This window comes from uncultured Bradyrhizobium sp. (genome assembly GCF_964252615.1).
Taxonomy (GTDB): domain Bacteria; phylum Pseudomonadota; class Alphaproteobacteria; order Rhizobiales; family Xanthobacteraceae; genus Bradyrhizobium.
Genome location: NZ_CAXUNQ010000001.1, coordinates 222,532 through 279,526 on the forward strand (window position 1 = coordinate 222,532; position 56,995 = coordinate 279,526).

Consider the following 56,995-nt stretch of genomic DNA (forward strand, 5'->3'; position numbering starts at 1 on the left):
GACCGGCGGCAAGGTGTTCGAGAAATGAGCGATCAGATGACCAAGGACACCGCCGCTCCGGTTCGCAACACCAAGGTGATGAACCGGTTCGACCTGACCAAACGGCTGGTGGCGAAACTGAAGCACGAGGAAGCCGTCGTCGGCGGCATCGGCAACACCAATTTCGACCTGTGGTCGGCGGGGCGCCGGCCGCAGAACTTTTACATGCTGGGCAGCATGGGCCTTGCATTTCCGATCGCGCTCGGCGTCGCGCTGGCGCAACCGCAACGGCGCGTCATCGCGCTGGAAGGCGACGGCTCGCTCTTGATGCAGCTCGGCTGCCTCTCCACCATCGCATCGCTCAAGCCGGCGAATCTCAGCCTGATCGTGATGGATAACGGCATCTACCAGATCACGGGAGCGCAGCCGACGCCCGCGGCGGCGGCGTCCGACATCGTTGCGGTCGCGCAAGGCTGCGGAATTGCGAACAGCGCGTGGGCCGCCGACGAGGAAGATTTTGAGCGGCTGGTCGACGGGTCGCTGTCGGCGGCCGTCCCGACGCTGATCGCGCTGCGCATTGACGACAAGCCCGGCGTCGGCACCACCGATCGCGACCCCGTGCAGATCCGCGAACGATTTATGCGCGGCGTCGGCGTGCGCAAGGAAGTACCGACGGGTTAAGGGTTCCGAACAGGGAATCGTGTTATCCGGAATAATGACAACCATTCTCCGGATCATCGCGTGGCTGCTGACTGCGGCCGTGACGTTCGCAACGCTCGGCCCCGCGCGGCTTCGGCCGCATTCCGATCTAGGCCAGGACGGCGAACACGCGCTGGCGTTCGTACTGGTCGGACTGGCGTTCGGTCTCGCTTATCCGCGCCGCCTGCTCATCGCAAGCATTGCCACAATCCTGATCGGCGCGCTCGAACTGCTGCAGCTCTGGATGCCGGGCCGGCACGCGCGGCTGGAGGATTTCATCGTCGATGCGCTGGCGGCGTGCGTGGGAATCGCGGCGGCGACGGTGCTGGACTGGGCTACGCAACGAATGCGTCGCTCGTCCTGAAATCGTCATTCCGGGGCGCGCGAAGCGCGAGCCCGGAATCCATAAACACCGTATTTGCGTTCAGCATTCATACGCCGACAACGGGCGTATGGATTCCGGGCCTGCGCCCAAGAGGGCGCATCCCGGAATGACGAGGCTTACAGCAGCCCGGCGCCTCTCGCCCATTTGTACTTGGCGCCCAGCACCGCGACCGGAATCTCCGTCGAATACGCGTAGGCCACGATGCCGTTCTGATAGAGATAATCCGCGGCCTCCTCGACCTCGATATCGCCGGCCAGCGAGGCCACGATCGGCTTTTCGATTCCTTTCGCCTTCATCGCGTTCTTCACCTCGACCATGTTCCTGGCGAACACCATCGGGGGCGTCACGATGGTGTGCCAATACCCGAGGATCAGCGAATGGATCCGCGGGTCTTCGAGGCCGAGTTTCACGGTGTTGACGTAAGTGATCGGAGGCTCGCCACCGGTGATGTCGACCGGGTTGCCGGCGGCACCGAACGGCGGGATGAATTTGCGGAACGCGGCGTCGAGATCCGGCGGGATTTGCATCAATGACAATTTGTTGTCGATGCAGGCATCCGACAGCAGCACGCCGGAACCGCCCGCTCCCGTGATGATGACGACGTTCTCGCCCTTCGGCGTCGGCAGCACCGGGATGCCGCGGGCGAATTCCAGCATGTCGCGCAGCGAGCGGGCGCGGATCACGCCGGACTGGTTGAACACGTCCTCATAGATCTTGTCGTTGCCGGCAAGCGCGCCGGTATGGGAGCTCGCAGCCTTGGCCCCGGCCGAAGTGCGGCCCGCTTTCAGCACCACGATCGGTTTTTTCTTCGACACGCGCTTTGCGACTTCGGCAAACGCACGGCCGTCCTTCAAGTCCTCGCAATGCTGCGCGATGATCTGGGTGTTGTCATCCTGTTCGAAGAACGTCAAGAGATCGTCCTCGTCGATGTCGGACTTGTTGCCGAGGCCGACGATCGCGGAGACGCCCATCTTCGCCGATCGCGAAAACCCGATGATCGCCATGCCGATGCCGCCTGACTGCGATGACAGCGCCGCAGAGCCCTTCACATCGTACGCCGTGCAGAACGTCGCGCACAGGTTCGCATGGGTATAGTAGAAGCCGTAGATGTTCGGTCCCATCAGGCGGATGCCGTATTTCTGGCCGATCGCCTGGATTTCTTCCTGACCCTTCATGTTGCCGGTTTCGGCGTAGCCCGAGGGAATGAGGATCGCACCGACCACTTTTTTCTCACCGCATTCCGTCAGCGCCGCAGCGACAAAATTTGCCGGAATCGCAAACACAGCGATGTCTACCTCGCCCGGCACGTCCTTGACCGACTTGTAGACCTTCTTGCCCATGATCTCGTCGGCCTTGGGGTGGATCGGATAGATCTCGCCTTTGTAGCCGCCGTTGATAAGGTTCTTCATCACCGAGTTGCCGATCTTGCCGGTCTCGGCCGAGGCGCCGATCACGGCGACCGACTTCGGCTTCATGATGCGGTTCATCTGGCGGACGATGTCGTCGTGGTTCGGGCGCGGGCGCGGCGGTTTTGGGTCGAAATCGACGACGATACGAACGTCGGCGGCGATCGCATCGGCCTTGGTAGCGAACACCGGGTTGAGGTCCATCTCGGAAATTTCCGGGAAGTCGGTGATGAGCTGCGAGACATTGACGATGATGGCGGCGATCGCATCGCGATTGGCGGGATCGCTGCCGCGCACGCCTTTCAGCATCTCATGGGCCTGGATGCCGTCCAGCATCGAGAGCGCGTCCTCCTTGGTCGCGGGCGCGAGGCGGAACGTGATGTCCTTCAACACCTCGACCAGCACGCCGCCCAGCCCGAACGCCACCAGCTTGCCGAACGATCCGTCGCTCACCGCGCCGATAATCACTTCCTGGCCGCCCAGCAGCATCTGCTGGACCTGGATGCCATCGATCTTGGCGTCCGATTTGTATTTCTTGGCGTTCGCAAGGATTGTCGCGTAATTCTTTTCCACGTCTTCGGCGGTTTTGACGCCCACCATCACTCCGCCGGCTTCGGTCTTGTGCAAAATATCCGGCGACACGATTTTCATCACCACCGGAAAACCCATGCCGGTAGCAAGCTTCGCCGCCTCGGCTGCGGATGTTGCGACGCCTTCCTTCGGAACCGGAATGCCATAGGCGTCGCAGACGAGCTTGCCCTCGGGCGCTGTCAGACTGCTGCGCTGGTCCGCCTTGACCGCGTCGAGAATTTTGCGAACCGCATCCTTGGAATGAGACATTGGCTTTTCTCCCTGACGTCCGTTTTTATACATTGTCCCGACCGGCGCCGTATGGCATTTGGTATGCCAGAAACAAGCTTGTCAAGTCATCGCCGGCCCGGCGAACGCCGAAAACAAAGGCAACTTGACATTCTGGTATTTGGTATGCCAAAAAACAAGCGGATTTATTCTGCTAAGAAGACGTCTCCCGCCAGAGGAGATCAGTCGTGCCCGTACGGAAACAAACCAAGGCGCCCCCCATTATGGCCGAGGCAGAAATTGCAATCGTCCGGATCGCGCCGGAAACCAGCTTCAAGAACAAGGCCTACGAAGCCTTGAAGGAAGCCATTCTCAAAATGGATATCTACGCCTCGCCCGAGCAGGTCATGCTCGACGAGCGTGCCTTGTCGGAACGCCTCGGCGTCAGCCGCACGCCTATTCGCGAAGCTATTGCGATGCTGGAGCAGGACGGTTTTGTGAAAACCGTGCCGCGCCGCGGTATCGTCGTGGTACGCCGCACCAAGAACGAGATCGTGGACATGATCCGCGCCTGGGCCGCGCTCGAAAGCATGGCGGCGCGACTGATCACCACCACCGCGCGTAAAAAGGACATTTCGGCGCTGCGGGACTTCTTCAGGAATTTCGGCAAGGATCGGCTGCCGCAGGACCATGTCGAGGAATATTCCAAGGCCAACATCGCCTTCCACCAAGCGCTGATTTCGCTCAGCGAATCGCCGGTGCTGGTCGACATGACCAACGACATCCTGCTGCACGTGCGCGGTTACCGCCAATTGACCATCGGGCGGGTCGATCGCACCGCAACCTCGCTGCCCGAACACCTGGCGATCATCGAAGCGCTCGAGGAGCGCGACACGGAACTGGCGGAAAAGCGCGCGCGCGACCACACGCTTGGGCTCGCCGCCTATGTCGAGACGCACGGCCAGGAACTGTTTAACTAGAGCCGTTCATATCAGAAGAAGACGACGAACCCGTCCGCAGAAAACGATCAGGGAGAACGCGGAATGTCCGCAACCGTACAGAGCATTGCCGCAAGTGTCGCCGAAGCCGAGCGCGAACAGACCGACGGCTTCAATCTTGTCATCGATGCGCTGAAGCTCAACGGCCTCACTACCATCTACGGTGTGCCTGGAATCCCGATCACGGACTTCGGCCGCATGGCGCAGGCCGCCGGTATTCGCGTCATCTCGTTCCGCCACGAGCAGAACGCCGGATACGCCGCCTCGATCGCCGGCTTCCTGACCAAGAAACCCGGAGTCTGCCTGACGGTGTCGGCGCCGGGCTTTCTCAACGGCTTGACGGCGCTTGCCCACGCCACCACCAACTGCTTTCCGATGATCCTGATCTCGGGCTCGTCCGAGCGCGAGATCGTCGACCTGCAGCAGGGCGACTATGAAGAGATGGATCAGCTCGCGATCGCCAAGCCGCTGTGCAAGGCGGCGTTCCGCGTGCTGCACGCGGCCGACATCGGCATCGCCCTTGCGCGCGCGATCCGCGCGGCGGTGTCGGGCCGGCCCGGCGGCGTATATCTCGACCTGCCCGCAAAACTGTTCGGGCAGGTGATGGATGCAGACGCAGGAACGAGATCGCTGGTCAAAGTGATCGACGCGGCACCAGCGCAGATTCCAGCACCCGATTCGATCAGGCGCGCGCTCGATGTATTAAAAGGTGCAAAACGCCCACTGATCATTCTGGGCAAGGGCGCCGCCTACGCGCAGGCAGACGACGCAATTCGTCAGTTTGTCGAAAAGAGCGGCATTCCGTTCCTGCCGATGAGCATGGCCAAGGGCCTGTTGCCTGACACCCACCCGCAATGCGCAGGGGCGGCCCGTTCGACCGTGCTGAAGGACTCCGACGTGGTGATGCTGATCGGCGCCCGCCTCAACTGGCTGCTGTCGCATGGCAAGGGCAAGGCCTGGGGCGAGGCTCCGAAGAAGTTCATCCAGATCGACATCGAGCCCAAGGAAATGGACTCCAATGTCGAGATCGTCGCCCCGGTGGTGGGCGACATCGGCTCCTGCGTTTCGGCGCTGCTCGCGGGCATTGGCGGCAACTGGCAGGCCCCGTCTGCGGACTGGACGGGCGCCGTCGCTAAGAAGCGCGATGAGAACATCGCCAAGATGGCGCCGCGGCTGATGAACAACAATTCGCCGATGGATTACCATGGCGCGCTCGGCGTGCTGCGCACGATCATCAAGGAGCGGCCTGACGCCGTCCTGGTCAACGAAGGCGCCAATACGCTCGACCTCGCGCGTGGCATCGTCGACATGTATCAGCCCCGCAAGCGCATCGACGTCGGCACCTGGGGCATCATGGGGATCGGCATGGGCTACTGCATCGCGGCAGCCATCGAAACCGGCAAGCCGGTGCTTGCAATTGAAGGCGATAGCGCCTTCGGTTTCTCGGGCATGGAAGTCGAAACGATCTGCCGCTACAAACTGCCGGTTTGCATCGTTGTCTTCAACAATGACGGCATCTATCGCGGCACCGACATCAATCCCATGAGCTCGGACCCGGCACCGACGGTGTTCGTGAAGGGGTCGCGTTACGACCGGATGATGGAAGCTTTCGGCGGTGTCGGCATTAACGTGACGAACCCCGATGAGCTCAAGCGTGCGGTGAACGCGGCGATGGATTCCGGTAAGCCGACCCTGATTAACGCGGTGCTCGATCCGGCGGCCGGCAGCGAGAGCGGCCGCATCGGCAATCTCAATCCGCAGAGCAAACTGAAGAAGAAATGACTCCTGTCCCGGACGCGGTGCGGCATTCCAAGGCGATGCGAAGTATCGCCGGTCGTGCCGCTCCGCAGAGGGACCGCACAAGACGTCGAGTTCGAAACGATCCCGGTTGCAGCGCACCGCTTCGCAATGCACTGCGCCCGGGAAACAAGAGACAGGGGCCCAAGATGCGGGCCTGATTCAACGGAGCAAGGCACATGACCAAGGCGCTGAAGGGCGTTCGCATTCTCGATTTCACCCACGTCCAGTCCGGCCCCACCTGCACGCAGTTGCTGGCCTGGTTCGGCGCCGACGTGATCAAGGTGGAGCGCCCCGGCGTCGGCGACATCACCCGCGGCCAGTTGCAGGACATCCCGAAGGTCGACAGCCTGTACTTCACCATGCTGAACCACAACAAGCGCTCGATCACGCTCGACACCAAAAATCCGAAGGGCAAGGAAGTCCTGACCGCGCTGATCAAAAGTTGCGATGTGCTGGTGGAAAATTTCGGACCCGGCGTGCTCGATCGCATGGGATTTCCATGGGAGAAAATCCAGGCCATCAATCCCAAGATGATCGTTGCCTCGATCAAGGGGTTCGGCCCCGGTCCATATGAAGACTGCAAGGTCTATGAGAACGTCGCCCAATGCACCGGCGGCTCGGCATCGACGACCGGATTCCGCGACGGGCTGCCGCTGGTCACCGGCGCACAGATCGGCGACAGTGGTACCGGACTTCATCTGGCGCTCGGCATCGTCACGGCACTTTATCAACGCACCGTCACCGGCAAAGGCCAGAAGGTTACCGCCGCGATGCAGGACGGCGTGCTCAATCTCGCGCGCGTAAAACTGCGCGACCAGCAGCGCCTCGCCCATGGACCGCTGAAAGAGTACAGCCAGTTCGGCGAGGGCATTCCATTCGGCGACGCGGTGCCGCGCGCCGGCAACGATTCCGGCGGCGGCCAGCCCGGGCGCATCCTGAAATGCAAGGGCTGGGAGACCGATCCCAATGCGTACATCTATTTCATCACCCAGGCGCCGGTGTGGGAAAAGATCTGCGACGTGATCGGCGAGCCCGGCTGGAAGACCCATCCGGATTACGCAAAACCCCCGGCCCGGCTGTCGCGGCTGAACGAAATCTTTGAACGGATCGAACAATGGACCATGACCAAGACCAAGTTCGAGGCCATGGACATCCTTAACAAGGACGACATTCCCTGCGGTCCGATCCTGTCGATGAAGGAATTGATCGAGGACCAGTCGCTGCGCGCCACCGGCACCATCGTCGAGGTCGATCATCCCGAGCGCGGCAAATATTTTTCGGTAGGCAATCCGATCAAGATGTCCGACAGCCCGTCCGAAGTGACGCGCTCGCCGCTGTTGGGCGAACATACCGACGAAATCCTCCGCCAGGTGCTCGGCTTCAGCGACCATCAGGTCGCCGAGATTCACGACTCCGGCGCGCTCGATCCGCCGCGCAAGGTTGCGGCCGAATAGACAGCGCGCTTCAACGAGGGTTCGTTTTCAAGGCCGCCGGCGATTCCGGCGGCCTTTGCCTGTGAACATAGTCGGCTAGTTTTTGTTGCAATGCAAAATATAAAATGCTGCTATGCAAACAAAACGGTTGGCGGTGGCATCTGGTATACCTAGATTGGTCTCAGATCGAAACGCAGTGCCATGCTGCAGTCTGAAAAGGGGACCAAAATGTCCAAAGCCGCCGCCGCCACCTTCGCCCCGTCTACCGGAATCCTGAGCCGCCTGATGGTGTCGATTGACCGTCTGCTCGCGGCCAGCGCCCGTATCTCGGCGCGCAACGGCGACGTGCCCTATTTCGGGCTGTAATGCCACAAAATCGGGCCGTTTTCGGCACGGCCGTTTACCGGCACAGTCAGTAGTTCGGCTAATACTTCGACAAACGGCCCCGGTTTCCGGGGCCGTTTTTGTTGTTGAACTCTTGTCGCATCGACAACTGCGCAACATCCTGCGACATTTTCGGCAAGGGGCGCCGTACCCACATAATAAGCTTGCGCTCTGGCATATCACATACCAAAATGCCGCACCGGTAGCGCTCAAGCCCCCTCAACAGAAGCGTGCCTCGGGAGGATTTATGACGGATACGGTTCATGGAGCGGCGCCCGCGGCCGCACGGGTAAGTGACGCATATCGCTGGACGCAATTAGCGGTTGGCGTTGCTGCCATGGTGATGATCGCCAATTATCAGTACGGCTGGACTTTCTTCGTCCCCGACATCCAGAAAAAATTCGGATGGGATCGCGCTTCGATCCAGTGGGCGTTCACGCTGTTCGTGCTGTTCGAGACCTGGCTGGTGCCGGTCGAAGGCTGGTTCGTCGACAAATACGGGCCGCGCGTGGTGGTTCTGCTCGGCGGTATTCTGTGTGCCATCGGATGGGCGATCAATGCCGAAGCGACATCGCTCAACGGCTATTATCTCGGCATGATCGTGGCGGGCATCGGCGCCGGCGGCGTCTACGGCACCTGCGTTGGCAACGCTTTGAAGTGGTTTCCGGACAAACGCGGCCTAGCAGCCGGAATCACCGCGGCCGGATTCGGCGCGGGCTCCGCGCTGACGGTGGCGCCGATCCAGGCCATGATCAAGGATTCCGGCTTCCAGGCCACCTTCCTCTATTTCGGCCTCGGCCAGGGCATCCTGATCGTGATTCTGGCATTCTTCCTGTTTGCGCCGAAGCCGGGACAGGTCCCGGCCGTGGTTCAGAACGCCAACCTGCAGCAGACCCGGCGCAACTATGCGCCGATGGAAGTGATCCGCAGTCCGATCTTCTGGCTGATGTATTTCATGTTCGTAATCGTCGGCGCCGGCGGATTGATGGTGACCGCAAATCTGAAACCGATCGCGGTGGACTGGAAAGTCGATTCCATTCCCGTCACCCTGATCGGATTGACAATGACGACGGTGACCTTCGCCGCCACCATCGACCGTATCCTTAACGGCCTGACCCGTCCGTTCTTCGGCTGGATCTCGGATATGATCGGCCGCGAGAACACGATGTTTATCGCCTTCGGCATCGAAGGCATCGGTATCTGGGCGCTGTACATGCTGGGCCACGATCCTGTTTGGTTCGTGATCCTGTCCGGTCTGGTGTTCTTCGCATGGGGCGAGATCTACTCGCTGTTTCCCTCGACCTGCACCGACACGTTCGGCGCTAAATTCGCGACCACCAATGCCGGCCTGCTCTACACGGCCAAAGGCACTGCGGCGCTGCTGGTGCCGTTCGCAAACTATATGCAGCAATCCTCCGGCAATTGGGACACGGTATTCCTGATCGCCGCCGGCGCGAACATCCTTGCTTCGCTGCTCGCCATCGCGGTGCTCAAGCCATGGCGCAAAGTTGTGGTCGCCAAATCCCAGGTCGCCTGACCGCCTTCGCATGAGCCAAAACAAGCGCGCCCGTCCTCCGGGATGGGCGCGCTTTATTTTGGCAGGTTTTTCGTAGATGCCCGAACCGTGCGGTTATCCGGCGCATCAAAGACCGGCATGTGATAGGCTGGGTAAGCGAGGCTGCTCAAAGGCGTCAGCAATGCTGCCTCGTTGTAGGTTTTATTTAATTCCGGAGTGACTTCGTTTGACAGTTGGCATATTGTATACCACTATGGATCAGCCAAAGACCTGAGGAGGTTGCGATGAAAGTCGGAGACATCCTGGCCAAGAAGAACACCCGAATCGCGACGGTCCGCATGAACGAAACCGTCGCCATCGCCGCGCAGTTGATGCGTGCCAGCAATATCAGCGCGCTGGTGGTGAAGGATGTCGTGCGCACCGAGGGCAACACTGCGGTCGGCATGTTCACGGAGCGCGACGTGGTTCGCGCCATTGCCGAGCACGGTGCCGCCGGCGTCAATCTCAAGGTTTCGCAGCTGATCTCGGTACAGCAACTGATCTCATGCTGCGCCGACGACAGCCTCGAACATGTTCGCCATCTGATGAACAAGAACCATATTCGGCACGTGCCCGTGATCGACGACCACACCCTGATCGGAGTCATCAGCATCCGCGACATCAGTGCCGCCTTCGATGACGAAGCAACCGGAGCCAAGACGCGATCGGTGGCATGATCGCGTTGGCCTGCTTCCCCCGCGCGGCGCTGCCCCGATCGCGCCGCGCGATCCCAGGCGGCGAAGCGGCGCACCGATGGACATTTGTGGTGCGCGGCGGCATCCTCACCTGCTGACGACGAGGCGATGTACTCGCCGCGGGGAATTCAGAGGGGGCGCATGATCAAAACGCGATTTACCGAACTGGTGGGGGTCGAGCATCCGATCGTGCAGGGTGGCATGCAATGGGTCGGCTGCGCCGAACTGGTTGCCGCAGTAGCCAACGCCGGCGCGCTCGGCTTCATCACGGCTCTGACCCAGCCTACCCCCGACGATCTTACCAGGGAAATCACGCGCTGCCGCGGCCTTACCGACAAGCCGTTCGGCGTCAACCTCACCATCCTGCCGTCCATAAAGCCGCCGCCTTACGCGGAATACCGCCAGGCGATCATCGAGAGCGGCATCAAGATCGTCGAGACCGCCGGCAACAAGCCGCAGGAACACGTCACCGAATTCAAGAAGCACGGCATCGTGGTCGTGCACAAATGCACCAGCGTCCGCCACGCGCTGTCGGCGGAGCGGATGGGCGTCGACGCGATCTCGATCGACGGGTTCGAATGCGCCGGCCACCCCGGCGAAGACGACACGCCGGGGCTGATCCTGATTCCGGTCGCCGCCGACAAGATCAAGATACCGATGATCGCATCCGGTGGCTTTGGCGATGGCCGCGGCCTCGTTGCCGCATTGGCGCTGGGCGCCGAAGGCATCAACATGGGCACGCGCTTCATGTGCACCAAGGAGAGCCCGATCCATCAATTGATCAAGGAAAAGATCGTCGCCAATGACGAGCGCGAGACCGAGCTGATTTTCCGCACCATGCGCAACACCTCGCGTGTTGCGAAAAATGCGGTGAGTACCAAGGTGGTGGCAATGGAGAAGCAAGGCGCCGCGTTCGAACAGGTGCGCGACCTCGTCGCCGGCGCGCGCGGCAAGATGGTGTACGCGACCGGAGACGCCGATGAAGGGATCTGGTCCGCCGGGCAAGTGCAAGGATTGATCCACGATATTCCAAGTTGCGCCGAGCTTGTGTCGCGCATCATGCGCGAGGCCGAAGCCATCATCCAGGGCCGGCTCGACGGCATGATGTCCGGCACCCGGCGCGAAGCTGCGGAATAGTCCGTCCTTGCGACGAAGCAATCCGGATTGCCGTAAAGAACCGGACTGCCTCGCTCGCAATGACGATCGATAGACCATTCAACGAGAGAACGATCCCATGAAAGCTTTCGTCTACGGCGCCAATGGCGCTGAAATCGTCGATGTCGCAAAACCCGCGCCGAAAGCGACCCAGGTGCTGGTCCGCGTCCGCGCCAACGGCCTCAACCGCGCCGATCTCGGCATGACCAAGGGTCATGCCCATGGCAGCGCCGGCGGCGTTGGCGCGGTGCTGGGCATGGAGTGGGCCGGCGAAGTCGCCGAACTCGGCCCCGATGCCGAAGGCGTTCAGGTCGGCGACCGGGTAATGGGCTCGGGTGCCGCGGCATTCGCCGAATACACGCTGGCGGATCACGGCCGGCTGTTCCACATCCCATCGACGTCGAATATGAGTTTCGAGGAAGCGGCCACCTATCCCGTGGCACTTGCGACCATGCACAACGCGGTAGTCACCAATGGCGCGCTGCAGCCGGGTCAAACGGTGCTGGTTCAGGGTGCCAGTTCCGGTGTCGGCCTGATGGCCATGCAGATCGCAAAGCTCAAGGGCGCTAAACTCGTGATCGGCTCCTCGACCGATGCTGCACGCCGCGAACGGCTGCAGGAATTCGGCGCCGACATTGCGGTGGATTCTTCCGATCCCGGCTGGGTCGATCAGGTGCTGAAGGCAACCGATGGCGAAGGCGTCGACCTGATCGTCGATCAGGTTTCCGGAAAGGTCGCCAACCAGAATCTGGCGGCAACAAGAATCAAGGGCCGCATCGTCAATGTCGGCCGCCTCGGCGGCACCCACGGCGATTTCAACTTCGACCTGCACGCCGCGCGGCGCATCCAATATATCGGCGTCACCTTTCGCACCCGTTCGATCGAGGAAATCCGCGAGATTTTCAGACAGGTCCGCGACGATATCTGGCCCGCGGTGGAATCCGGCACACTGAAACTGCCGATCGACAAGGTCTATCCATTCGGCGATATCGTGCGCGCCTTCGAGCACATGGAAGCCAACAGGCACCTCGGCAAGATCGTGGTGAGGCAATAAAGCGCAGTCGACGTAAGGCGGCAAGCGCTCTTGCCGTACTCACCCTGGCAACATCTGTTCCGGTTTTCGCATGGTGGCAGCCACGCTTAAGGGCCGCGCATTCGCGCGCCCTGCCTTTTGTCCACTCTACGAAGCTTGGAGGGACCGCTGGGTGCGACTGATCCGCAATTGCGATTCCACGCGTTGACGTGCGCCCTCGCCCTGCTAAACCCGCGGCCATGAATCAGCCGGTTGCCACCGTCAAATCCCGCGTCGCTGCGATCTCGATTTTCGCCAGCGCCGGTATGGCCGCGACTAAATTTGTCGTCGGGATTGCCATCGGCAGCCTCGCGCTGATCTCCGAGGCGCTGCACTCCTTGGTGGATCTGGTGGCCACCGTCATCACCTGGCTGGTGGTGCAGATGTCGGACCGGCCGGCCGACGAGGAGCATCACTATGGCCACGGCAAGATCGAGAGCCTGTCGGCGCTCGGCGTGATCGCGATGCTCTATGTGCTGGCCGGCGGCATCCTGGTGCAGGCCTGGAGTCATCTTCGCCACGGCGCCCCGCCGCCGACGCTCTCGGCGGTGCCGTTTGCGGTTCTGGTGGTCGATATCGCCGTCAATTTCTGGCGGGCACGGGCGCTGCATCGCACCGCGCTCGACACCAAAAGTCAGGCGCTGGAAGCCGACGCGCTGCATTTCGCATCCGACGTGTTCGGATCCAGCGCGGTGATGGTCGGGCTCGCATTGTCGGCCTTCGGCTACCCATGGGGCGACGCCGCTGCCGCGATCGGGGTCGCGATCCTGATTTCCGTATTGGGCCTGCGGCTGGGGCGCTCCACCATCGAAACCCTTCTGGATCGCGCGCCGGAAGGCGCGTCCGTAAAAGCCACCGCCGCGATCAAGGCGGTCCCCGGCGTGCTCGAAGTGGAACGGCTGCGGGTGCGGATGGTCGGTTCGACGCATTTCATCGATGCCATCGTGCAGGTGCCGCGGACGTACCCGATCGACCGCATCGAGGAGATCAAGCGCCGGGCGCAGGATGCGGTGGCCGGGGCGCTCGGCGACGCCGACCTGACGTTCACCGCGGTACCGGTCGCGCGCGACAATGAAAGCGTGCGCGAGCGCATCATGGTGATCGCGCGCAATTCCGGGCTCGCGATCCATCATGTCACCGTGCACGATCTCGGCGGCCATCTGACCGTCAGCATCGATCTCGAAGTGGACGGCGAGATGGCGCTGGCGCAGGCGCACGACATCGCGCACGATCTGGAACGCAACATCCGCGACGAATTCGGCGCCGACGTCGAGGTCGATACCCATATCGAACCGCTGGAACCCGAACTGCCGTTCGGCACTGACGCTGCAGCCGGCCGGGTCGCAGAGATTGCGGAGACGTTGGCGCGCATCGCAGCCGACGGCGCGATCCACGACATCCACAATGTGCGGGTGCGCGACACCGAGGCCGGCGAAATCGTCAACTTCCATTGCCGCGCCGCGCCTTCGATGAGCGTGATCAAGGTCCACGAGAGCGTCGATACGATCGAACGCGCGTTGCGCCGGGCGTTTCCCAGCGTAAAGCGCGTCATCAGCCACGCCGAACCGCCGTATGCGGATTGAAACGCGGAAGCAGCGTTAGTGAATAGTCATGCCCGGCCTTGTGCCGGACATCCACGTCTTACTTACGTGAAAGCAAAGACTGGATGGCCGCGACAAGCCCACCGGATGCACACATCTCGACCGTCATTGCCGGCCTTGACCCGGCAATCCATCCGCGTCGAAACGACTCTTCCGAAGATGGATGAATACGCGGGTCAAGCCCGCGTATGACGAGATGTGTGAATCCGGCAGGGACAAGCCCGGCCGACAAGTGAAACGCGCCGCGTTCCTGTTTCGGACTCATTTTCGCGAATTTCGGGACGCTGATTCCCCATTGGGCAAGATTTATTTGCATTAACGAATCGTTGACTCTCGACAGCCGCAAAAAAACGGATTCAAATCGCCATGATTCGAGAGTGGCCGGGGGGTCCTCTCGAATGGGTGACACTAACGATTATCCAGGGGGCCACAGGTATGGCGCGCGCACACGCGACGAGCGCCTGCGTCCAATCCGATTCGATCAAGGGATTGGCGCAATCGATCGCGAAACCTGCCTATCATCGGCTTTTGATCGCGGAGCCCGCGCTTCGCAGGGCGGTTCCCACGCTCATCATCGCCTTTCTGATCACCATCTGCGTTGGCGCGTTCGTCCAGGTGATGGACCAGAGCCGGCAAAAGCGCGCTTCGATAAAACGGGATGTATCGGCGCTGGCCGATCTGTTGGCAGAACGTCTCGACCACATCGGCACAATCAGGTCTGATCGCGCGGCGTCCATCGAACGGCTGCAAAGCCTGCTCCCCGGCTTCATTCCATCATGGGGGATCGCCGCGGGACGTCATGTCCTCGTCACCGGTTCCGATGGCCGCGTTCTCGCCCGCATCCCCATGGAGACGGCGCTTGCCGATACCGACCGGATCCTCGACGTCATCAGCGCGGCGCAGTTCCTCACCCTGCCCGGCCAGCAAGCCGACGTCGCCGACATGATCCTGCCCGGCGGCGGCGCCGCGCTGGCGACGCTGCGCCTGATCAAGGCGCTGCCCGGCCAGGTCATCGTCATTCAGGAGAAGGACGATGCGGTCTGGCGATCCGATGCGGCGCTGTCGGTTACTCTGTCGGCCACTACCGGCTTCGTGGTGCTGATCCTCGGTTTTGCGTTCCACTGGCAATCGACCCGCGCGCGCGAGGGTGACCTCATCAACGACGCCGTGCGCGGCCGCATCGACACCGCGCTCAACCGCGGACGCTGCGGATTGTGGGACTGGGATCTGTCGCGCGGCAGGATTTTCTGGTCGCACTCGATGTTCACCATGCTCGGGCTGGACAGCCGCAGCGACCTTCTGACCTTCGGCGAAGTCAATGCGCTGGTGAAATCCGACGACATCGACCTGTTCGCCATCGCCGATCAACTGATCTCGGGGAAAATCAACTACATCGATCAGCGATTCCGCATGCAGCATATCGACGGCCACTGGATCTGGCTGCGGGTGCGCTGCGAACTCAGCCAGGGCGCCAATGACAGCGGCCTGCATCTGATCGGCATCGCCGTCGATATCACCGAGCAGAAGAGCCTCGCCGAACGCACCGTGGAAGCCGACCTGCGGCTGCGCGACGCCATCGAAACCATCCCGGAGGCGTTCGTGCTGTGGGATGCGGAGGACCGCCTGGTGCTGTGCAACTCGCACTTCCAGCGGCTGCACCGGTTGCCGGATTCGGCTGTGACGCCCGGCACTTCCTATGAAACCGTGATCGAGGTCGGCAGCATGCCGGAAGTCCGTACCCGGCTGCAGGAAACCTCGTCGCAGGCGCCGGGCGCGCGCACCTTCGAGGCGCAGCTCGACAACGGCAACTGGCTGCACATTTCGGAACGACGCACCAAGGACGGCGGCTATGTCTCGGTGGGCACCGACATTACCCGCATCAAGGAACACGAGCAGAAACTGGTCGACAACGACCTTCGCCTGCGCGCCACCGTCATCGACCTGAAACGCTCGCAGACCACCCTGGAACAACAGGCCATCGAACTGGTCGACCTCGCGCAAAAATATTCCGAGGAGAAGACCCGCGCCGAGGAAGCCAACCAGACCAAGTCCAAATTCCTCGCCAATATGAGTCACGAACTGCGCACGCCGCTCAACGCCATCATCGGATTTTCCGAGATCATGGGCAGCGGCATGTTCGGCACGCTAGGGTCGGAAAAATACGCGGAATATTGCCACGACATCCTGACCAGCGGCCATTATCTGCTCGAGGTGATCAACGACATCCTGGACATGTCGAAAATCGAGGCCGGCCGCATGAAGCTCGACCTGGAAACGCTCGACCTGTCGAAAACGCTGGCGGAATCGCTGCGCGTGGTGTCCGGACGCGCCGACGACAAGGATCTTGCGGTCGACACCGATATCGAAGGCGCCGTTCCGGTGGTCGCCGATCGCCGCGCCATCAAGCAGATCATTGTCAACCTGCTGTCCAATGCGGTCAAATTCACGCCCGACGGCGGCAGGGTCACGGTGCGTTGCCGGCGGCGGCCCAACGCGGTGGTGCTGATGATTGCCGACAGCGGCATCGGCATCGCCCCGCAATCGCTGGCGCGGCTCGGCAAGCCATTCGAGCAGGTCGAAAGCCAGTTGACCAAGACCTACCACGGCTCCGGTCTCGGCCTTGCCATCGCCAAGTCGCTGACCAATCTGCACGGCGGCTCGATGAAGCTGCGCTCGAAACTCGGCACCGGCACCGTGGTGTGCGTGACACTGCCGCGCAACGCCAAAATCGAGGCGCAGGTTTTCGCGGCGGCCTAGACCCGCGCGCGGCAAGGATCTGCAAAATGGATAATTGGTGCTTCCCGCTTCTCCCTCGCATCCTCCAAACCTCATCCAGCAACGCGGTCAGACCTTTCCTCTGCAGTGCAAGGTGGACTCCCTGCGCTTAGTATCTTGTCCCGGCCGCCCCCGTGCGTCATACGTCGCAACGCGGTTACTGCCCCGGCAGCTTGCCGACGCTGATCTCGATCGCCGAAAAATAAGCGGCGAGATCCTCGATGTCGGTGTCGGACAAGGATGGAGCTACCACCGACATCGCGTCGTTCCTTCGCGCACCGGATTTGTATGCTTGCAGTTGCGCGACGATATAGGGCTCGGTCTGACCGGCAATGTTCGGCGCATCCGGGACCTTGGATAGTCCGTCGAGCCCGTGGCAGGCCTGGCACATCATCGCCTTGGCCCGGCCGGCTTTTATGTCGCCGGCATGGCCCATGCTGCCGCCGGCTCCGAGCAGGCAGATAGACGTGAACAGGGTGACCGCCGACCGTGCCACCCTGGGATACGCAGACATCACCTTAAACCCTCAGGAACCGTGTACCAGGACACCTCTCCCCGCTTGCGGGAAGAGGTGAAGGAACTACAGGACGTTACTTGCCGTCGTACCAGATGCGATAGAGCGCTCCCACCAGATCGTCCGAAACCAGCAGCGAACCATCGGCCAACTGCGCGACATCGACAGGACGACCGAGGTAATAGCCATTGTCGTTCCAGCCTTCGGCGAACGGTTCCGATTTTCCGGCGGCATGGCCGTCGTCCTTGAGGAACGTCACCATCACCCGGGCCCCGACCGGCGTGGTTCGATTCCATGAGCCATGCTGCGTGGAAAAAACGGCGCCCTGGTATTTCTTCGGAAACATGTTGCCGGTGTAGAAGATCAGACCGAGGTCCGCGGCATGCGCGGCCTGCTCCACTTCGGGGAAAACCGCGTTGGCGGGCGGGGTATCGTTCTTGTATTCATTGGTTCGCGTACGCCCGCCGCCATACCAGGGAAAGCCAAAATCCTGGCCCGCGTCGGTGATGCGGTTCATCTCGCCCGGCGGCTGCTCGTCGCCCATGCCATCGACCTGGTTATCGTTGGTCCAGAGCGACTTGTCGTTCGGATTGAAATCCATGCCGACCGGATTGCGCAGTCCGACGGCGTAGACCTCGCGGTTCTTGCCGTCGCGATCCATACGGATAATTCCGCCGATGCCGAGCTTGCGGTATAGATCGTTTTTTTCCTTTGACGGCACGTTGTAGGGCTGGCCGAGCTGGATATAGAGCTTGTTGTCCGGGCCGACCCTGCAGACCCGCGCGGTGTGGTTATAGCTTTCCTCGGATTTTGGAATGAGGCCGCCTTCGGCCACGACGACGCCGGCCACCACATCTGGACTTTCATAGAAAAATTCGGCCGCTGGATATTCCAGGACGCGGTTCTGCTCGGCGATGTAGAGGAAGCCGTCCTTCGAAAAGCATCCGCCATTCGGAATTTTCTTCGGCAAGGTGGGCGCGAACTCCTTGACCTCGTCGCCGACGCCGCCGCGGGAGCGGTCGGTGACCACCCAGACTTTCGACTTGCGCGTGCCGACGAAGGTCGCGACGCCCTGCGGGCCGACGGCGATATGGCGGGCGTCCGGCACCAAGGCATAGAGCGAGATGTGGAATCCCGGCGGCATCTTGATCTTGGCGAGATTCTGTTTGACCTGTTCGGCCTTCGCACCGGTTTGTGAAATCTCCGGCCAGTCGGCGGTGCTGCCGGTCGGGCGCATGGCGCCCAATGTGTCGAGCGCGCTCGGCGCCGGTGCGGCGGGCTGGCCGAGCGCCGGCCAGGCAGCCAGCGTCAGTGCAGCCATCGTGACTTGCAAATGAAGTTTCATCGGTGCCTCCCTGGGATGCCCCAATTCTAACGGGCGACCCGCCCGCCGCTGGGGAGTTCGGCTATCAATGCGCGTGCGGGTAAGATTGTCAAATGGCAACCGTTCCGCCGGTCGCCGGTCGGCTTTACGCTGCGATGCTCACCCTATAGATTTTCGAACATAACGGTCGATGTAGCGATCGATGACAACGGGAGCATGACGTCATGAACATAGCGCAGCCGATTCCAATCGCCCGTCACCCCTATGCGGACGGCTCCTACAAGAAGATGCTGATCGACGGCAAGTGGGAAGACGCGGCATCCGGCAAACGGTTCGACACCCATAATCCCGCTACCGGCGAACTGCTTGCCACCGTTGCGGAAGGTGATGCCGAAGACATCAACCGCGCGGTTGCGGCGGCGCGGCGCGCCTTCGAAGGACCGTGGAGCAAGGTCAAGCCGTTCGAGCGGCAGGCCCTGCTGCTCAGATTAGCCGACCTGGTCGAGAAAAACTTCGAAGAACTGTCGCAACTGGACACGCTCGATATGGGCGCGCCGATCAGCCGTACCCGCGGCAACAAGCTGCGGGTGCTCGGCATGCTGCGATACTATGCCGGACAAGCGACCGCGCTGCACGGCGAAACTATCGAGAACTCGCTTCCCGGCGATATTTTCTCATATACGCTCAAGGAGCCCGTCGGCGTGGTCGGCGCCATCATTCCGTGGAACGGACCGCTCGGTGCCAGTGTCTGGAAGATCGGTCCGGCGATTGCGACGGGCTGCACGGTAGTCCTGAAGCCGGCCGAAGAAGCGCCGCTGACCTCGCTGCGGCTTGCCGAGCTGTGCATGGAAGCGGGTGTGCCGCCGGGCGTCGTCAACGTGGTGCCGGGCTATGGCGAAACCGCGGGCGCAGCCCTTGCCTCCCATCCCGGCGTCGACAAGGTCGCCTTCACCGGCTCGCATGTGACCGGCCAATCCATCATCCGGGCGTCGGCTGGAAACCTCAAGCGCGTATCGCTGGAACTCGGCGGCAAATCGCCGGATATTGTGTTTGCCGACGCCGATCTCGATCAGGCCGTGCCCGGCGCGGCAATGGCGGTGTTCGCGAACTCCGGCCAGATCTGCAGCGCGGGCACGCGGCTGTTCGTCGAGCACAAGGTCTACGACGAGTTCGTCGGCCGCGTTGCCGACTACGGCAGGAAGCTCAAAGTCGGCAACGGTCTCGACCCCAGCACGCAGATCGGGCCGCTGGTCTCCGAACAGCAGCTCGATCGCGTCACCAGCTACCTCGACGTCGGCGCTAAAGAAGGCGCAAAGGCCCTGGCCGGCGGTGCCCGGCTCACCGAAGGCGCGCTGTCGAAGGGTTACTTCGTGCCGCCGACGGTGTTCGCCGATGTTCAGGACACCATGCGGATCGCGCAGGAGGAAATCTTCGGGCCGGTGATTTCGGCGATTTCGTTCACCGAGCCCGACGAACTGATCCAGCGTGCCAATGCGACGACGTTCGGCTTGGGCAGCGGAGTCTGGACCCGCGACGTCAGCAAGGCGCACCGGGTGGCGAAGGCGCTCCGTGCCGGTTCGGTCTGGGTCAACTGCTATCAGGCCATGGACCCTGCGGTACCGTTCGGCGGCTACAAGATGAGCGGCTACGGCCGCGAGTCCGGCAAGCAGCACGTCGAGGAGTATCTCAACGTCAAGGCGGTATGGATCAAGACGGGCTAGGCATCGAACATCTGCCGGCGATGTCCCCGGCCTGAACGCCTAGCCCGGCAATGACGAACGGTTGCAGACAGATGGTGACACAAACATCTGTCGACGCGACTGCATTGCGCAATATGCCCGCTGGCAGCGTTGGCTCGGCGCTGCTCCAGGCATCGGCTGGCCGCTTGACATCGGCCAGCGACAGCCGGAAATCTTGCCGATCTTTATTTCCCGGTGACGGGAGCTTTTCTTCCGTTCGCGTTAGGTGGACTGATCGCCCAATATCGTCACGCGGTACATTTTCGGGCATATCTATTGCTGGCGCGCTGATATTCAGTACGCTCGGCTTGCTGGTCAGCATGGCCGTGGCTGCGCACGGCGTATCGATCGGCGATCACTCGGTCATAATGAGATCGACATATTAAGCCTCGTGCCGGCTGGCATCGCCGTTATCGCCCTCTATAACGTCAGGATTCCGTCGCTCATGAAAGTTGATGGGTGGATCGGCAGGTTCAGTTATCCGGCCTACCTGACGCATTTTCTGAGGTCGGCATTCTCGCCACGCAATTCCCCAAGCTTCCTCTATTTGCCCCACTGTCGTTTTGACAGGCCTGATTTGCATGCCGCTGATCGCGGCGATCGACGAGCCAGTTGAACGGTTGCGAGGCCTCAAGCGGCTTTCTATTCCTTTGGCCTTGCGACAATAGCGGCAAAGTCAGAGCCGATGACCTTGTGTTGCTCGAGCTGATCTTCGAGCAGCAGGATGAGCTTCATGATTGCAACGTCGTCTTCATTGGTCTCATCGAAATTGGCCGCGATTCCAGAAAAGAGCAAATGAGACAATGCCCCGCCATAGGGTCGAAAATCGATGATGTCGAAGTGATACTTCAACACGCTCACAATTTCAGCCGAGCGCACGGACTCCGAGGGATCATTCTCATCAAACCATGACATCGGCATGCGATAGAGCCGCTTTCGGGGCATCACCGGATCAATTCCGAGCAACAGCTGGAGCCTGTCCGGCAGGATGTCCAAGACGGCATTCATCGCGTCGAGCGCGACATCGGAAACTTGGAACCGCGACGGTCCTATATATTCGTCCAGAAACAAAAGCCCGCCAGGCTTCAAAATGCGCCGACAGTTTTTAAAGAGCTCCTCGAGGTGGAAGATGTGATGGACCGATCCTATGCCGAAAATCGCATCGTATTGCTCGTTGCCGAATCCGTAGGCGTTGAGATCGCCGGCAACGAGAGTGACTGCAAGCCCTTCCTCTTCCGAGATAGCGTTGCCTTTCGATACGGCATCTAAGCTAATGTCGATTCCTAAAACGTGTCTGGCGTAGCTGCGGCGCGCGATCTGTCGTTCGAAGTGGCCAAAGCCGCAACCGACCGACAGAACAGATTCGAGCGGAGGTTTGAAAAACTTCTTCGCCCAATAATCGAGAACGTCTATTTCGGCATCGCCTGAAAGACGCCTGTTACGGTGAGCGCTGGAAACGGGGTGGTTGAGCCAGTGATTTTTCTGGTCGATAGCCGTTCGCGGCTTCCCCCAAATATTGTTGACTTTCTCGGTCTCATCCAGATCCACTGATACGCTCCCTGCATTAGGGCGCGAAAGTAGCAGGGCGCACGACTCTGGGCTAGAGGCCTTTACCTTCTTCCCTGGCCCGCAACGCCAACCCGTTTGCCAAAGCCGGTCATTACCATCCTGCTGGCGGAAATCGTGCGTATCGGTTTTGGAACAAAAGCGTTTGGTTGGGAGAATCTCGTGTACGGCGTGCTGTTGGTGGCTTTCATCATTTTCCTGTCCAAGGGCATTTTGGGCAGCCTGACCGAGAAGCTGGAAATGCGAGGGAAACCTGGACATTTGATGACGATGATGCGGGACCTCGGCTGGATCGAGGCAATCGTTTGATTCGTCTCGGCATCGTGAAGTTTTTCGACACGCTGCGCGAGGCGCGCGGCCTTGCGGGCAAACCCGATGCGAACCGGGCTGCGTTTGCTGATATGGTCGCTGAGATGCTGGGCGGCGTCGCCGGTTTGACGGTAGTCGATGTCGGCTGCGGGTCGGCCGATATCGGTTACTTCCTAAGCCGCCTGGGAGCACGATACACCGGGATCGATTCGCGCCGCGTCGGAAAGGCCGAGGCCAGCATCGAGGTCGAATATGCCGACGCGTGCCTGGTCGCGGACCGGCCCGAACGGCGTTCGCAATTCGATGTCTGCCTTCTCGTCGATGTCGTCGGCTACGATCGCAACCTCGATCGCGCCTTGCTGGCCGCATGCCGGAAGCTGCTCCGGGATTCAGGACAGCTCTATCTGGATTGGCCGGAACAGCCGGAGCATCCGGCAGGAACATGGATCGATGAGGACGCAAATTTCTCGTTTCGGCTGCGATGGCAGTACGATATGACAAGCCGCATGCAGCGCGTCCGGCCAAAACTCCATTATCGAAATGCTGTCTACACCATCAGCGAGGAGGACGCTCCGACCTACCCGCTGTCTCGCTATCTTTATTCGGTCGGGGAGATGAGGGAGCTTTTGACCTCGGTGGGCTTCCAGCCCACGGCCGCGCCGCAGTCCGACGATCCATCCTATGTCCGGCTTGTCGCCAAAACAGCTCGGGTTTGACGTGTCCGGAAATCAGGATGTAACGCAGGCCCACGGCCCCGGCATATTGGACGACATTCAATGGGGGACCTGGCGAACCATCCTGTTGGACACGGCCATCGAGCTGGACGTCTTTTCGGCGCTTTACGGCGGCCCCAAAACGCTCGATGACCTCGGGCGGGAATTGAAATGCGCGCCGGCGGCACTGGCGGCATTGCTCGATGCGCTGTGCGGGCAGCGCCTGCTCGGAAAACAGGACGGGCGCTATCGTCTGTCCGATGCCGCAAGCGCCTTCCTGGCGCGGCAATCGCCGGCAGCCACGCCGGACTATTACCGCAGTCCGGCTTCCCGAACGGCGGCTCGCGGCGGAGTCGCCGAAATCATCCGTCACGGCGATCGGCGTCTCGCCATTGCCGAGCCGTCCGACGCAAAAAATGCGTTGATGACTTGGCGGCAGTCACTGGCTGCGAGCTTTAGCGGCATCTGGGCGCGGCTTGGGTTGAACGAATTCGTCACCGGACCGCAGCACAGGCTGCTGGACCTGGGCTGCGGTGCGGGTATTCGCACCCTGATGCTGCCATCCAGGCTCAAGCATCTGCGGATGCAACTGGTCGACCGGAAAAGCGCGATCGAGGTCGCCGAGAATATTGCCCGTCAATTAGGCATCGCCGACCGCGTCGATTTCGCCGCAAGCGAAATCGAGGACTTCACCCCGGAGCGGGACGCGTACGACACGATATTCCTGGGATCGGTGATCAACTACTTCGGCCCTGAGGCCGCGAACGAACTGCTTCGCCGGCTGTTTCGGTCGCTGAGAAACGGCGGCCGCCTTGTCCTGTTCGGGCCGCTGGCGGATGACGCCCGCTGCAGCGAAACACTGCCGCTGCTGCTCGACTTCCAGTTCTACGTCACGACGCCCGACGGCCGGGTCTACACGCCGGCAGAACTGTTCGGTCACCTGGGCGAGGCCGGATTTATCCGCAAAAAATTCATTCCGCCGATGCTGATCGAAGCGAGAAAGCCCGACCTTCGCCAGGACTAGAACATCGCGGCGACCGTTGTCGGGCGGCGGCCGCCGGCGATATGGCTTGACACCTAAAAAATGCACAATGATAATTCCCGCATTGCATAGTCTCGGAGGCCGCTATGGCTGATAATGAGAAAAATTGCGTTCTGGTGCGTGACGTCCACGGAACATTCTACGAAATCCCGGTTGGAATGGCCGAAGACCACATGCTCAAGGCGAGCGACCTGCAATCGGCCCTGCAACACTTCGAGGGCGATCAGGCCGGAAAACAGGAAGCGGTTGGTTCTTGGGCGAAAATGAGCTGGTGAGGCCGCCGCGCGATGACGACGTGGGCGCAGGTCGGTCGTACAGCTCCCCCTGGTCGCGAAGCATTTGCTGAAGTTGATACGCAAGGCGTCGTTGAGGCGAAAAGCGTTCAGCGCACCTGGCTGACGCCGCAGCCGCCATCATCCCTCAACAAGCCTGCCTCGCTCGAGGACGTCTGGCTCATTCTGAACTATGCTTGCGACGCGCGATGCAAGCTTTGCCATATCGACGGCCTTTCAACCAAGTTGAAGCCGGTCGATGTCGTTTTCGCTCAGATGCGAGAGGGGCGGCGTCAGTCGGTCGGCGGCCGGATCGGCTTCAGCGGCGGCGAGCCTACCCTTCGCCACGACTTGCCCGATATATTCGTCGAAGCAAAGCGCCTCGGATTCAAGCGCATCCATCTCTACACGCATGGCCGAAAATTCGCGGACCGGGATTATGCCGAGCGGCTGGTGCGCGCGGGTCTCACCAGCGCGCAGATTTCGATGCACGGCGCATCTGCGGAATCCAACAATGAATTCATGGGCTATGACGGCACAATGGAAACCTGGCAGGGGATCGCCAACCTGGCCTCGCTGGGCGTTTCGATGGTCGTCAATACCGTGCTGAACAAGAGCAACGTCGACGAATTGAAGCAGATCTATCTTCAGACGCTTCCATTTGCACCGGCGGTCGTCGAATACCGGGTAACCTATCCCATCATCCAGCGCGCTGCATTGCGGAATTCCGATTCGCTGGTATCGCTCGAGCAGGGAATTGACCGGCTGGACGAGCTGTTCGCGATGGCGACGACCGTTCCGATCGGGACCGAGCTGTTTCCGATCTGTCTCCTGAAATCCAACGTCGAATCGTCGGTGGAATGGCGCTTCAGGAACCAGGCCGACTTCATGATCGACGCGGAGCATTCCGACAGCGCCCGGATTCAGGCCGCCGAATGTTTCGGTTGTGCCCACCACGAATACTGCACCGGCCTTCAATCGCGTTACGTTCGTCAATTCGGCGCGCCCCGGATAAGGCCGCGCCCCTTGGAGCAGGCAACATGCCGTTTGCCGGCCACGGCTCAATAGCCGCACCGATCCCTGCCCGGCAAAATGCCATCACGGCTCTCGACGATCTGACCGGGGGCCTGAAAGTCGAACGCGTCAGCCTGTTTCACGACAGCTGCGAACTGGCCTGCGGTCACTGCGGCTGGCGCGGGCACACGGCCGGCAACACCGGCGACAACTCGACCGCCGCCTGGCTCGCGACGCTGCGATGGTGCAAACGCCGCGGGGTCAAATCCGTCATCTTCACCGGCGGCGAAATATCGGCGCGTGACGATTTTCTTCAGATTGTCGTGGAATCGCTCTGGCTCGGATTTGACATCACCATCGAGACCCATGGGCGCCGATACCGCGATCCGACGTATTGCGCGCAATTCTCGCCCGGAAGCCGCCTCAACTATATTGTCTCGCTGCACGGCGCGGATGCCGCCGTCCACGACACCATCACGCGTGTCCCCGGAAGTTTTGAGGACACCGTCAGGGGAATTTCCAATCTCGCCGGCCTGACGAAATCCGAGGTGAACGTCATTACGGTGGTCTCGGCGACGAATGTCAGCCAGTTGACCGCAATCCACGATCTATGCGGCAAGCTCGGCGTCAAGGGACATCACGTCGCGCTGATGATCCTGAGGGGCTGGGGAACGGCGCAGCAGCTGCCTGATCTGGCGCAGTTGAAGAACAGCGTCACCGAACTGATCGACCGCGCCGCGGCGGCAGGCCCCGCCCTGCATTTGAACAACATGCCGTTCTGCCTGGATCCGCGCCTGAGAAAACTGAGCCTGAACTACACGCCGACGGCCGCAAAGGGAGAATTCGAACTGATGCACCACCCTGCAAGCCCCGGCCGCAGCTTCATCGCCCGGCTGGCGCTGCCAAGCCCGTTGCATTTTCCAAAGCCCTGCCGGCGCTGTTTCTTTCACGACCTCTGTCCGGGCTCGGCCTTTGTTGACAAATTCGGCAGCCTCGAGGGAATTATCGAACCGATCCCGTTGAACTGATTCATCCGCGGCTGCTGGACGTCAGTTCGCGTTCAAATTGCGCCGATCACCTCGCGAAACACCCGCCTTACCTCGCCTTGGGTCTCGCGCACCCTTGCTTCAAGCGAGGAAAAATCCGGCGCGTCGCCGGCGCGCGCCATCACCCGCAACAGGTCTTCGCCCGCCGTTTCCGGCTTGAATCTGCCGCTCACGCAAAGCCTCAGGATTTGCGTGAGGTCGTGATAGAGCCGCGCCGCCGGGCGCAGCACCTCGACCGCCGATTGCGGCAATACGCCGAGCCGCGCGGCGTGGTCGAGCACATGAACGGTGCCGACATCGAGAATTCCGGGCTGTGCCGCGGCGTGAACGAGTTGCAGATACTGGGCGACGAACTCGATATCGATCATGCCGCCGGCGGCATATTTCAGATCCCATATGTCGGCCTCGCCTTTCTCCAGCGCGATGGCGCGGCGCATCTCGGCGACGTCGCTGGCGATAACGCCGGGATCGCGCGGCCGCATCAAGACCTCGCGAACGACGGCTTCGATCCGACTGCGGAATTGCGGCGAGGCTGAAATCACCCGCGCGCGGGTCAATGCCATGTGCTCCCAGGTCCAGGCCTCGCGGTCCTGATATTCCGCGAAGGAATCGATGCGCGAGGCCAGCGGGCCGGCGCGGCCCGAGGGCCGCAATCTCATGTCCACCTCGTAGAGCACGCCGTAATTGGTCCGGGTGGTGAAGGCGCTGATCAGCCGCTGCGTCAGCCGCGCGAAATACTGCGCGCCCTGCAGCGGGCGGGCGCCGTCGGAATCCGGATGGTCGTGATCGAAATCGTAGATCAAAATGAGATCGAGATCGGACGACGCCGTCATTTCGCGGCTGCCGAGCTTTCCCATCGCCAGGATCGCGGTTTCCTGCACCTTGATTCTGCCGTGCTGGGCGGCGAACTGCCCGGTAACCAGGCCGTGCACGGTGTCGACGATGCCTTCGGCGGCATCCGCAAAAGCGACGCTGGCATGCTGCGCCGAAACCGTGCCGGAAAGGATCCGCGCGCCGATCAGAAACAGGCTTTCCTGGCCGAACAGCCGCAACCGATCGAGAAACTCTTCGTAGGAATTGGCGTCCTTGAGCGTGGCGGTCAGCCGGGCCGACAGTTCGCTTTTATCCGGCATCGCGCCGAAGAAACGCGGATCGATCAACCCGTCCATCAGTTGCGGCTGTCGCGCCAGCATGTCGCCGAGGCGGGGCGCCGCGCCCAATACCAGCGCCACCAGCGCCACCAGATCGCGATTCTGGCTGAGCAGCGAGATCAGCCGCCCGCCGCGCTGCAGCGCCTGCAGGAAGCGATCGAACGCAACCACGGCGTTGTCGGGCTCTTCGGCATGCGCCAGACCCTCGATCAACGTTGGAATGAACTCCAGGAATGCGTTGCGCGTCGCCTGCACGCGCAGCACGCGGGTGTCGCCCGTGATCCATTGCCGCACGGTCTCCGCCACCATGACCGGTTTCTTGAAGCCGAGCGTGGCCAGCAGTTCGAGCAGGCGCTTGTCGGCCGGACCCGCGCCGTAATCGAGCGCCGGCAGCTTTACGGTGCCGGCCGGGTCGCCCTCGAACAGTTTCTCGTAATGGCCGCGCACGACATTGAGGTGGCCGAGCAGGTCCTTGGCGAACGCGTCGCGGCTATCGTAGCTGAAGAAGCGCGCGAAGCGCTCCACCGCCTCGACCTGTTCGGGTAGCGTGTGGGTTTGCTCGTCCGCGATCATCTGCAGCCGGTGCTCGACCCGGCGCAGGAATTCGTAAGCCAGCGTCAGCTCGTCACGCGCGGCAAATGTGATCCAGTTGCTGGATGCCAGAAGCTGCAATGCGTCCAGCGTCGGCCGCGCCCGCAGCTCCGGATGCCGTCCGCCCGCAATCAACTGCTGGGTCTGTGCGAAAAATTCGATCTCGCGGATGCCGCCGCGTCCGACCTTGACATTATGGCCTTCGACGGAAATCTCGCTTTGTCCGCGAAACGTCTGCATCCGTCGCTTCATGTCGTGGACGTCGGCCAGTGCCGCAAAATCCAGATGCTTGCGCCAGACGAACGGCGCGATATCGGCAAGCACCGCCTCGCCCGCCGCAGCGTCGCCGGCGCAAGGGCGCGCCTTGATCATGGCGGCGCGTTCCCAGGTCCGTCCTTCCCGTTCGTAATAATAAAGTGCGGCTTCGGTCGAGATCGCCACCTGGGTTGAGGCTGGATCCGGCCGCAGCCGCAGGTCGACGCGAAACACATAGCCGTCGCCGGTGCGCTGCTGCAGCAGCCGCGCCAGGCCTTGCGTGACCCGCACGAAAAAAGGCTGCGGCTCGATATCGCGCGCCAGCGTCCGTGCTGCGGCATCAAAGAACACGATCAGATCGATGTCGCTGGAATAATTCAGTTCGCCCGCGCCCATCTTGCCCATGGCGAGCACGACCAGGCCGCTGCCCTCCTCGGGGCGATCGGCATCGGGCGGCTTGAGCCGGCCGCGCGCGCTCTCCTGCCGCAGCAGATAGCGCAGCGCCGACTGCACCGAGGCCACCGCGAGATCGGTCAAGCCTGCGGTAACGCGCATCACCGCCCAGACCCCGCCGATGTCGCACAGCGCGATCAAGAGCGCGGCTTCGGATTTCATGCCGCGAAGCCGCTGCATCACCTCGGCCTCGGTGGCGGCGGCGCCGGCGGCAAGGCAGGTTTGTTCGATCAACGCGGCGAGATGGGATTCCGGTTCGCATTGCAGCAGCCGGATCAGCCGCGCGGCGTCGGCGCGCATCAGGTCGAACAGATACGGCGAGGCTTCGGCAACGCCTTCAAGAATGGCCTGGAGGCGCGGAAACTGCTCGGCAAGGCGCCGGATCGCGCTCGCTTGCTCCGGAGCAAGGTCGGCGAACCAGCCTTCGAGGCGTTGTCTGGCTTCAGTGGGCGCGAACAGATGCGGTCCGTCCACAAACCGCGCGGCCAGACGATGTCGGTCCGCGCAGCCCTTCGCGGATGAGGTCATGCCACCTTCTGTGGCATATCCGGCGTTTGAACCGCAACCCTCCCGCAGACGGCGGCCGGCAGCGCCAGTGTCGCACTCAATCCCGGATGGGCGTCGCCGAGCTTCAATGCGCCGCCATGCAGTGTCGCCACCGCCGATGCGAGGCTCAAACCCAGGCCGGAACCGGGCTGGGTGCGGCTCGCTTCCAGCCGGACAAACCGCTCCACCGCGTGGCCGCGATCGGCTTCGGGAATGCCGGGACCGCGGTCGATGACGCTGAGCAGCACCTGATCGCCGTCGCGGCGGGATTCGATCAAGACGCGTTTGGCGTCATCGCCCGCGGCGGCGTCGGCACTCAACGGCTGCAGCGCCGCCGGCTGGCCGTATTTGATCGCATTCTCGACCAGGTTCGCCAGCGCCTGGCTGATCAGCTCGCGATTGCCATGCAGCGGCGCCGGCTCGGTTTTGACCTGCAGGACGAGGCCATTGTCTTCCGCCAATGGCTCGTAGAGTTCGTGAATGCCGCGCGCCACGTCGGCAGCGTCGAAATCGTTCATGTTGCCGCGCGCCTGCCCGGACTCGGCGCGCGCGATCATCAATAGGGCGTTGAAGGTTCGGATCAGCCCGTCCGACTCCTCGATGGTGCGCTCCAGCGCCGCGCGATATTCGCCCTCGTTGTTGGACTTCGCCAGCGCCTCCTCGGCGCGGTTGCGCAGACGCGTCAGCGGCGTCTTCAGGTCATGTGCGATGTTGTCGGAGACCTCCTTCAGGCCCACCATCAGGGTCTCGATGCGCTCCAGCATGGCATTAAGATTTTCGGCGAGGCGGTCGAGCTCGTCGCCGCTGCGCCCTATTGGAAGCCGCCCTGAAAGGTCGCCGGCCATGATGCGCCGGGTGGTGCCGGTCATGGCGTCGATCCGCCGCAGCACGCGCCGCGCCACGAAGATGCCGCCGCCAAGCCCGAGCACCACCACGATCAGCACCGACCATTGCGCCGCCTTGGCGACGATGCCGAACAGCCGCCGCCGCTCCTCGAGATCGCGTCCGATCAGGAGCCGAAAGCCGCTGGTCAATTCGGTGACATTGACCAGCGCGCGATGATCGGCGTTGTCCTGGTCGTCGAGCCGTCGATACGAGGTTTCCGACCAGCCGGTGGTCGCCATCACGCCGGGCGTCAGCGAGTCGACGTTGCCGGCGATGGCCTGTCCGTTCGGCATGGTCACGACGAGGTAGAGGTTGGCGCCGGGGCGCAACGCCCGGTTCCCGATGGTACCCACCAACGCGCGCAGGCCGCGCCGCGCAAAGATGTTGCTGATCTCGTCGGTTTCGTTGTTCACCGTGGTGATGATCTGTTCGTTGATCAGCCGCCGGGTATTCCAGGCGAAATAGCCGAGCAGCGAGGCCGCAAACAGCGCAAACAGCAACAGATAGACCAGCGTCAGCCGAAACGCCGTGGTGCGGATCAGCTTGCCGAATGCCGTCACGCTCTACATCCCGCAAGGCATTTTGGATGCCGGAAGCCATTCATAATGCTGATCATTACCCATTTTACGAGCATCCAGAAGTGACAAATCATTCACGTCCGCCGCTTTCCGGTTTATGATCGGGCGGCAGACCACGATTTGAACCGGGAGACAGCATGCGTATCAGAGCTTTTGGCGCCGCGGCGATCATCGCGTTGCTGGCCGCGCCGGCGATTGCGCAGGACAAGCCGGTTCCCAGATATGGCGACGTCGCCAAGCCCAAGACGCCGGGCGAGCTCGAGCAGGAAAAGGAAGCGGAACGAGCCTACAAGCGATCCCTCGGCAACGTCCCCGAAAAGGGCCCGGTCGACCCCTGGGGCAATGCGCGCAGCGTGGAGACGCCGAAGGCGGCCAGGGCGACGGCGAAGGCGGATTTGAAAAACCTGCCGGCAAAGCCAAAGACCAAAACCGGTGAGGCGGTAAGGTAAGAGACGCCGGAAACGAACGCGCCCTACCTTACCCCGTCCCGGATCATATACCCCGCGCCGCGGATCGTATGCAGCAGCGGGCGCTCGAATCCCTTGTCGATCTTGGAGCGAAGGCGGGAGATGTGGACGTCGATGACGTTGGTCTGCGGATCGAAATGATAATCCCAGACGTTTTCCAGGAGCATGGTGCGCGTCACCACTTGCCCGGCATGCTTCATCAGGTATTCCAGCAGCCGGAACTCGCGCGGCTGCAGGGTCAGTTCGTCCTGGCCGCGGGCGACGCGGTGCGATAGCCGGTCGAGCTCGAGGTCGCCGACGCGATAGACGGTTTCCTCGGCGGGGCCGACATTGCGGCGCGACAGCACCTCGACCCGCGCCAGCAGTTCGGCGAAGGCATACGGCTTCGGCAGGTAGTCGTCGCCGCCGGCGCGCAGTCCCTTGATGCGGTCATCGACCTGACCGAGCGCGGAAAGGATCAGCGCCGGCGTGCGGTTGCCCTTCTCGCGCAAGGTGCCGATCACGGAAAGGCCGTCGCGCTTGGGCAGCATGCGATCGACCACCAGCACGTCGTAGTCGCCACTGTCGGCAAGCGCCAGTCCCTCCTCGCCGTCGCCAGCCAGATCGGCGACGTAACCGACCTCGCGAAACGCCTTGACCAGATAATCGGCGGACTCGCGGTCGTCTTCGATGATGAGGAGGCGCATCTGGGTGCTGGATCGGCTCAGGGCGGGTTGGCTGTCTGTCAACATGGTGCGCTCACTCTCAGCATGCAAGCCGAGCGACCGCTCCGAGGCTCGGGAGAAAAAAGCGGGCGGTGAAGCTGGGGGACCTCACCGCCCTTTTAACCTTCCGACGGAGGGGGGCATATTCCACCGGAAGGTAATGTTAGGGGACGGGCTTTCGGCCCGCCCCCCGGAAAGCGCCGTCGGCGGGGGCGACTGATGCCAACGACACTCTCCATCCGTTGCAAGCGCATCCCGCAAGGCCGCCGCCGGTTTGCGATCAACGCGCTTCGAACATCGGCTCTGGGCCTAGCCCTTGGCCAGCGGCACCGCGACAAAACGCGATGAACCGCCGCTCTTGACCCGCATCAGAACGCTGTTCTTGTTGTCGACGCGCGCGGCGTTGATCGCCTCGCGTACGTCACCCGCGGAGGTGACGCCTTTTCCCGCGACTTCGAGAATGACGTCGCCTTCCTTGAAGCCGCGCTCCGCCGCCGCACTCTTCGGATCGACCTCTGTGACCACCACGCCATCCTTGCCGGCGCCGGCCACGGTGTCGGCAGGCGCAAGCGTGAGGCCGAGTTTCGGCACGTCGGTGCCGCGCTTCAGGCCACCCTTGTCGCCGTTGTCGTTGCTGTCGGCTTTTGCCTCGACCGAGTTCGGCAACTGCCCGAGCGTCAGGTTGACGACGGTGTCCTTGCCCTTGTGCAGCACGTTGAGTTTTACCGCGGCACCGGGCGCCAGGCCGCCGATGGTGCGCGCGAGTTCGCGGGCATCCTTGACCGTCTCGCCGTTCACCGAGGTGATGACGTCGCCGGATTCGATGCCGGCCTTGGCCGCCGGGCCGTTGGCCTGCGGTTCGGCAACCAGCGCGCCTTCGGCCTTCTGCAGGCCAAGGGTGTCGGCGATTTCAGGGGTGACCGGCTGAATCTGCACGCCGATCCAGCCGCGGCTGACGCTCCCCTTGTCCCTGAGCTGCGCGATCACCGTCTTCACGGTGGAGGCGGGGATCGAGAACGCGATGCCGACGCTGCCGCCGGATGGCGAATAGATCGCGGTATTGACGCCCATCACCTCGCCGGAAGTGTCAAACGCCGGACCGCCGGAGTTGCCCTTGTTCACCGGCGCATCGATCTGGATGAAATCGTCGTAGGGGCCGTTGCCGATGTCGCGGCCGGACGCCGAGACGATGCCGGCAGTGACCGTGCCGCCGAGCCCGAACGGATTGCCGACCGCCAGCACCCAGTCGCCGATGCGCGGTTTGCCGTCCGAGAGTTTCGCGAACGGGAAGTTGGAGCCGCCTTCGACCTTGATCAACGCCACGTCGGTGCGCGCGTCGGTGCCGATCACCTTCGCCTTGTAGATCTTGCCGTCGTCGGTGGTGACCTCGACCTTGTCGGCGCCGTCGACCACGTGATTGTTGGTTACCGCAAACCCGTCAGCCGAGATGAAGAAGCCGGAGCCCTGGCCGGTGACCTGGCCGCGGCCGCCGCGCGGACCGCCACGCATTCCCGGCGGCATGCCATCGGGACCGCCGAAGCGCCTGAAGAAACGCTCCATCGGCGAGCCCGGCTGAAACGGCGAATCCTCGTCATTCCTGTTGGCGCCGTCATCCTTGGCAACCTTCTCGCCGATATTGACACGCACTGAAATGACCGAGGGCTTTACGCGCTCGACAATGTCAGCGAAGCCCACGGGCTGCGCGACCTGCTGCTTCACCTGCTTGTCGACCTGCGCGTAGGCGGTGCTGGAGAACACGTCGTGCGGCGCCGGGCTGAGGCCGTATCCGGCAACGCCGAGGCCCGCCACGACGGAGGCCATCAGCGCGAATTTGCGCGCGGAGAACAGCGAGCGCCGCGGCGCGCGATAGGACGGGAGCGAGGAAAGATCGGCGGGACGGTCAGTCATACGAAAGTCTCCAGAGGGCCTAGAAATCGATGGTGCGTGGCGAGCACCGTTGCCCGATGAAGATGGGGATTGCCGCCTTACGGCGCGCTGGCGGGCGAATTAATTCTTGGTAATGAAGGCGCCACTGAATGCGGCGGTTTGGCGCACCTTGTCATCGTGGCGCGCGCCCTGCGCCAAGAGGCGCATCCCGGAATGACGGTTGGGGGGATGGACCGCTTACTCCTTCGAGACCGGTTCTGCAGCGATCAGCCGCTCCAGCCGCGCTTCTTCATCCGCACTCAGCTTGAACGATGGATCTTCGTCCGCCGTGGCTTTCGCTCGCCGTCGCCCATGCATCCACAGCGCCAGCCCGCCGCCGGCCAGCGCGAAGGGCGGCAGCAGCCACAGCAGCAGCGTGTGCGGTTTCAGCCGTGGCTTCAGCAGCACGAATTCGCCATAACGCGCCACCAGGAAATCCATCACCTCGGCATCGCTGTCGCCGGCGGCGATGCGCTCGCGCACCAACAGGCGCAAGTCGCGCGCCAGCGGCGCATCGGAATCGTCGATCGACTGGTTCTGGCACACCATGCAGCGCAACCCGCGCGACAGCTCGCGCGCGCGGGATTCCTTTACCGGGTCGGCCATGATCTCATCGGGCTGCACGGCGAGAGCTTGTGACGACAGCGTTAATCCAAGCCACAATACCGTCAGACCGATGCGAAGGCGTTTGCCGGACATCGGCCGCCGTCCCCGCGCGGGCGGAGACCCATCCGCCGTGCCGCTCAGGTGTATCCGCGGACGCGCCGTCGCCTGAAAGGGCAAGCCAGGGAGTATGTGGATCCCCGCCTGCGCGGGGACGGCGGCGGCGGAATGGAGCGCGATGCTCATTACTCCGCCGCCTGCAGGCCGCGCGCGGCCTTGGCAGGCTTAGGTGCGCCGACGCGCAGCCGCCGGTCGGACAGCGACAGCAGCCCGCCGAACGCCATCAGCACCGGACCGAACCAGATCAGGAGCACCAGCGGCTTGTGATAGATCCGCACCGCGACGGCGCCATCGGCCGACGTGTCGCCGAGCGAAATATAGAGCTGGCTGGCGCCGCGGGTCAGCAGCGCCGCCTCGGTGGTGGAAGACTGGCGTGTCGCGAAGTTGCGTTTCGACGGCGTCATGACGCTGATGCGCTCGCCGTCCAGCATCGCCGTGAATTGCGCGATCTGCTCGCGAAAATTCGGTCCCTGCTTCTGCGTGACGCCGTCGAGTTTCAGTTGATAGCCGGCGACGTTGGCGACGTCGCCGGTTTTCATCGATCCGATGTATTCGCTGTTCCAGGTGGTTTCGCAGACAATCCCGATCAGCGCCACGCCGACGCCGGCATGCGCCAGCGCCGTGCCCCAGGTCGAGCGCGGCAATCCCCGCGTCCGCCGCATCGCGGTTGCAAACGGCATGCGGAAAAAGCCGGTACGCTCGGCCAGGTCGCTGAGCGCACCGGCAATGACGAAAACCGCCAATCCGATCGCCAGCGGCGCCAGCGCCGCGCCGCCGCGGCTCCATGCCCACAGCACCGCGATCGCGATCAGCGCCGCGACGCCGGCCGCCATCAGGCGTTGCGCAGCGGCGAAGAGATCGCCGCGCTTCCAGGCCAGCAACGGCCCGAACGGCACCGCGATCATCAGCGGAATGAACAGCGGGCCAAAAGTGAGATTGAAGAACGGCGCGCCGACCGAGATCTTGTCGCCGGTGATGACCTCGAGCGCCAGCGGATACAGCGTGCCGATGAACACGGTGGCGCAGGCGGTGGTCAGAAACAGATTGTTGAGCACCAGCGCGCCCTCGCGCGAGATCGGCGCGAACAGTCCGCCCTGCTTCAGCGCCGACGCACGCCAGGCATACAGTGAAAGACTGCCGCCGATGAAGATGCAGAGGATCAGCAGGATGAATACGCCGCGCGTCGGATCGGTCGCGAAGGCGTGCACCGAGGTCAGCACGCCCGAGCGCACCAGGAAAGTACCGAGCAGCGACAGCGAGAAGGTCAGGATCGCCAGCAGAATGGTCCAGACCTTCAGCGCGTTGCGCTTCTCCATCACCACGGCGGAATGCAGCAGCGCGGTGCCGGCCAGCCACGGCATCAGGGAGGCGTTTTCCACCGGGTCCCAGAACCACCAGCCGCCCCAGCCCAGTTCGTAATAGGCCCAGTACGACCCCATCGCGATGCCGAGCGTGAGGAAGATCCACGCCACCAGCGTCCAGGGCCGCACCCAGCGCGCCCATGCCGCGTCGATGCGGCCTTCGAGCAGCGCCGCAACCGCGAACGAAAACGAAATCGAAAAACCGACATAGCCGAGATACAGCATCGGCGGATGCACGGCGAGGCCGATGTCCTGCAGCACCGGATTGAGGTCGCGGCCCTCGATCGGCGGGTTGGCGATGCGCAGGAACGGGTTCGAGGTGACCAGGATGAACAGATAGAACGCGGATGCGATCCAGGCCTGCACGCTCAGCACATGCGCGCGCAGCGACAGCGGCAGGTTGTTGCCGAAGGCGGCGACGAGGCCGCCGAACAGCGCCAGGATGCTCACCCACAGCAGCATCGAGCCTTCGTGGTTGCCCCACACGCCGGTGATTTTATAGATCAGCGGTTTGAGCGAATGCGAATTCTCGAACACATTGACCACGGAAAAATCCGAAGTGACATGCAGCGTCACCAGGCCGGCGAACGACACCGCTGCGAACAGCAATTGCGCCAGTGCGGCGGAGCGCGCGACATTCATCAGCGCGGGATCGCGCCATCGCGCGCCCAAAATCGGCACGGTGGACTGGATCAGCGCCAGCGCCAGCGCCAGCACCAGCGCATAGTGTCCGGCTTCCGCGATCATTTTGCGGCTCCCTGCGTCGGCGCCGGCTTTGCGCCGTAATCGTCCTTCCAATGGCCCTGCTTCTTCAGGGCGTCGGCGACGTCCTTGGGCATGTAGGTCTCGTCATGCTTGGCGAGCACGGTGTCGGCCTTGAACACGCCGGCCGCATCGAGCACGCCCTCGGCGACGACGCCCTGTCCTTCGCGGAACAGGTCGGGCAAAATTCCCTGATAGGTCACCGGCAAGGTCGCGCCGCCGTCGGACACCTTGAAACTGACCGCGAGATTGTTGCCGCGCACCAGCGAGCCGTTCTCCACCAGACCGCCGAGCCGGAACCGTTTTCCCGCGGGAATATGTTTTTCTGCCGCCATCGACGGCGTCGAGAAGAACACGATGGAATCGCGCAGCGCGTTCAGCACCAGCGCCGCGGCGAGCGCCAGCACGGCGAGCGATCCGCCGATCATCGTCAACCGCCGCTGCCTGCGCGTCATTTACTATCCATCCAGTCCAAGGTTTTTCAGCCCCTCGTTCAGCGTGCGCAGCCGCTCGGCGTCATTGGCGACAGCCTGGCGCGCGTCCGCGCCGGCGCCCCTGGCCCTGTCGCGGTCGCCCATCACCATATAGGCACGCACCAGCCGCAGCCATCCCTCGACGTCATCGCCGTTCTGCTTCAGGCGGCTCGCCAGCCGATCGACCATGCCGCGAATCATGGCGCTGCGATCGGTTTCGCTCATGTCTTTTGCGGCAGCCATGGTGCCGTCGGACAGCGCCGGCGCCGAAGGACCGCCGCCGACCCGCGCCAATGCCGCCTGCACCAGCGGACGCCACGGCGCATCCGGCGGCGCCTTGGCCAGCATCGCGCGCCAGATCGAGGTGGCCTCGTCGGCGCGGCCGTCCTGCTCGGCGGCCAGGCCCAGGAAATAACTTGCCTTGACCTCGTCGGCGTTCAGCGCAATCGCGCGCTCGAACTCGGCTTTCGCCTCCGACGTGACGACGCCGCCTGCCGCCGCCATCATCGCCTCGCCGAGGTCGGCGCGCCGCGACGCGCTGTCGCCGTTGTAGGTGATCGAATTGCGATAGGCCCGAACGGCGTCGTCGAAGCGGCCGAGCTTGGCCAGCACCGGCGCCAGCACGCTCCAGCCGCGGCCATCGGCCGGATTTTTCTCCAGGTGCGCCTCGACCTGCGCCACCAGATTGTCGAGCGGCTGCGAGGCCGCCGGCGCCTGCGCGCGCTGGCCAAGCGGAAAGTCGGGAAGTTTGGGCGAACCGAGCGGCAAATAGAACGTCAGCGCTGCGATCGGCAGCCCGGCCAGCGCGATCACCGCCACGGTACGGCGCAAGGCGACGTTAGGCGATGACGGCAACTCGCGTTCCGCATCCGCCGCCGCCAGCAGCCGGCGGCCGATCTCGACCCGCGCCGCCGCAGCCTCCGGCGACGTGATCAGGCCGCTGGCGACGTCGCGATCGATCTCGGCAAGCTGGTCTTTGTAAACCACGCTTTCATTGCCCTGGCGCTGCGACCGCAGTCCGCGCCCGAGCGGCCACAGCACGGCAAACACCGCGGCGGACGTCATCAGCGCAAACACAAACCACAGCGTCATTCAGTCGGGTTCCGGCGGCGCGGCGCGCCGAACGGCGCCGCGGATGCGCAGGTTTACACCATGGGCCGAATGCAGGCGCAATTGACAATTACGGCAGTGAAGGCGGAGACATCACGGTCGATCGGAATTCGACGCGGCTCGTTCGGTCCACCGCGCTCAGCCGACGTAGAACTCGACGCTCTCGGCGAACTGTTCGTCATTGGCGCCGGTGGCGATCAGAAAATAATCGCCGGAGGGGAAGGTGTCGGGGAGGTTGATCACCAGCGGAAACGGTACCGTTCCGATCACCGTCACCGGCTCGCTCATCCGCTCTCCGCTGGTCTTGCTGACAAACAGCACCTTGAATCCGTCGGGCAGGTTCGCGTAATCCGCGGTGACGGTGCGCCCGGAAATGCTGATGAAATTGATGCGCGATATGGTGCCTACCATGCCGGAAGGCTAATTCCCTGCCTTGGCCGGGTCAACAGCAATGCAGGTATGCTCCTACCCCGCCCGTGACGGCTTGCGCTCACCGGACAGCGCGTTCTCGGCGGCCCTCGACATCAGCGAGGCGTAGTCGTGGCCGAACAGCACGTCGCAGAAGCGGATCGCGGCCTTGACCTGGGTCTGGCGGAAAGCGCGGATGCGCTGATCGGCGCCGCGCAGCGATTGCACCAAGGTCTCAGTGGAGTGTTCGACGTAATGCTGCAAATCGGAAAAGGTGCGCAGCGTGACTTCGTTGATGGCGAGTTCGCTGGCATAGGTGCGGCACACCGCGACGAACTCGATCAGGTCGGCGGTTTCCTCGACCTCGGACGGATCGAGCCGGCTGCCGGGCGAAATGTCCTTGTCCGCACGCTGGCGCAGCAGGCGCCGGACCCGTCCCGGGACGCTGTCGATCTCCGATTGCAACGTGTTGGAAATATCGGCACGCAGCGCGGTCAGTTGCCTGCCCCACGGCGAATCGTTGCGCAGATCGAGCTCGGTGCGCAAGCCGCGCACGCCGTCATGGATGGTTTTGAGATGTTCGGCGACGTCATTGAACTGGCCGCGCTTGATGTCCACGCGCAGGCTGGCCGCGACGCAGGACAGCTCGTGCAGCGCCATGGTAACCGCGACGCCGCAGGAGGTGGCGGCGACGCGGATTTCGTCGTCGGAGCCGGCGATCTTGATGGCAAGGCGGATGATCTGCCACGGCGACGACAACCGTTGCATCACCAGCGACAGCGCGAACGGCAGCACATGCGGCGTCTGCAACGAAGGAACGTTGAGCGCGGCCGTTACCGAGGCGATCTGCGAGTCCGCGAAGATCCGCAGATAGCTCGGCAGCCGGCCGCTGAAGGTGTCCAGTGCTTCATGCGCGCCCAGCACCGAACCTGCATGAAGCATATCCTCGGTCACGTTCGGCGGCCCGACGCGTCCGAGCGCGCGCTGCCCGTCTCCGCCGGACGTCGGCGCCGCGATGCTGCCGATCGCCTCGCTGGCCGCGAGCTGGAACTTGCGCACCGCCTGGTCGAGTTCGGACGAGGATGCGGATTCCCTCACGCGCGCCAGCTCCGTCTCGAACGCCTTGTAGGCGTCCGGCGCGCCGTCGCGGACCAGCCATTGCCAGATCGGCGGCAGCGACGCGCGCCGGATCTGACCCGGACGGGCCGGCAAACTGCCTTCGACCAGGAACGGCTCCAACGTGCGGAAGACGAGCCGCGCCGGATCGTCGGTGCGCGGCCGCGCCGCGTCGTCGGCGCCGCGCACCACGGTGCGCAATTGCGCGAGCACGAAGGTGGCGACGGCGAGATCCTCGCCGCGTTCGATGGCACGCTCGAACTCCCGCATCAGCAGCGCCTGCGCCTGCGGCGGAAGCTGCGCGAGATAGTCCCTCAACCGCTCGGTCGATGTCTGCCCCATGCACCTGTCTGCTCATGCCTGTGCAGACGCCAAAAGGCGTCCACCGAGTGTCTTAGCAGGACCGGCGTTAAGAAGGCGTTGAGGAAGGGGAAGGAAAGGCATCGTTGCAAGGCGCGAACCGGCGACACCATTGATGCTCGCATCGATCCGCACCGCCGCGCGCCTGGAATGACGGCAGCGAACCCTAACCGACTGCGGTCCAGACACCCTCGGTACTGCGGCAGGCGGTGCCGCGGGCGATCTCGATCTGAGCACCGATGGTCACCGAATGCGAATATCCCCGGCACTGCGCGCCCTTGCGGTCGTAGGCTGGGCCGGGCACGATATTGCCGTAGCGGCCGGAGACGGGATTCCGCCATGGCATCGGCGCGCCCGGCGAGCCGCTTTCCAGCGCCTTGATCTGGGCCTCATAGGCGAGTTTGCGGTCGTCGTCGTTCAGCGCCGCGCCGATTCTGGTGCCGATCAGCCGGCCCAGTTCGGCGTTGGTCAGGGCGCTGGATGCCGTGGCGGCGTCACCGGTGCCGCCCGAAACAACGGCGCTGCCGCCGGTCGCACCTTCACCGGCGCCGCCTCTCGACGTGAGATCGCACCCGCCGAGTGCCAGCGCCGTCAGCAGCAGCAACGCCGACTTCAGGTCGATCATGGGAACTCCGTTGTGCGGCAAATAGCGGCCGTATTAATACACGGGTGCCTAGAAACGGCAGAATTCAGGCGGGAAAGCGGCGGGTCGTGATCGGGAAGGTCGCGGCTGTCGAGACACGGGATCGAAGCCTGCAACGTCACTTGGCCAGGCGTCGCAACATAGGTCTTGACGAATCTCAGACCCCCGGCAGCACCAGTTCCGCCCGCAAGCCCCCGATGGGGGCGCTGCCCAGGGTCAAGTTCCCGCCGTACAACGCCGCCAGATCGACCACGATCGACAGCCCCAGCCCGGATCCCGGCTTGGATTCATCGAGCCGTTGGCCGCGGCGTGAGACCTGGGCGCGTTCGGCGGGCGACAGGCCGCGGCCGTCGTCGTCGACGATGATGCGCAGCAACGGACCGGCTTCCACGCCGCTTCGCATCCCGGCATTGCCCGCGCGCTCGACCAGCACCTCGATGAACACCCGGGATTCCGCCCACTTGCAGGCATTGTCGACCAGATTGCCGGCCATTTCCTCGAGATCCTGGCGTTCGCCACGGAATTTCGCGGACGTGTCAGCCTCGACGTCGATGACGACGCCGCGGTCGCGGTGGATCTTCTCCATGGTCCGGCGCAACGCCTCGATCGCCGGGGCTACCTCGGTGACGGTGCCGATGATGGTCAGCCGCGCGGCGATGCGCGCGCGCTCCAGGTGATGGGCCACCTGGTCGCGCATCACCTCGGCCTGCTCCAGAACCTTTGCCGCCAATGGGTCGCCGCCGCGCGATGAAGCCTCGTTGACGATGACCGACAGCGGCGTCTTGATGGCATGCGCAAGATTGCCGACATGGGTGCGCGCGCGCTCGACGATCTCGCGGTTGGCGTCGATCAGCGCGTTGGTTTCGCGCGCCAGCGGCGCGATCTCCACCGGGAATTCGCCCTCCAGCCGTTCGGCGCGGCCGGAGCGGATGTCGGCGATGGCGTCCGAGATGCGCTTCAGGGGCGCCAGACCGAACCGGACCTGAAAGATCGTCGTCAGCACCAGCACCACCGACAACGCGGCGAACGTGCCGCCGAGATAATAGTCGAAGGCGCGGGTTTCCTCGAAAATCTCCGATGCGTCGCCGGCCACCATCACCAGATATTTGCCGTCGGCGCCGAGATCGACCGGCCGCTCCACCATGCGCAGGCTCTGCCCTTCCGGGCCATCCACATAACCGATGCGGATGCCGGCCGCGGTCAACTCATTGCCGTGCTCTTCGAGGTTGGGCAGCTTCTTGTCCCACAGCGAGCGCGAGGATTTCACGTCGGGCTTTTCGCCGTCGTTTCGGGTGACCTGCCAGTACCAGCCCGACAGCGGCAGCTCGAACAACGGCTCGCCCAGTGACTGCATTTGCTTGTCCGGCGGCTCGTCCGGGGTCGCGACATCGGCGACCAGCGTGCGCAGATAGAGATTGAGGCGGCGATCGAAGGCGCGCTCGGAGGCGGAGCGGTACACCGACGACAGCACCACCCCGGTGATCAGCAGGATCACCACCACCCATGCGGTGGCCGAAACGAACAGCCGCGTGGCCAGCGAACTGGCGCGGCGGTTCGGACGTTCGTTGGGGGGTTGCATGTCCATCGCCAGACGTTCTGAACCAAACCACCCGAGAATTACAGTCCGGATGTGAACAATGCAGGAAGGGAGATGCCGCGAGCACCCACGTCGTCCCCGCCTGCGCCAGGATATGCACCGGCGTCATTGCCGGGCTCGACCTACTGGATGCACACATCTCGCCGTCATTGCCGGGCTCGTCCCGGCAATCCATCCCCTTCGAAACGACTCTTCCGAAGATCGATGGATACGCGGGTCAAGCCCGCGTATGACGCGATATGTGCATACCCCAGCCTGCGCGGGAACGACCGAAGGGTGGCGAGAATTCTACTGCGCGTCTGCCGGCGGCGTCAGCAGATAGCCGAGGCCGCGCACGGTCTGGATAATATCGACGTCGAGCTTTTTGCGGATGCGGCCGACGAAGACTTCGATGGTGTTGCTGTCGCGGTCGAAATCCTGGTCGTAGAGATGCTCGACGAGTTCGGTGCGCGACACCACGCGTCCGGTATGATGCATCAGATAGGCCAGCAGCCGATACTCGTGCGAGGTCATCTTGACGGGATTGCCGGATACGCTGACGCGGCCGGTACGGGTATCCAGCGACACCGGCCCGCAGGTCAGTTCGGACTGGGCATGGCCGGCGGTGCGGCGCAGCAGCGCGCGGATGCGGGCGAGGACTTCCTCGAGGTGAAACGGCTTTGCCACGTAGTCGTCGGCGCCGGCGTCGAAGCCCTGCACCTTGTCGCTCCAGCGGTCGCGCGCGGTCAGGATCAGCACCGGCATCGCGCGCTTGTTGCGCCGCCATGCTTCCAGCACCGAGATGCCGTCCATCTTCGGCAGGCCGATGTCGAGCACCACGGCGTCGTAGGGTTCGCTGTCGCCGAGGAAGTGCCCCTCCTCGCCGTCGAAGGCGCGATCGACCACATAGCCGGCGTCGGTCAGCGCCGTGGTGAGCTGACGGTTGAGGTCGGGATCATCTTCAACGACGAGCAGGCGCAACAGGGGCTCCGCATTTGTTCGGCACGTTCGCCGCCACATGATGCTGGCGCGCGTGAATGCTCCATGAACAAACACTAACCCCGAACATTACCTTTTCTTCACCACCGCCTTGACCAGTTTTTCCAGCGCGCCGGGCGCGTCCTGGCCGGTGGCGGCGCTGACCTTCTCGCGGGTGCGGCCCGAGATATAGACGCCCAGCACGCCGAAGCGGAAGCCCCAATAGGCCACCAGCAGCGTGGTGGCGCCGACCAGCGCATTGATGGTTGCAATGTCGCCGGTCCAGAATTCGTGCACCAGCACGAGCCACAGCCCTGCGCATTCGGCCGTCAGCTCGAACGCATAGGCCGGCCGCCACCAGCGCTGCACCGGATCGCTGGAGGCGATTTCGGTGCGGATGGTGGCCTGCGTTTCAACGATCGCGGCGCGCTGGGTTTCAGCCTCGGCGCGGATCATTTCCGCCCATTGCGCTTCAGCCTCCGCGAGCTTCGCCGGATCGGCCGCCGGCAAGGCGGTCTGCACCGCCGCCGGGGTCGGCGTCACCGAGCCCACCGCCTTGGCGAGAATTTCACCGGCCACGCCGCCGAGCGGCCCGCCCAAGGCGGAGCCGAGCATCGGCGCACCGAGCGAGATCACCTGTTTTGCAAGATCGCCCCAGTCCATCACAGCGCTCCTTCGATTCGTTCGAACATGGTCAGTTCCTCCTGAATGCCGCGACGAACGCGGCGATGAATCGCGCGCGCAGGGACTGCGGCGCGGCCGATGGCGGCGATGGCGCGACCGGCGCCCGCGGACGCGCGGGTACCGGCGCGGGCGCAAGCACCACCGGCCCCTCGCCCAGCGCGCTCTTCCATTTCGCGAGCCAGGCCCGGCGCTGCGCCAGGCCGACGGTGCCGCCGTTCAACCGCCTCGTGACATTCGACACGTCATCGGCACTTGCAAACGGCAGGCATCCGCACAGGATAAAATCCGCCACGCCGCATTCGAGAAAATGCGCAGGATCGTTGACGAGATCGGGATGCCGGACGAGATCGAGCCCGACAGCGGCGGCCAGCCGCGCATAGCCTTCGCGCCCCGTGGTCTGCACCGCGCCGCGGCCGCGAAAATTCCAGCCGTCGTCGGAGCCGGCGGCATTGCCCATGCGGCCATTGTAGACCTTGTTGGCGAGCGCCCGCGCATTGCCGGCATAGGGTGCAGCGCCCGCCATGGTCGGAAACCGCGACGGCCATACCTGCATCATGCGGCCCGCGCTGTAATTCAGGTTCTCGACCACGTCATGCCCGGCGCCGCATTCGTGGCTGATCTGCGCCATGACGTGGGCGATCAGAAGCGGTGAGTTGATGCCGTGACGTTGGAACACCGTCGGCGCGCTGCTGGCGATGCCCGCACGCAGACCGGGAACCCTGGCGTCACCCGAGGGCCACAGGCGCCACAATGCCTCGCCGAAAGACGATTGCAACATGCTGAAACTCCGGGGAATGTCTTGAGCCGCTATCGCGATAAGTCGTAAGATCGGCCGGATTGAAAACGGGGAGTTTTAGTGGCCCATCTGTTTCCCGACGATGTCAGTTACGAAACCGAACCTGGCCCGCAACGCCGGCGCTGGATCCCGGTCGCTGTTGTCGCTGCGCTGGCCCTGTTCGGCATCGCTTCCGCTTTCGCATGGCGCGCCTATGGCGGCGTTGCGTTTCCATCAATGCCGTCGTTCTCGTTCGGAACCGGACCGCAAACGGCACCGGTCGCCGCCGCCGCCGACAAGCCTGTCGCGTTGAAGGACCTGCAAGCCATGCAGCAGCAACTCGCCGGCCCACTGCAATCGAACGCGCAACTGCTGGCGGCGCAACAGGCGGAGATCAAGCGGCTGTCCGACCAGGTGGCGGCGCTGGCGGCAAAAGTGGATACGCTGGAGCGTCCGCCGGCGCCGGCCCAGGCCGCGCTTCCGGCTTCGGCTCCGCCTGCGCCCACACCGGTTTCGCCGGCGCCGCGCAGGAAACCCGCCGCGCCGAAGCAACCGCCTCCCGCCATCTCGGTCGGCGGCGCGCCGTTGCCGCAGTCGACCCGCTGAGTTTGCCTGCTTCGGACCGGCCCGCGTTGCGATGAGGCCGGTCACCGCATCCGGGCTCACGCATATTCCCACACCATGACGTACCCATCGCCGCCGGCGCCGCCGGCCGCCGCGGCGTTGCCTGCGAATTGCGCGCTCGATGCGCCGGAGCCGCCGCCGCCATTGGCCCCGGGGTTGCCGGGAAAGGAACTGAACACCGACGCGCCGCCGCCTTGGCCGCCGCCCTGGCCGCTGACCGCCAGCGTACCGGCTGCGAAGGCGCTGTTCAGCATGCCCGGCCCGCCGCGCCGGTTGTGATCGCCGCCGGAACCGATACCGCCGGCACCTCCGGGCTGCACGACGCTGCTGCCGGTATTGCCGGCGCCCCCTGCGCCGCCGCTTGCCGAGCACCAGGCGCCGAAACTGGAAGTGCCGCCGGCGCCGCCATTGCCGCCGGTGTTGGCGCCCGCCGCCCCGCCGGCTCCGACCGTCACCGTCTCGGTCACGCCCGGCGAGGTGATGCGTTTGATGGCCACGCCGCCTTCGCCGCCGCCGGCGCCGCTGAGGTAGCCCGTCGCAGCACCCACGCCGCCGCCACCGCCGCCGCCGCCCTTGAGCTCGACGACCACCGATCTGGTGGCCGCGGCCCTGGTCCAGGTTGCCGACGAGGTCAAAACCGTCAGCGCCACAAGGTTGCCGGTCGCGCCGATCAGGTTGCGCGCGTCCGTTTTTGCAGCCGGCGTATAGCTCGCGCAGCGAACGACCCCGGAGGCGTAGCCGCGAAACACCGCAAAATCCCCGGCCGCGGTGACGATGCTGGCGCCGCCCGGCAGCACCAGCGAGGCGCCGTTGGTCAGCGTCAGCGCCGCGGTGAATCGGACCGCGCGTTCGTGGCCGTCGCCGAGCGTGATCGCCGTTATCGTCGTGGTGCCGGTGACATCGACGAGATTGCCGGTCGCGGCTTCCAGGTTGATCGTTGAGGCCGATGCAATGTCGGCGCCGCGGACCGAAAGGTTGTCGCGCGCGGTGATTCTTACCGCCACGTCGGACAGATTGCTGGCCGCCAGCAGGGTGCCCGGCACGGCCGGCCGCGCCATGGTCTGCCAGCGCGCCGCGGTGCCGTCATAGCGCAGCATTGCCGCCTGCTTGGCGGAGATGACGAGATCGCCGCCCAGGGTAAAGCGGTTCGCTGCCGTCGACGCCGCGCTCTCGTCCAACAGCGCGACCGGCTGGCCGCCGACATTGATGACGCTGATGATGCGCCCTTCCGCGCCGCCGGCAAGGCCGGAAATGCTGCGCGAGGCGTCCGACGATACTTGCAGCACGGACGCCGCGGCGGCGCCCGCGGGATTGTAGTCGTTTTGATTCGACGTGATCTGCGCCGGCGCGATCACGCCGGTCAGCGCAAGCCCGCGCGGCAATGCCAGATTGCCCGAACTCTGATCGATGCTGAAGGCGTCGATCCACGCCGATCCGTCGGCGGAAACTTTCAGCTTGAACGCGTCCGTGCCGACCAGGCCGAATTCGGCGCGTCCGGAAAAAGCGTCGGAGAAAACGACCGAGGCGGTTTTCAAAGCGCTTTCCTTGGAAATCTGCAGCCGCGCGTCGCCGCTGCCGCCGTTGGCGACGGCGATCGCGCTGAGCAGCGCCGCGTTGGATTTGACGCTGAGCAGGTTGGGAGAACTCGCGGTGGTGTTGATGCCGACATGCGTGGCGTTGTCCAGCGTCACCGGCAAGTCGCGCAGGTCGCGCCAATGCGCGCCGTCGAATACGAACACGATCGCGTCCGCCACCGACCAGATGCACCAGCCGGTCCTCGGCGTAAGAAACGCCCAGGCGCCGTCCTGCCAGGTCGCAATCGCATTGCCCTGCCCCGCCCACGCCCCGCTCGCCCCGGACGCGACCACATGGCGTTCGCCTTCGGCCGGCGACGGCGGCGGCGCGGTGCGCGTCAGATCCAGCACCGCGATCTGGATCGCCGCATCGAGAATGCGCAGCGCTTCATTATGCGTAACATGCTTCTGCGCCTGACCGCCTTCGATGAAAGGCAATCCGAGGTTGGGGGTGTCGGTCATGGTGTTAGTCCGATCATGGGGGGTCTTGCGCGGGCTTGACCCGCGATCGCAAGCCCTGCGTAAATCCGGTGGGCACCGCGCATGTGCGCCTTTGCCCACCCTGCGTCATCGCGTCAAACTCGGAGCGTGACGTCCGCCGCAAGCCCGGCGCCGACGGTGCTCGACAACTGCGCAACGCGAATATGCAGGCTGGTCTGCACCGCGCCAAAGTCCGCGAGCTCATCGGCGGCCGCATACACCGCCTGCGGCGACGTGCATGCGATCGTTCGTACTACCGCGCTACCGGAGACGATCTCCAGCGCGTACGCCTCCGTTTCTTCACCGAGCGGGACCTCGACACCCCATCCGTCGCCGTCGATCCGCGTGCGTCTGATCCAGGAGATGTGGATGCCGCCGCCGGCGCGAACCGCGGCGACATGCACCGGCGCCAGCGGTTTTAGCGCGGCGTCGCCGGGCGTCACCGTCAGCGCCACCGCGGTCGGATCGTCGTGAGCGCGGCCGGAAGCCACGATGCGCAACTGCATCGGCCGCGCCAGTGCGTCCAGTCCTTGCGCGACCGGAATCATGTGCGCGCCGAGCACCACGAACGGCGCGCCTGACGGCAGGGGACCGGCCATCGCACCCTCGCTGCCGGCCTGCCCGCGCAGCAAACGCGACAGTCGATAGGTCTGGCCGTCGACCAGTTCGGCATTGGCGAATTGCAGGATCTCCCAGCCGCCGTCGAGGTTCTGCACCGCCGCGGCGTTGCCGCCTTCGAGCACCCGCGCGTCCGGGATCGACGCCAGTGCGCCGCCGTAGAGTTTGACGCGCACCGAACTGGCGCGGTCCCAGCGCGCGCTCGGACCCGCCGGCAGTGCATCCAGCGTCTCGCCGATCACGCACGGTGCCGCGGCGACCGCGGCGACCTCGAAACTCGCGCCATCGGACGATTTCCAGATCGCCACCGAGCCCGGCCAGGGATTTGCGGTGACGGCCAGCCGCGTCAGCACGGCCGGCGTCGAGGCGTCGAGCGCCGGCAAATCCAGCACGGTCACCGCAACCGGCCCCAGCGCGGCCGGGATCGGCGGCACCTTCAGCCGCGGCGCCAGCAATGGCACGGAAAATACTTCCGGATCGATGCTGCGCGCCTTGACCTGCCGCGCCTCGGTGTCGATCAGGTCGCCGATCTCGAACAGCCGCCGCCGGCCGCTCAAGCTCAACGCGACCACGTCGCCGGGCGACAGCGCCAGCCGATCGATGCCGAGCGCGAACTCCGCGCTCTCCCGCCCCGCCCACAGATCCTGCAGCCAGATTTCCGCGCGCCGGGACGCTGCCGCATCATTGGTGACGACGGCGAGATCGGAATGCAGCGCGCGGCCGGCGCCGCCGACAAGTTTCCGCGAGGTCACGGCCGAACGGCGATAATCCGACAGCGCGTCGGTGAATCCGAGGCCGGCCTCGCGCGGCAGTTCGGTCTCCTGTCCGCGCGTCAGCCGCGCCAGCGTGCCGGAATCCGGCAGCACCAGATCATCTTCGGTGATCTCCGCGACCGCCGCGCCGCCGCGCTGGATGAAGCGCAGCGTGCCGTCCGCCGCGGTGGCGTCGAATGCATAGGCCATCGCCAGCGGCTCGATCATCGCGCGCGGCGCCATCGGCCGGTCCACCACATAGCCGTCGCAGCTTTCATGCAACGCGCTGGTATCGACGCCGCGCACCCCGGCGTCCTCGAGCAGCGATCCCACCAGAGCATCCAGCGGCGCGCCGCCGAGCCGGCCGGTGAGCCAGTGCCCGGTCTGCCAGTTCGACGCATCGTTCCAGACCGCCGATGCTGCGGGAAACACCGGATATGGCCGCGCATCCCAGGTCCACAGATGGATCGCCGAGACCTCGACCATGCGCCCGCCATAGACCGGCGACACCGGATTATGCGTATCGTCGGCGCCATAAGCCGGATCGAAAGCGCCGAGGAAAGCTTCGAGGGCGCGGCGCTGCATGAGGTCGTCGCGTGCGCCGCTGGAGAAATACGGCAGATGATTTTCCGAGGATTTCGGATCGGGAAACACGCTCGGCTGGTTGGCGCCCTTGTCGACCGCCGGGTAGCCGGCCTCGGTGAACCAGATCGGCTTGGAGCGCGGCACCCAAGCGGTCGGCGCCGCCAGTTCCGCATGCGCGACGCGCTCGCGGTGCGGATTGGACCACCAGTTCCAGATGTCCTTCTGCCGGAACACCCAGGCTTTGCCCAGCCCATCAGTGATGTCGGTGCGGGTTTGCGACGCACGCGCGGCATCGTCGGCATAATACCAGGCGTAGCCTTCGCCGGCGCTGACGTTGCCGCGGAGATAACCGAGCTCATAGGTCGAGGACGCAACGGCCAGGTCGCGATGCCCCGCTTCATCGCGCCAATCGGCCAGCGGCGCGTAATAATCGATGCCGACGGCACCGATCGCCGGCGAGGCCCACAACGGATCCAGCGGAAAACGCAGTTCCGACGCGTCGACCACGTCGGCGCCGTACTCGGTCCAGTCGGCGCCGTAGGTGACGAGCGTCGAGCCGCCGAGGATCGCCTTCACGTCCGCCGCCAGCGTCACCAGCGCATCGACCGCGGGATAGACGCCGGCGCCGGACCGCACCCGCGTCAGCGCCTTCAGTTCGGAGCCGATCAGGAATGCATCGACGCCGCCGGCCGAGGCGGCCAGACCGGCGTAATGCAGAATCATGCGGCGGTAATTCCATGTCCCTCCCGAGAAAAAGTTCGCCACCTGCGCCGCGGCGGCCGCCGTGCCCTGCGGCGAGCCCGGCCGCCCCGGCGCCGGATCGCAGGTAATGCGGCCGCGCCACGGATAGGCCGGCTGCGACGACGCGCCGGTCCATGGATCGGGCAGCGAATTGGCGGATGCAATATCCATCACCACAAACGGGTAGAAGGTGATCTTCAGCCCGCGCGCCTTCAGCTCGGCGATCAGATGCACCACGCTCAGGTCGGACGGCGTGCCGCCGAACGCCGGACGGCCGCCGGTCTGCGACACCAGAACCGCACCCGGCCGGGTCACGCCATCCACCGACCATGGCACGCCGTTGATGCCCTTTACGGCAACCTCGACCCTGGGCTGCAAGATGCAGTGGCCGCAGCGCAGGTCCGAACCGAACCACGCCACCACCAGCGCGACGCGTTCAAGATTCGGGCACACGCCCGACAGATCGTCGAGCGCGGCCTGTACATCCGAGGCGGCGCTCGACACGTGACGATTCTCCTGCACCGACGTACCCGGCGCGAGAATGTTCACGATCGCAGATGGCTCATAACCGAATTCGGTGGTGCCGGGAATCAGCGTCACGGCGCGCACCATGCGCTCGAGTTGTCCGACCGGCCGGATGATCTCGAACGACAGTTGCGGAATGCGATTGCCGAAATCGGCGAGCGGCAGCCGCTCGAACACCACATAGGCAAGCCCGCGATAGGCCGGTGAGTTGGCCGCGCCTTCCTTGGCGACGATCAGATCGTCCGGCACCTGGTCCTCGGTGCCGCGGTGAACGCGAATGGTTTTTGCGGTGAGATCGAGCAGCTTGCCGTCGGCCCAGATGCGCCCGACCGAGCCGATGACGCCTTCGCACAGGCCGACCGCGAAATTGCCGAAATAGGAATAGGTGGTGGTGGTCGTGCTCGGGCCGGACACGAGATGGCCCTTGCCGCCGGACGACGTCGTGCTGCTGGACGCCACTTCCTCGAGCTGCGTCGCCCAGATCACCTGCCCGGCGAGCCGCGCCCGGCCGTACACGCGCGGGATCGGCGCGCCTTCGGTCGACGCCATCACATCGAGGTCGGCGAGCCGCGGGCCGACCACGTTCTGGTCGCCGGGCCCGAACAGCTTTCGATCGATGATGTTGCCGACCAGCGCGCCTGCGATCCGCCCCGCGATCGCGCCCGCCGGACCGAACACCGCGCCGGCCGCGGCGCCCGCAACCGAGAGGATGAGGGCTGCCATCATGTTACTCCGGGAAAGGCAAACCCATAGGCCAGCCGCCGCCGCCACCATGGCGCGATGGCGACTTCGCAGACCGACGCGCCGTCATGGGCATGGATCATGGTGCTCGTGCTCGCGGCGATGGCGACATGCTTGGCGACAAATCCCTCGCGCCAGCGGAACAGCAGCACGTCGCCTGCGGCGAAATTCTCGCGGGCGACGGGAATGAGATGACGGAACGCGGCGTCGGCGAGCGACTCTTCGCCTTTGGCCTCGGCCCAGTCCGGCGCATAAGGCGGCGCCGGCTCCGGCTCATCGCCGACGCAGGCGCGCCAGACGCCGCGCACGAGGCCCAGGCAATCGCAGCCGACGCCCTTCAGCGAGGCCTGATGACGATAGCGCGTGCCGATCCAGCTTCGCGCTTCGGCGACGATGGATGCGCGGGTGAGCGGTGAGGTCATGGCGGCACCAAGCTCCCTGGTCGCGCCAAAAGACGTGGATGGCCGGGACAAGCCCGGCCATGACGACGCCGAGAGGCGCACCGACGGTTGAAACAGCGCGCTCCCTACCCGGCCAGCACCGGCGGCGATAACGACAATCCGTCGTTTCCGGGGGCGCCCTGCACCGGCGAGGCGAGCAGGAAATCATTGCCCGGTATCTGCGGAAAGCCGCGGAAATTGTCGGTATTGGCGAAGCGGGCGCGGCAGGTGGCGAAGCTCTTGTCGCAGCCGGCGGTCACCGTGAAAGTGTCGCCGATCGCGACTGCTTCCGGCATTGCCTGCCACAGCGTCAGCCGCGCGTCGCCGGCGACGAGACGATGCTGCTTTATCTCGATCGACAGGCCCGCATTGGCGCCGCTGCTCCATGTCAGCCGGCCGGCGTAAAACAGCGTATCGGCAAACCCGTCGAGGCCGGAGGCAACCAGGACCGAGCTGCCTTCGACGCTCGTCACCGCTCCCGCGCCGCGCAGCGCCGGATTGGCGAGATCGACCTTGCACCTCGCATCGCCGAGATCGGCGCCGCATCTGGCGGTATAGAGCCGCCCGCTCTCCTGCGACAACAGGTCGGCCAGTCCGCGCAGTTCGGCGGTGAAGGCCCGGCCTTCGCGCCTGACCTCGCCGAGCGTGCCGCGCGCGGTCAGTACGCTCAACGACGGATCGCTCCAGTCCACCAGCCAGGTTTCCACTTCCGCCGCATCGTAGCGCCCGGCGGCAAGATCGGCGTCGGTGAGGGAATCATCGGCAAGCGCGCCTGATATTTCCGCGCTGTCCACCGAGAGATCGAATCGGCTGGCCGCTTCCGACGAAGAAAACCCGGTGCCGGCGCGAAACGTCACGCCGCCGACGACGAGATCGCCATCATGATCGGTGAACCCCGCCACCACGCCGTCGCGCCGCGTCAGCTTCCAGCACCGCGCCAGCGTGGTGACGCCGGAATCGAGCTTTGTCTGCAGGGCGGAGGGGATGGGGCGCATCGATTCAACCTTTTCTGCTGTCGTGCCCCGCGAAGGCCGGGGCTATCGCATATGGCAACAAGCAATCTGGGTGCGCCCCTCGGCATCGTCATGGCCGGGTTGTCCCGGCCATCCACGTCTTTCGACGATCGGAAACAGACGTGGATGCCCGGCGCAAGGCCGGGCATGACGAGTTTGCGAGGCACGCCGAGTTTGCGAAGACGCCGCACTCTGTCGAGGATGCGAACATGCAAGGTCGCGTCTGCCTAGAAGGGCAATGTCGGGAAAGTTGCGCTCGATCGCCTCATCGCGAAAAAATCACAGCGCCGATTGTCTTTCCAGTTAATCGAATTCGTTTCTCATCTGCTGCCTGAATGTAAGGTAGGCGTCGAACTGCTCATCGTTTACCTCAAAAGAATCCCGCGACGGATCACCGATCGGTCGGGTCTTGTCGCGGCGACCGCCTTCCAGCGTCATAATATCGTCGAGAAACGACCGTTCGAGCAGAAAACGTTTTTTACCATGCACAGGCATCCGGCTTACAACGCCCTTGTGATAGATCTCGAGGATGAATGTCTCGTTGTCGCTCATGATCTCACCTTACCGGATAGGCGGTGTGGACACGCCAGCCTCTGGCCGATCCCGGATCGGTCTGAATAAAAACTTTGACGCTGAACGTGTTGCGTATAACCGGCTTGGCATGCCCGCGCCAGATAGGCTTCGTAGCCGGTCGGCGAAGAGAACCTCTTGTTGATTACAACTGCCGGTTTGCCATCCCGTCATACGCGGGCTTGACCCGCGTATCCATCGCTCTTCGGAAAGCATCTTTCGAAGCGGATGGATTGCCGGTCAGGCCCGGCAACGACGCCAGGGAGATATGCATACCCTGGCGCGAGGGCGGGGACGACAGCGGCGTTTCACACCTTGATCTCCACCAGCGGAATTTTCGGGATCGCGCCGGCGGCGAATGCCGACAGATCGACCTCGAGATAGTCGGTATCGAACCGCACCGGCACGTCGAACAGAAAGCCCGCGGTGATCGCCGCGCCGGCGGCGGGAATGTGGCCGCTCACAAACGTGACGCGGCCGGTCGCCGCATCGCAGTTGAACGCGGTGCCGGCAAGTTCACTGCCGCCAACCGCGACCCGCACGCTGCCATCCACCGGTTTTGCGATCTCGCGCGCATAGGGCGCAAAGCCCGCGCCATAGGTCTTCACCAGTTGGAACGTTGCAGTCGCACCGTCGCCGGTGCCGATGCCCTGGTCGAGCGGCGAGAGCGGCGCGCCCGCCGCGGCACTTGAATGATCCAGCCGGTCGCGCCAGCGGAAGCCGTAGAGCTGCCCGCGGCGCTCCTCGAAGAACGCCACCACCGCCTGCAGCGCCTGCAGCGACTTCACGCCATAGCCGGCGTCATAGCGCCGCCGCGAATGCGCCCAGCGCGCGTTGCGCGCCTCGCGCCCCGACCCGAAGGTGACGACTTCGGTGCGCCGCTCCGGCCCGCCCGCACTCTTCAGCGCGATGTCGAGCGGAAACAGGATTTCGTGGAAGGCGGGCATCGAGTGATATCCATTGCCGTCATGCGCGGGTCGTGTCCCGGGGCGCCGACTCTGCGGTCACCGCACGAGCGCTGCACCGCGTCAGGACACATTCACAAACTGCGCTGTCCCCGTGCCACCGCGCGCGCGAGCTGGCCGGTGATGTAGGTCTCGGAGCGGCGGAAGCTGTCGAGGTCCGGCGTGGCGATCTGCACATTGATGGTGTTGCCGCCGCCGCCCGACACGCCGAGCCTGCCGTCGGGGCCGCGCTTGAGCGGCATGATCGCTTCGGGTCCGGCTTCACCGGCAAGGCCCGTGCCGCCGCCGCTAAGCGGAAAATACGTCGGCGTGCCGATCACGCCGCCGGCTGCGAACGGCTTGATGGCGCCGGAGGCCGCGACCAGCGATGCGGATGCGCTGCCTCCTGCGCCACCTCCTGCGCTGCCGGTCAATCCCGACAGCAGGTTCGAAATGCCCGTCGTGAGCGACTTTTCCAGCGGCTTGAAGGCGAGGCGCACCGCAAGATCGGAGACGCGCAAGGCGAGCGACTTCAAGATGTCGTCGAACTGCTTGCCGCCGGTGACGGAAGCCGAAAATGCCTGCGTCATCGCGCGCGCAAATCCGCCGGCGCTGGCGGTGAGGTCCTTGGTCTTGAGCGTCAGGCCGTCGAGCGTGCTCGAGGTCGACAACAGGTCGGTGCCATCACTCATCGCTGCATATCCTCCCGCGCCATTGCCGGGTCACGCCATACCGGATGCACAGATCGCGTCATACGCGGGCTTGACCCGCGTATCCCGGCAATGATGATGGGATGTGTGCATCCGGCAGGGCCTGACCTAGCGATCCATGCACTTCTGTCAATCCTGCAAAGTCCGATGGATGCGCGGGTCGGGCCCGCACATGGCACCTGAAATGGGCTGCCCGGTATCCGGAAATGCCTGCATCAGCGCGTCGAGATCGCGGCGCGCGAGCGGCGAAGCCAGCCGGCCGCGCACGGCGATAATCGCCTGCGCGAGCTCCCGCGGCGTCATCTTCCAGAACGCATCGGGCGACAGATGCAGCACGCCGAATCCGAACTGCATCGCCTCGTCCCATGGAAACGGCTTGGTCACGGCGCCGGCGCCTCGAAGGTTGCGGCGAGCAGTTCGGCCGCGATCCGCACATAGCCGGCGGCGCCGCCCTCGACGGTCATGGTCGCGACCTCGTCATCGCTGACCGCCTCGCCGGCGCCGCGCAGGCCGGCGGCGATGATGCGCAGGAGGTCGCGCGCGGACAATCGCCCGGAGCCGAAGCGCTCGGCGAGCGCGACCAGGTCGCAGGTTTCGAACGCGGCCTCCAGTTCCGCCAGCGCCCCCAGCGTCAGCACCAGGGTGCGCCGCGCGCCGCCGAGCTCGGCGGCGATCTCGCCGCGGTGTCTGTTGGGCATGATGTTTTCCTCCTGACCCGCTCCCGTGTCCCGGGCGCGGTGCATTCCAAGGGATGCGAAGCATCGCCTTGGAATGCCGCTTCGCAGAACCGGGACCCCGCCTTGTTGGGTTCGCGGGCAACCGGGGCCCGGCTCCGCCGCGCACCGCTCCGCAAGAGCTACGCGCTACGCGGCGTCCGGGGCACGCATCACACTGCCGTAAATGTCAGCGCGCCGGCCGATTCCAGCGACAGGTCGAACGTCACCTCGCCATTATGCTCGCCGGCGAATTCCAGGCTGGAAATCTGGAACAGCCCCTCGATGACGCCGAAATCCGGCACGATCACCTGGGCGTTGTTGACGGCGCCGTCGAAGAACGATTGCCGCACCAGCGCGTCCGAGCTTGCGTCCTTGAACAGGCCGCGGCCGGAGATCGAGGCGCGGCGCACGCCGGCGCCGGCCAGCAGTTCGCGCCAGTGGTCCGCCGACTCCGCGTGCGTGATGTCGACCAGCTCGGCGTTGAAGGCGATCTTCCGGCTGCGCAGTCCCGCCACCGTGACGAAACCTGCGCCGCTGTCGATCTTCACCAGAAGATCCCTGCCTTTTTGCGCGCCCATCGGCGTCTCCTGTCAGTTCAAGGGTTCGGTGACGGCGCGAAACCGCACCAGCGCATGATAGGTGCGCCCGTCGGATTCGCGCCTGATGTCGGCGATGGAAAACCGCAAATTCACCAGCCGGTGGCCGTCGGGGTGAAGCGGCGCATCGTCGAGCGCGGCCAATAGCGCGCCGGCGATGACATGGGCCTGCCTGTGGCCGCCCTGCCGCGACCACGCATGCAGCGTCAGTTGATGTTCCTGCGTCGGGCTCTCGTCGGCGGAGGCATCCAGGATGCGCGCCTCGCCGAGCGTGACATAGGGGAAATCGGCATTGCGCGGCGGCTCGTCATAGATTCGCGCGCCGCCGAGCGCCAATGCGAGCGCGGTATCGGCGATCAGCGCGTCATGGATGGCGGAACGAAGTGCGACATGGGCGGATGGCATGGGAGTGTTTCCTTTACAGCGTCATGCGCGGGGTCGAGCCCGCGCATGACACTCTATTTCTGTTGCGCGCCTCTCACTCCACCCGCAGCTCCGCGTCGAGCGCGATGAAGCGGCGGTCGCCGGCGTCGCGGATCGCGGCGATGCGATAGATGCGCGCGCCGT

Annotated in this window: 53 protein-coding genes and 1 pseudogene (2 of these 54 running past the window's edge); 22 read left to right on the forward strand and 32 right to left on the reverse strand. The window is 64.1% G+C overall.

The features are described 5' to 3' along the window. The 3 genes in view from ACFE72_RS01030 to ACFE72_RS01040 are tightly spaced (at most 34 nt apart) and all read left to right on the forward strand, a layout consistent with a single transcriptional unit that may run on beyond the window. Nucleotides 1-28, forward strand: the 3' end of a protein-coding gene (locus ACFE72_RS01030) for a thiamine pyrophosphate-binding protein (protein WP_375411181.1). 527 nt of this gene lie to the left of the window's left edge; 28 of the gene's 555 nt are visible here — the last part of the coding sequence; its start codon lies beyond the left edge, outside the window; its stop codon occupies nt 26-28. Further along, on the forward strand, nt 25-660 hold the full coding sequence (locus ACFE72_RS01035) for a thiamine pyrophosphate-dependent enzyme (RefSeq protein ID WP_375411182.1): 636 nt from the start codon (nt 25-27) through the stop codon (nt 658-660). The genes ACFE72_RS01030 and ACFE72_RS01035 overlap by 4 nt, the downstream gene beginning before the upstream one ends. 34 nt (nt 661-694) lie before the next feature. Then, nucleotides 695-1,042 (forward strand): VanZ family protein, encoded by a 348-nt coding sequence (locus ACFE72_RS01040; protein WP_375411183.1) that lies wholly within the window; start codon nt 695-697, stop codon nt 1,040-1,042. A 137-nt stretch (nt 1,043-1,179) separates the two neighbouring features. Here ACFE72_RS01040 and ACFE72_RS01045 read toward each other — a convergent pair whose 3' ends face one another. Continuing rightward, nucleotides 1,180-3,309: an acetate--CoA ligase family protein gene (locus ACFE72_RS01045; RefSeq protein ID WP_375411184.1), complete on the reverse strand. Its 2,130-nt coding sequence runs from the start codon at nt 3,307-3,309 to the stop codon at nt 1,180-1,182. A gap of 242 nt (nt 3,310-3,551) precedes the next feature. Here ACFE72_RS01045 and ACFE72_RS01050 point away from each other — a divergent pair, with 242 nt between their 5' ends. From ACFE72_RS01050 to ACFE72_RS01095, 10 genes are all read left to right on the forward strand, one after another. Further along, nucleotides 3,552-4,247, forward strand: coding sequence for a GntR family transcriptional regulator (locus ACFE72_RS01050; RefSeq protein ID WP_375411185.1), 696 nt, complete (start codon nt 3,552-3,554; stop codon nt 4,245-4,247). Nucleotides 4,248-4,310: 63 nt separating this feature from the next. After that, nucleotides 4,311-6,047 (forward strand): oxalyl-CoA decarboxylase, encoded by a 1,737-nt coding sequence (gene oxc / locus ACFE72_RS01055; protein WP_375411186.1) that lies wholly within the window; start codon nt 4,311-4,313, stop codon nt 6,045-6,047. A gap of 194 nt (nt 6,048-6,241) precedes the next feature. After that, nucleotides 6,242-7,519, forward strand: coding sequence for a formyl-CoA transferase (gene frc, locus ACFE72_RS01060; protein WP_375411187.1), 1,278 nt, complete (start codon nt 6,242-6,244; stop codon nt 7,517-7,519). Between the two features lie 207 nt (nt 7,520-7,726). Further along, the gene (locus ACFE72_RS01065) at nt 7,727-7,864 is read left to right on the forward strand and encodes a hypothetical protein (protein ID WP_375411188.1); all 138 of its coding nucleotides are present in this window, start codon (nt 7,727-7,729) and stop codon (nt 7,862-7,864) included. A gap of 265 nt (nt 7,865-8,129) precedes the next feature. Beyond that, on the forward strand, nt 8,130-9,419 hold the full coding sequence (oxlT, locus tag ACFE72_RS01070) for an oxalate/formate MFS antiporter (RefSeq protein WP_375411189.1): 1,290 nt from the start codon (nt 8,130-8,132) through the stop codon (nt 9,417-9,419). Nucleotides 9,420-9,682: 263 nt separating this feature from the next. Then, a complete protein-coding gene (locus tag ACFE72_RS01075; protein ID WP_375411190.1) occupies nt 9,683-10,114 on the forward strand; it encodes a CBS domain-containing protein in 432 nt (143 codons plus the stop codon). A gap of 159 nt (nt 10,115-10,273) precedes the next feature. Continuing rightward, a complete protein-coding gene (locus tag ACFE72_RS01080) occupies nt 10,274-11,269 on the forward strand; it encodes an NAD(P)H-dependent flavin oxidoreductase (RefSeq protein WP_375411191.1) in 996 nt (331 codons plus the stop codon). Between the two features lie 97 nt (nt 11,270-11,366). Further along, complete coding sequence (locus tag ACFE72_RS01085; RefSeq protein WP_375411192.1) at nt 11,367-12,341, forward strand: zinc-binding dehydrogenase; 975 nt, start codon at nt 11,367-11,369, stop codon at nt 12,339-12,341. A gap of 218 nt (nt 12,342-12,559) precedes the next feature. Beyond that, complete coding sequence (locus ACFE72_RS01090; RefSeq protein ID WP_375411193.1) at nt 12,560-13,942, forward strand: cation-efflux pump; 1,383 nt, start codon at nt 12,560-12,562, stop codon at nt 13,940-13,942. Between the two features lie 453 nt (nt 13,943-14,395). Further along, the gene (locus tag ACFE72_RS01095) at nt 14,396-16,717 is read left to right on the forward strand and encodes a PAS domain-containing sensor histidine kinase (protein WP_375411194.1); all 2,322 of its coding nucleotides are present in this window, start codon (nt 14,396-14,398) and stop codon (nt 16,715-16,717) included. Nucleotides 16,718-16,892: 175 nt separating this feature from the next. Here the strand turns inward: ACFE72_RS01095 and ACFE72_RS01100 are convergent, their stop codons facing one another. Further along, nucleotides 16,893-17,249, reverse strand: coding sequence for a c-type cytochrome (locus ACFE72_RS01100; protein ID WP_375411195.1), 357 nt, complete (start codon nt 17,247-17,249; stop codon nt 16,893-16,895). A gap of 76 nt (nt 17,250-17,325) precedes the next feature. Continuing rightward, nucleotides 17,326-18,594 (reverse strand): PQQ-dependent sugar dehydrogenase, encoded by a 1,269-nt coding sequence (locus ACFE72_RS01105; protein ID WP_375411196.1) that lies wholly within the window; start codon nt 18,592-18,594, stop codon nt 17,326-17,328. A 203-nt stretch (nt 18,595-18,797) separates the two neighbouring features. Between ACFE72_RS01105 and ACFE72_RS01110 the strand changes: the two genes are divergently transcribed. Continuing rightward, complete coding sequence (locus tag ACFE72_RS01110; RefSeq protein ID WP_375411197.1) at nt 18,798-20,294, forward strand: aldehyde dehydrogenase family protein; 1,497 nt, start codon at nt 18,798-18,800, stop codon at nt 20,292-20,294. Here ACFE72_RS01110 and ACFE72_RS01115 read toward each other — a convergent pair. Both ACFE72_RS01115 and ACFE72_RS01120 read right to left on the reverse strand, forming a co-directional pair. Next, nucleotides 20,281-20,634, reverse strand: coding sequence for a hypothetical protein (locus ACFE72_RS01115; RefSeq protein ID WP_375411198.1), 354 nt, complete (start codon nt 20,632-20,634; stop codon nt 20,281-20,283). The two genes, ACFE72_RS01110 and ACFE72_RS01115, sit on opposite strands and share 14 nt — an antisense overlap. A gap of 320 nt (nt 20,635-20,954) precedes the next feature. Next, nucleotides 20,955-21,860, reverse strand: coding sequence for a class I SAM-dependent methyltransferase (locus tag ACFE72_RS01120; RefSeq protein WP_375411199.1), 906 nt, complete (start codon nt 21,858-21,860; stop codon nt 20,955-20,957). Nucleotides 21,861-21,968: 108 nt separating this feature from the next. On the opposite strand from ACFE72_RS01120, the pseudogene ACFE72_RS01125 reads away from it, so the two are divergent. From ACFE72_RS01125 to ACFE72_RS01150, 6 genes and pseudogenes are all read left to right on the forward strand, one after another. Then, nucleotides 21,969-22,187 (forward strand): annotated as a pseudogene (locus ACFE72_RS01125) (hypothetical protein); the annotation flags it as partial. Next, a complete protein-coding gene (locus ACFE72_RS01130) occupies nt 22,184-22,903 on the forward strand; it encodes a class I SAM-dependent methyltransferase (protein WP_375411200.1) in 720 nt (239 codons plus the stop codon). The pseudogene ACFE72_RS01125 and the gene ACFE72_RS01130, both read left to right, overlap by 4 nt. Continuing rightward, entirely contained in the window at nt 22,869-23,924 is a 1,056-nt protein-coding gene (locus tag ACFE72_RS01135; RefSeq protein WP_375411201.1) for a methyltransferase domain-containing protein, read from the forward strand. The genes ACFE72_RS01130 and ACFE72_RS01135 overlap by 35 nt, the downstream gene beginning before the upstream one ends. Nucleotides 23,925-24,028: 104 nt before the next feature. Continuing rightward, the gene (locus tag ACFE72_RS01140; protein WP_375411202.1) at nt 24,029-24,217 is read left to right on the forward strand and encodes a hypothetical protein; all 189 of its coding nucleotides are present in this window, start codon (nt 24,029-24,031) and stop codon (nt 24,215-24,217) included. 12 nt (nt 24,218-24,229) lie between these two features. Then, nucleotides 24,230-25,282 carry a radical SAM protein gene (locus tag ACFE72_RS01145; protein WP_375411203.1) on the forward strand — a complete coding sequence of 351 codons (1,053 nt, stop codon included), beginning with the start codon at nt 24,230-24,232 and terminating at the stop codon, nt 25,280-25,282. Next, the gene (locus ACFE72_RS01150; protein ID WP_375411204.1) at nt 25,255-26,256 is read left to right on the forward strand and encodes a radical SAM protein; all 1,002 of its coding nucleotides are present in this window, start codon (nt 25,255-25,257) and stop codon (nt 26,254-26,256) included. The genes ACFE72_RS01145 and ACFE72_RS01150 overlap by 28 nt, the downstream gene beginning before the upstream one ends. Nucleotides 26,257-26,288: 32 nt before the next feature. Here the strand turns inward: ACFE72_RS01150 and ACFE72_RS01155 are convergent, their stop codons facing one another. Together ACFE72_RS01155 and ACFE72_RS01160 are read right to left on the reverse strand one after the other, a co-directional pair. After that, nucleotides 26,289-29,252 carry a bifunctional [glutamine synthetase] adenylyltransferase/[glutamine synthetase]-adenylyl-L-tyrosine phosphorylase gene (locus ACFE72_RS01155; protein ID WP_375411205.1) on the reverse strand — a complete coding sequence of 988 codons (2,964 nt, stop codon included), beginning with the start codon at nt 29,250-29,252 and terminating at the stop codon, nt 26,289-26,291. Next, complete coding sequence (locus ACFE72_RS01160; protein WP_375411206.1) at nt 29,249-30,715, reverse strand: ATP-binding protein; 1,467 nt, start codon at nt 30,713-30,715, stop codon at nt 29,249-29,251. The genes ACFE72_RS01155 and ACFE72_RS01160 overlap by 4 nt, the downstream gene beginning before the upstream one ends. A 155-nt stretch (nt 30,716-30,870) precedes the next feature. Between ACFE72_RS01160 and ACFE72_RS01165 the strand changes: the two genes are divergently transcribed. Then, complete coding sequence (locus tag ACFE72_RS01165; protein WP_375411207.1) at nt 30,871-31,182, forward strand: hypothetical protein; 312 nt, start codon at nt 30,871-30,873, stop codon at nt 31,180-31,182. 23 nt (nt 31,183-31,205) lie between these two features. Here the strand turns inward: ACFE72_RS01165 and ACFE72_RS01170 are convergent, their stop codons facing one another. The 13 genes from ACFE72_RS01170 to ACFE72_RS01230 all read right to left on the reverse strand — a co-directional run bounded on the left by ACFE72_RS01170 (nt 31,206) and on the right by ACFE72_RS01230 (nt 44,802). Further along, the gene (locus ACFE72_RS01170; protein ID WP_375411239.1) at nt 31,206-31,886 is read right to left on the reverse strand and encodes a winged helix-turn-helix domain-containing protein; all 681 of its coding nucleotides are present in this window, start codon (nt 31,884-31,886) and stop codon (nt 31,206-31,208) included. Nucleotides 31,887-32,213: 327 nt separating this feature from the next. Continuing rightward, entirely contained in the window at nt 32,214-33,812 is a 1,599-nt protein-coding gene (locus tag ACFE72_RS01175) for a Do family serine endopeptidase (protein WP_375411208.1), read from the reverse strand. 216 nt (nt 33,813-34,028) lie between these two features. Then, on the reverse strand, nt 34,029-34,529 hold the full coding sequence (locus ACFE72_RS01180; RefSeq protein WP_375411209.1) for a cytochrome c-type biogenesis protein: 501 nt from the start codon (nt 34,527-34,529) through the stop codon (nt 34,029-34,031). A gap of 149 nt (nt 34,530-34,678) precedes the next feature. After that, nucleotides 34,679-36,661 (reverse strand): heme lyase CcmF/NrfE family subunit, encoded by a 1,983-nt coding sequence (locus ACFE72_RS01185; protein WP_375411210.1) that lies wholly within the window; start codon nt 36,659-36,661, stop codon nt 34,679-34,681. Further along, nucleotides 36,658-37,131 carry a cytochrome c maturation protein CcmE gene (gene ccmE, locus ACFE72_RS01190; RefSeq protein ID WP_375411211.1) on the reverse strand — a complete coding sequence of 158 codons (474 nt, stop codon included), beginning with the start codon at nt 37,129-37,131 and terminating at the stop codon, nt 36,658-36,660. The genes ACFE72_RS01185 and ccmE overlap by 4 nt, the downstream gene beginning before the upstream one ends. Before the next feature lie 3 nt (nt 37,132-37,134). Then, nucleotides 37,135-38,241 carry a c-type cytochrome biogenesis protein CcmI gene (gene ccmI, locus ACFE72_RS01195; protein WP_375411212.1) on the reverse strand — a complete coding sequence of 369 codons (1,107 nt, stop codon included), beginning with the start codon at nt 38,239-38,241 and terminating at the stop codon, nt 37,135-37,137. A 156-nt stretch (nt 38,242-38,397) separates the two neighbouring features. Then, nucleotides 38,398-38,670, reverse strand: a complete 273-nt coding sequence (locus ACFE72_RS01200) for a hypothetical protein (protein ID WP_375411213.1) — start codon at nt 38,668-38,670, stop codon at nt 38,398-38,400. A 54-nt stretch (nt 38,671-38,724) separates the two neighbouring features. Next, nucleotides 38,725-40,125, reverse strand: a complete 1,401-nt coding sequence (locus ACFE72_RS01205) for a hypothetical protein (RefSeq protein ID WP_375411214.1) — start codon at nt 40,123-40,125, stop codon at nt 38,725-38,727. Between the two features lie 184 nt (nt 40,126-40,309). Continuing rightward, complete coding sequence (locus ACFE72_RS01210; RefSeq protein ID WP_375411215.1) at nt 40,310-40,768, reverse strand: RT0821/Lpp0805 family surface protein; 459 nt, start codon at nt 40,766-40,768, stop codon at nt 40,310-40,312. Between the two features lie 175 nt (nt 40,769-40,943). Next, nucleotides 40,944-42,365, reverse strand: coding sequence for an ATP-binding protein (locus ACFE72_RS01215; RefSeq protein ID WP_375411216.1), 1,422 nt, complete (start codon nt 42,363-42,365; stop codon nt 40,944-40,946). 306 nt (nt 42,366-42,671) lie between these two features. After that, a complete protein-coding gene (locus tag ACFE72_RS01220; RefSeq protein ID WP_375411217.1) occupies nt 42,672-43,343 on the reverse strand; it encodes a response regulator transcription factor in 672 nt (223 codons plus the stop codon). Between the two features lie 87 nt (nt 43,344-43,430). Beyond that, nucleotides 43,431-44,003 (reverse strand): 3TM-type holin, encoded by a 573-nt coding sequence (locus ACFE72_RS01225; protein ID WP_375411218.1) that lies wholly within the window; start codon nt 44,001-44,003, stop codon nt 43,431-43,433. A gap of 31 nt (nt 44,004-44,034) precedes the next feature. After that, nucleotides 44,035-44,802, reverse strand: coding sequence for a glycoside hydrolase family 19 protein (locus tag ACFE72_RS01230; RefSeq protein WP_375411219.1), 768 nt, complete (start codon nt 44,800-44,802; stop codon nt 44,035-44,037). Between the two features lie 78 nt (nt 44,803-44,880). Between ACFE72_RS01230 and ACFE72_RS01235 the strand changes: the two genes are divergently transcribed. Then, nucleotides 44,881-45,405, forward strand: a complete 525-nt coding sequence (locus ACFE72_RS01235; protein WP_375411220.1) for a hypothetical protein — start codon at nt 44,881-44,883, stop codon at nt 45,403-45,405. 56 nt (nt 45,406-45,461) lie between these two features. On the opposite strand, the gene ACFE72_RS01240 is transcribed toward ACFE72_RS01235, so the two are convergent. The 12 genes from ACFE72_RS01240 to ACFE72_RS01295 form a co-directional block, all read right to left on the reverse strand. Next, nucleotides 45,462-47,459, reverse strand: a complete 1,998-nt coding sequence (locus ACFE72_RS01240) for a DUF2793 domain-containing protein (RefSeq protein WP_375411221.1) — start codon at nt 47,457-47,459, stop codon at nt 45,462-45,464. 113 nt (nt 47,460-47,572) lie between these two features. Beyond that, nucleotides 47,573-51,421, reverse strand: a complete 3,849-nt coding sequence (locus tag ACFE72_RS01245) for a glycoside hydrolase/phage tail family protein (protein WP_375411222.1) — start codon at nt 51,419-51,421, stop codon at nt 47,573-47,575. Next, nucleotides 51,421-51,861: an NlpC/P60 family protein gene (locus ACFE72_RS01250; protein WP_375411223.1), complete on the reverse strand. Its 441-nt coding sequence runs from the start codon at nt 51,859-51,861 to the stop codon at nt 51,421-51,423. Before ACFE72_RS01250 ends, ACFE72_RS01245 begins: the two co-directional genes overlap by 1 nt. Nucleotides 51,862-51,965: 104 nt before the next feature. Next, a complete protein-coding gene (locus ACFE72_RS01255) occupies nt 51,966-52,874 on the reverse strand; it encodes a DUF2163 domain-containing protein (RefSeq protein WP_375411224.1) in 909 nt (302 codons plus the stop codon). 321 nt (nt 52,875-53,195) lie between these two features. Beyond that, a complete protein-coding gene (locus ACFE72_RS01260; RefSeq protein ID WP_375411225.1) occupies nt 53,196-53,444 on the reverse strand; it encodes a hypothetical protein in 249 nt (82 codons plus the stop codon). A gap of 326 nt (nt 53,445-53,770) precedes the next feature. Continuing rightward, nucleotides 53,771-54,409: a TIGR02217 family protein gene (locus tag ACFE72_RS01265; protein WP_375411226.1), complete on the reverse strand. Its 639-nt coding sequence runs from the start codon at nt 54,407-54,409 to the stop codon at nt 53,771-53,773. 92 nt (nt 54,410-54,501) lie between these two features. After that, nucleotides 54,502-55,098 (reverse strand): phage tail tape measure protein, encoded by a 597-nt coding sequence (locus ACFE72_RS01270; RefSeq protein ID WP_375411227.1) that lies wholly within the window; start codon nt 55,096-55,098, stop codon nt 54,502-54,504. Between the two features lie 147 nt (nt 55,099-55,245). Continuing rightward, a complete protein-coding gene (locus ACFE72_RS01275; RefSeq protein WP_375411228.1) occupies nt 55,246-55,500 on the reverse strand; it encodes a rcc01693 family protein in 255 nt (84 codons plus the stop codon). Continuing rightward, nucleotides 55,497-55,814, reverse strand: coding sequence for a gene transfer agent family protein (locus ACFE72_RS01280; protein WP_375411229.1), 318 nt, complete (start codon nt 55,812-55,814; stop codon nt 55,497-55,499). Before ACFE72_RS01280 ends, ACFE72_RS01275 begins: the two co-directional genes overlap by 4 nt. A gap of 188 nt (nt 55,815-56,002) precedes the next feature. Beyond that, on the reverse strand, nt 56,003-56,410 hold the full coding sequence (locus ACFE72_RS01285; RefSeq protein WP_375411230.1) for a phage major tail protein, TP901-1 family: 408 nt from the start codon (nt 56,408-56,410) through the stop codon (nt 56,003-56,005). 12 nt (nt 56,411-56,422) lie between these two features. After that, a complete protein-coding gene (locus ACFE72_RS01290) occupies nt 56,423-56,833 on the reverse strand; it encodes a DUF3168 domain-containing protein (protein ID WP_375411231.1) in 411 nt (136 codons plus the stop codon). 73 nt (nt 56,834-56,906) lie between these two features. Then, nucleotides 56,907-56,995 carry the 3' end of a phage head closure protein gene (locus tag ACFE72_RS01295; RefSeq protein WP_375411232.1) on the reverse strand. It continues 241 nt past the right edge of the window, so only the last 89 of its 330 coding nucleotides appear in the window; the start codon falls outside the window, past its right edge; its stop codon occupies nt 56,907-56,909.

What these genes read in the sequence shown, in the direction of transcription:
- ACFE72_RS01105 (WP_375411196.1), bottom strand. Translation starts at nt 18,594, where the DNA reads ATGAAACTTCATTTGCAAGTCACGATGGCTGCACTGACGCTGGCTGCC.
- ACFE72_RS01285 (WP_375411230.1), bottom strand. Translation starts at nt 56,410, where the DNA reads ATGGGCGCGCAAAAAGGCAGGGATCTTCTGGTGAAGATCGACAGCGGC.
- ACFE72_RS01140 (WP_375411202.1), top strand. Translation starts at nt 24,029, where the DNA reads ATGGCTGATAATGAGAAAAATTGCGTTCTGGTGCGTGACGTCCACGGA.
- ACFE72_RS01270 (WP_375411227.1), bottom strand. Translation starts at nt 55,098, where the DNA reads ATGAGTGATGGCACCGACCTGTTGTCGACCTCGAGCACGCTCGACGGC.
- ACFE72_RS01215 (WP_375411216.1), bottom strand. Translation starts at nt 42,365, where the DNA reads ATGCAACCCCCCAACGAACGTCCGAACCGCCGCGCCAGTTCGCTGGCC.
- ACFE72_RS01210 (WP_375411215.1), bottom strand. Translation starts at nt 40,768, where the DNA reads ATGATCGACCTGAAGTCGGCGTTGCTGCTGCTGACGGCGCTGGCACTC.
- ACFE72_RS01110 (WP_375411197.1), top strand. Translation starts at nt 18,798, where the DNA reads ATGAACATAGCGCAGCCGATTCCAATCGCCCGTCACCCCTATGCGGAC.
- ACFE72_RS01065 (WP_375411188.1), top strand. Translation starts at nt 7,727, where the DNA reads ATGTCCAAAGCCGCCGCCGCCACCTTCGCCCCGTCTACCGGAATCCTG.
- ACFE72_RS01115 (WP_375411198.1), bottom strand. Translation starts at nt 20,634, where the DNA reads ATGCTGACCAGCAAGCCGAGCGTACTGAATATCAGCGCGCCAGCAATA.
- ACFE72_RS01100 (WP_375411195.1), bottom strand. Translation starts at nt 17,249, where the DNA reads ATGTCTGCGTATCCCAGGGTGGCACGGTCGGCGGTCACCCTGTTCACG.
- ACFE72_RS01255 (WP_375411224.1), bottom strand. Translation starts at nt 52,874, where the DNA reads ATGCGCCCCATCCCCTCCGCCCTGCAGACAAAGCTCGATTCCGGCGTC.
- ACFE72_RS01180 (WP_375411209.1), bottom strand. Translation starts at nt 34,529, where the DNA reads ATGTCCGGCAAACGCCTTCGCATCGGTCTGACGGTATTGTGGCTTGGA.
- oxc (WP_375411186.1), top strand. Translation starts at nt 4,311, where the DNA reads ATGTCCGCAACCGTACAGAGCATTGCCGCAAGTGTCGCCGAAGCCGAG.
- ACFE72_RS01080 (WP_375411191.1), top strand. Translation starts at nt 10,274, where the DNA reads ATGATCAAAACGCGATTTACCGAACTGGTGGGGGTCGAGCATCCGATC.
- ACFE72_RS01260 (WP_375411225.1), bottom strand. Translation starts at nt 53,444, where the DNA reads ATGAGCGACAACGAGACATTCATCCTCGAGATCTATCACAAGGGCGTT.
- ACFE72_RS01290 (WP_375411231.1), bottom strand. Translation starts at nt 56,833, where the DNA reads ATGCCATCCGCCCATGTCGCACTTCGTTCCGCCATCCATGACGCGCTG.
- ACFE72_RS01075 (WP_375411190.1), top strand. Translation starts at nt 9,683, where the DNA reads ATGAAAGTCGGAGACATCCTGGCCAAGAAGAACACCCGAATCGCGACG.
- ACFE72_RS01150 (WP_375411204.1), top strand. Translation starts at nt 25,255, where the DNA reads ATGCCGTTTGCCGGCCACGGCTCAATAGCCGCACCGATCCCTGCCCGG.
- ACFE72_RS01035 (WP_375411182.1), top strand. Translation starts at nt 25, where the DNA reads ATGAGCGATCAGATGACCAAGGACACCGCCGCTCCGGTTCGCAACACC.
- ACFE72_RS01245 (WP_375411222.1), bottom strand. Translation starts at nt 51,421, where the DNA reads ATGGCAGCCCTCATCCTCTCGGTTGCGGGCGCCGCGGCCGGCGCGGTG.
- ACFE72_RS01205 (WP_375411214.1), bottom strand. Translation starts at nt 40,125, where the DNA reads ATGGGGCAGACATCGACCGAGCGGTTGAGGGACTATCTCGCGCAGCTT.
- oxlT (WP_375411189.1), top strand. Translation starts at nt 8,130, where the DNA reads ATGACGGATACGGTTCATGGAGCGGCGCCCGCGGCCGCACGGGTAAGT.
- ACFE72_RS01165 (WP_375411207.1), top strand. Translation starts at nt 30,871, where the DNA reads ATGCGTATCAGAGCTTTTGGCGCCGCGGCGATCATCGCGTTGCTGGCC.
- ACFE72_RS01170 (WP_375411239.1), bottom strand. Translation starts at nt 31,886, where the DNA reads ATGCGCCTCCTCATCATCGAAGACGACCGCGAGTCCGCCGATTATCTG.
- ACFE72_RS01265 (WP_375411226.1), bottom strand. Translation starts at nt 54,409, where the DNA reads ATGCCCGCCTTCCACGAAATCCTGTTTCCGCTCGACATCGCGCTGAAG.
- ACFE72_RS01230 (WP_375411219.1), bottom strand. Translation starts at nt 44,802, where the DNA reads ATGTTGCAATCGTCTTTCGGCGAGGCATTGTGGCGCCTGTGGCCCTCG.
- ACFE72_RS01240 (WP_375411221.1), bottom strand. Translation starts at nt 47,459, where the DNA reads ATGACCGACACCCCCAACCTCGGATTGCCTTTCATCGAAGGCGGTCAG.
- ACFE72_RS01085 (WP_375411192.1), top strand. Translation starts at nt 11,367, where the DNA reads ATGAAAGCTTTCGTCTACGGCGCCAATGGCGCTGAAATCGTCGATGTC.
- ACFE72_RS01040 (WP_375411183.1), top strand. Translation starts at nt 695, where the DNA reads ATGACAACCATTCTCCGGATCATCGCGTGGCTGCTGACTGCGGCCGTG.
- ACFE72_RS01185 (WP_375411210.1), bottom strand. Translation starts at nt 36,661, where the DNA reads ATGATCGCGGAAGCCGGACACTATGCGCTGGTGCTGGCGCTGGCGCTG.
- ACFE72_RS01045 (WP_375411184.1), bottom strand. Translation starts at nt 3,309, where the DNA reads ATGTCTCATTCCAAGGATGCGGTTCGCAAAATTCTCGACGCGGTCAAG.
- ACFE72_RS01090 (WP_375411193.1), top strand. Translation starts at nt 12,560, where the DNA reads ATGAATCAGCCGGTTGCCACCGTCAAATCCCGCGTCGCTGCGATCTCG.
- ACFE72_RS01095 (WP_375411194.1), top strand. Translation starts at nt 14,396, where the DNA reads ATGGCGCGCGCACACGCGACGAGCGCCTGCGTCCAATCCGATTCGATC.
- ACFE72_RS01250 (WP_375411223.1), bottom strand. Translation starts at nt 51,861, where the DNA reads ATGACCTCACCGCTCACCCGCGCATCCATCGTCGCCGAAGCGCGAAGC.
- frc (WP_375411187.1), top strand. Translation starts at nt 6,242, where the DNA reads ATGACCAAGGCGCTGAAGGGCGTTCGCATTCTCGATTTCACCCACGTC.
- ACFE72_RS01145 (WP_375411203.1), top strand. Translation starts at nt 24,230, where the DNA reads ATGACGACGTGGGCGCAGGTCGGTCGTACAGCTCCCCCTGGTCGCGAA.
- ACFE72_RS01225 (WP_375411218.1), bottom strand. Translation starts at nt 44,003, where the DNA reads ATGGACTGGGGCGATCTTGCAAAACAGGTGATCTCGCTCGGTGCGCCG.
- ACFE72_RS01155 (WP_375411205.1), bottom strand. Translation starts at nt 29,252, where the DNA reads ATGACCTCATCCGCGAAGGGCTGCGCGGACCGACATCGTCTGGCCGCG.
- ACFE72_RS01280 (WP_375411229.1), bottom strand. Translation starts at nt 55,814, where the DNA reads ATGCCCAACAGACACCGCGGCGAGATCGCCGCCGAGCTCGGCGGCGCG.
- ccmI (WP_375411212.1), bottom strand. Translation starts at nt 38,241, where the DNA reads ATGACGCTGTGGTTTGTGTTTGCGCTGATGACGTCCGCCGCGGTGTTT.
- ACFE72_RS01200 (WP_375411213.1), bottom strand. Translation starts at nt 38,670, where the DNA reads ATGGTAGGCACCATATCGCGCATCAATTTCATCAGCATTTCCGGGCGC.
- ACFE72_RS01175 (WP_375411208.1), bottom strand. Translation starts at nt 33,812, where the DNA reads ATGACTGACCGTCCCGCCGATCTTTCCTCGCTCCCGTCCTATCGCGCG.
- ccmE (WP_375411211.1), bottom strand. Translation starts at nt 37,131, where the DNA reads ATGACGCGCAGGCAGCGGCGGTTGACGATGATCGGCGGATCGCTCGCC.
- ACFE72_RS01050 (WP_375411185.1), top strand. Translation starts at nt 3,552, where the DNA reads ATGGCCGAGGCAGAAATTGCAATCGTCCGGATCGCGCCGGAAACCAGC.
- ACFE72_RS01135 (WP_375411201.1), top strand. Translation starts at nt 22,869, where the DNA reads ATGTCCGGCTTGTCGCCAAAACAGCTCGGGTTTGACGTGTCCGGAAAT.